The following is a 56,131-nucleotide window of genomic DNA, read 5'->3' as shown; positions in this document are numbered from 1 at the left end:
GGCCGACCAGCAGTTCGCCGGCATCGCAGAGTCCGCCGCCGATCACGAACTTGCCCGGATCCAGCGCGGCCGCGAGGTTGGCCAGGCCAAGTCCGAGCCACTCGCCGACATCCTCGAGCAGCTCCCGGGAAGTCGGGTCCCCGGCCTTGGCCAGCTCGGTGACTATCACTCCGGTGATGCGCTCCACGTTGCCGTCGACCGCTTTGAGCAGTTCCTGGGCCACCGGGGAGTTGGCGGCGGCAAGTTCCCGGGCTTCCCGGCCGAGCGCGTTGCCGGACGCGTACTGCTCCCAGCAGCCCCGGTTGCCGCACTCGCAGCGGTGGCCGCCGGGCATGATGATCTGGTGGCCGAATTCCCCGGCCACACCGAACCGTCCGCGTTCCAGTCGGCCGTCCATCACCATGGCACCGCCGATTCCGGTTCCGAGCGTGATGCAGACCAGGCGGTTCTGGCCCTGCCCTGCGCCGAAGCGCCATTCCGCCCAGCCGGCCGCATCGGCGTCGTTGGTCAGCAGCACGGGCCTGCGCAGGAGGCGCTGCAGGTTGTCCCGGAGGGGTTCGTTGCGCCACGCCAGATGCGGGCTGAACAGCACGGTGCCGCCGTCGAGGTCCATCCAGCCGGCTGCGCCGATCCCGACGGACCAGATCCGGTGGCCCGCGCCGAGCTCCTCGACGAGCTCAACAATGACCTGTTCGACCGCCCGGGGGTCATTGCCCGGAGTGGAGCGCTTGGCCTGGGAGAGGATCCTGCCCTCCGCGTCGACGACGCCGGCCGCCACCTTGGTGCCGCCAATGTCCACCCCGATGGCGAGGCCCTTCCGGCCCAGCCGCAGATGCTCACGGAGCCCGTGCGCGGCCGGCGCGGCCGGCCCGGCGGCTGCTCCGGCGGCAGATCCGGCAAAGGCCCTGCGGCGCCATGCTGCTGTCCTGCGGTACGGGCCGGGCTGCTGTCCGGGTGTAGGTGTGTGCATGGTTCCCCATCCTATTCGCCGGAGTGCCCCGCACGGGCCGCACCACCGGACCGCACCATCGGGCTGTCGGCCGGCGGGCTCCACTGCCCGGCCGCTGCTCGTCAGGCTGCAGCGGGGTCCACAAACGGTAATGTTACTCACCAGTAGGTGTGGTGGAACACACATGCCTTGAACGACATACTAGTGTTAGTCGTACCCCTCGCGGGTCTATGGATATCAAAGGAGCTAACGTGCGAGAAATCAGTGTCCCGCCCCTGGTCAACGTCCCCCCGGAATCGAACGTCACGGACCTGGTCCTGCGCCAGGCCGCCAAGGCCTCCAACCCGGCCCTGTTCTCCCGCCTCGACGCCGCCGGCCAGTGGCAGGACATCCGGGCCACCGATTTCCTGGCCGATGTTTCGCTGCTCGCCAAGGGCCTGATGGCCAGCGGCGTCGCCGCCGGCGACAGGGTGGGCATTATGTCCCGCACACGCTACGAATGGGCGCTCATTGACTTCGCCGTCTGGTTCGCCGGCGCCGTCTCCGTGCCGATCTACGAGACCTCCTCCCCCTCCCAGGTTGCCTGGAACCTGGGCGACTCCGGCGCCGTCGCCGCTTTCGGTGAGTCCGCCCACCACGAGAACATCATCCGCCAGGCCGCCACCTCTGAAGGCCTCACCGACTTAGCGCACGTGTGGCAGCTCGAGGGGGCCGGCCTCGACGAGGTCCGCGCCGCCGGTGCGGCCGTCAGCGACGAGGAACTCGAGGCCCGGCGCAGCCAGGCATCCCTTGCGGACCTCGCCACGATCATCTACACCTCTGGCACCACCGGCCGGCCGAAGGGCTGCGAGCTGACCCACGGCAACTTCGTTGAACTCTCCGAAAACGCCTTGGCCACCTCGCTGAACAAAATCGTGCACGAGCAGGCCAGGACCATCATGTTCCTGCCGCTCGCCCACGTGTTCGCTCGGTTCATCTCGGTGCTCGCCGTGGCCGCCGGCGTGACCGTGGCGCACACGCCCGATATCAAGAACCTCCTGCCGGACCTCCAGAGCTACAAGCCGACCTTCATCCTCGCAGTGCCACGCGTCTTCGAGAAGGTCTACAACTCGGCCCTCACCAAGGCGGAGGACGGTGGCAAGGGCGCCATCTTCCACCGCGCCGCGGACACCGCGATCGAGTTCTCCCGCGCCCGCCAGGCCGGCAAGGTGGGCCTGGGCCTCAAGCTCAAGCACACCCTCTTCGACAAGCTCGTCTACAGCAAGCTCCGCGCCGCCATGGGCGGCGAGGTGGCGCACGCCGTCTCCGGCGGCGGCCCGCTGGGCGAGCGGCTGGGGCACTTCTTCCAGGGCATCGGCATGCAGATCCTGGAGGGCTACGGCCTGACCGAGACCACGGCCCCCGTCACGGTGAACACGCCGGAGCTGATCAAGATCGGCACCGTCGGCGCCCCGATTCCCGGCAACGCCGTGAAAATCGCCGACGACGGCGAGATCCTCGCCAAGGGCGTGTGCGTCATGCGCGGCTATTACAAGCGTGAGGACCTCTCCAGCGAGTCCTTCGAGGACGGCTGGTTCCGCACCGGCGACATCGGACAGCTCGATGAGGCGGGGTTCCTGACCATCACGGGCCGCAAGAAGGAAATCATCGTCACTGCCAGCGGCAAGAACGTGGTGCCGGCCCTGCTGGAAGACCAGATCCGCGCCGACGCGCTGGTGTCCCAGGTGCTCGTGGTGGGTGACAACCGCCCCTTCATCGGCGCGCTGGTCACCCTCGACGAGGAGGCCCTGCCCGGCTGGCTGCACCGCCACGGCCTGCCCGCCTCGACGACCCTTGCCGAAGCCACCGACAACGCGGTGGTCAAGGCCGCTGTGCAGGAACTCATCAACGGCGCCAACCAGTCGGTGTCCCAGGCCGAGGCGATCAAGTCCTTCCGGATCGTGCCCGCCGACTTCACGGAAGCCTCCGGGCACCTGACGCCGTCGATGAAGGTCAAGCGCGCCCAGGTGATGAAGGACTTCGAGAACGTCATCGAGGAAATGTACGGCGCCCCGCGTCCCACCAAGGTCTAACAGCAGTACAGCAACGCGGGGTCACTTGCCGCCGGTCCGGGAGCTTCGGATGGGCGGTATCTGACCCCGCGTTGCTATAAGAAGAAGGGTCCATCCAGCCTCGGCCGGAAGGACCCTTCTTCGTTGTTGTGCTGTGTAGTCCGGTGTTGCGTTGCGTGGCGGCTATTCCACGACGAGCAGCAGGTCCCCGCCCTGGACCTGTTCGATCGCGCCGACGGCGAGGCGTGAGACAGTGCCGGCCACCGGCGTCGTGATGGAGGCTTCCATCTTCATGGCCTCGATCGTGGCGACCGTGTCGCCGGCCTTGACCGCCTCACCGGCCTTGACGGTCAGCGTGACGGCGCCGGCGAACGGTGCCGCGACCTGGCCCGGCTGGGAGGTGTCGGCGCGTTCGGCGGCCTTGACGTTGCTGACCACGGAACGGTCGCGGACCACCACCGGGCGGGACTGCCCGTTGAGCGTGCACATCACGGTGCGCATGCCCTTCTCGTCCGGTTCGGAGACCGCTTCGAGCGAGGCGATCAGGTTGACGCCCTTTTCCAGCTCGATCTCGTGTTCGGCGCCGCGCTGCAGTCCGAAGAGGTAGTCGCGGGTGTCCAGGACCGAGAGGTTGCCGTAGTTCTCCACGCTCTTCTGGTAGTCCTTGGTTGGCCCGGCGAAGAGCAGTCTGTTGAGGGTTTGCTGCACCGTCTTGGAGTCCCCCTTGAGGGCGGCGCTGTCCTCGGCGCTGAGCTCAACGTCGCGGACCTTGACCGTTCGGCCCTGCAGGGCCTTGGTGCGGAACGGTTCCGGCCAGCCCCCGGGCGGATCGCCCAGTTCACCGGACAGGAACCCGATGACGGAATCCGGGATGTCGTATTTCTGCGGATTCTCGTTGAAGTCCGCGGGATCGGCATTGAGTCCCACCAGGTGCAGGGCGAGGTCGCCGACGACCTTGGAGGACGGCGTGACCTTCACGAGCCGGCCGAGGATGCGGTCCGCCGCGGTGTACATGTCCTCGATGGCCTCGAAGCGCTCACCGAGTCCCAGTGCGATTGCCTGCTGGCGCAGGTTGGAGAGCTGGCCTCCGGGGATCTCGTGCTGGTATACGCGCCCGGTGGGGCCCGGGAGGCCGGATTCGAAGGGTGCGTAGACCCGGCGCACCGCTTCCCAGTACGGTTCCAGGGCGCAGACACTGGCCAGGCTGAGGCCCGTGTCGCGGGGCGTGTGAGCCAAGGCCGCGACCAGGGCCGAGGCCGAGACCTGGCTGGTGGTGCCGGCCAGCGACGCCGAGGCCACGTCCACGGCGTCCACGCCGGCGTCGACGGCGGCCATCAGTGTTGCCAGCTGCCCGCCCGCGGTGTCGTGCGTGTGCAGGTGCACCGGAAGGTCAAAGCGTTCACGCAGGGCCGTGACGAGCCGGGCCGCGGCGGCGGGACGCAGCAGGCCGGCCATGTCCTTGATCGCCAGGATGTGCGCGCCGGCGTCGACGATCTTCTGCGCCAGCTCCAGGTAGTAGTCCAGGGTGTAGAGCGTCTCGTCCGGGTCCAGCATGTCGGCGGTGTAGCAGAGGGCCACTTCCGCGACGGCCGTGCCGGTCTCGCGGACGGCGCGGATGGCCGGGGCCATCTGGTTGACGTCGTTGAGCGCGTCGAAGATGCGGAAGATGTCGATGCCCGTGGCGGCGGCCTCATTGACGAAGGCCACCGTGACTTCCTCCGGGTACGGGGTGTAGCCGACCGTGTTGCGGCCGCGGAGGAGCATCTGCAGGCAGACGTTCGGCAGCGCCTTGCGTAGCGCCGCGAGCCGGTCCCAGGGATCCTCGCCGAGGAAGCGCAGGGCGACGTCGTACGTGGCACCGCCCCACGCCTCGACGGAGAGCAGTTCCGGGAGGAGCTTGGTGACCGCTGGGCCGGCCGCCACCAGATCGCGGGTGCGGACCCGGGTGGCGAGCAGCGACTGGTGGGCGTCACGGAATGTGGTGTCGGTGACGGCGACCGCGTCCTGCGCGCGCAGGGCAGCCGCGAAGCCTTCCGGGCCCAGCTCCAGCAGCCGCTGGCGGGAGCCCGGCTGGGCGTCGGCGTCGTTCACGGCGGGCAGCTTGGCGGCGGGATCGATGTGGACCGTGAGCTCGCCGTTGGGCTTGTTCACGGTGACGTCGGCGAGCCAGGTCAGCAGCTTGGTGCCGCGGTCCGCGGACACCCTGGCCTTGAGCAGTTCGGGGCGTTCGTCAATGAACGAGGTGGCCACGTTGCCCGCGATGAAGTCGGCGTCGTCCAGCACGGCCTGCAGGAAGGAGATGTTGGTGGAGACGCCGCGGATGCGGAACTCGGCGAGGGCACGGCGGGCCCGGGCCACGGCGGCCGGGTACTCGCGGCCGCGGCAGGTCAGCTTGACCAGCATGGAGTCGAAGTGCGGGCTGATCTCGGCGCCGGAGTAGACGGTTCCGCCGTCGAGCCGCACGCCGGCGCCGCCGGCCGAACGGTAGCCGGTGATCTTGCCGACGTCGGGCCGGAAGCCGTTGGCCGGGTCCTCCGTGGTGATGCGGCACTGCAGGGCTGCGCCCTTGAGCTGGACCGTCTCCTGGGACAGGCCCAGGTCGGCGAGGGTCTCGCCGGCGGCGATGCGGAGCTGCGCCTGGACGAGGTCGACGTCGGTGACTTCCTCGGTGACGGTGTGCTCGACCTGGATGCGCGGGTTCATTTCGATGAAGACGTGCTGGCCGGCCCGCTCCCCCACGGTGTCGACGAGGAATTCGACGGTGCCGGCGTTGACGTAGTTCAGTGCCTTGGCGAACTTCACAGCGTCGCGGTACAGCGCCTGCCGGATGCCTTCGTCAAGGTTCGGTGCGGGGGCGATCTCGATGACCTTCTGATGGCGGCGCTGGATGGAGCAGTCGCGTTCGAAGAGGTGCATCACGTTGCCCTCCGCGTCGGCCAGGATCTGGACTTCGATGTGGCGGGGGCGAAGGACGGCCTGCTCCAGGAACATGGTGGGGTCGCCGAAGGCTGCGTCGGCTTCGCGCATGGCTGCCTGCAGGGCCTCGGGCAGGGCCTCGCGCGTGTCTACCCGGCGCATGCCGCGCCCGCCGCCGCCGGCGACGGCCTTGGCGAAGATGGGGAAGCCAATCACGTCCGCGGCGGCGATGAGCTCGTCGACGTCCTTCGAAGGCTGGCTCGACTTCAGGACCGGAACGCCGGCCTTGCGGGCAGCTTCGAGTGCTGCGACCTTGTTGCCGGCGAGTTCAAGCACTTCGGCGGGAGGGCCCACAAAGGTGATGCCTGCCGCGGCGGCGGAGCGGGCCAGGCGCGGGTTTTCGGAGAGGAAGCCGTAACCGGGGTAGATGGCGTCGGCCCCGGCCTCCTTCGCGACGCGGACCACCTCGTCGACGTCGAGGTAGGCGCGCACCGGGTGGCCCTCGTCGCCGATCAGATATGCCTCGTCGGCCTTCTGGCGGTGGATGGAGTTGCGGTCCTCATGCGGGAAGACGGCCACGGTCTTGGCGCCAAGTTCGTAGCCGGCGCGGAAGGCACGGATCGCGATTTCGCCGCGATTGGCCACCAATATCTTCGAAAACATACTTCTCCTGCATCATCGCGGGTGTATCGGTAATTGGTCACAGTGTCCAAGACCGTAACGGGCAAACACAAATTATTGTGGCGACCGTCACAGAGACCGGCGTCACGTATGCCGGATTAGGCACGTACATCAGGCAGGCACATCGGGCAGGGGCGGATTCCGGCCCCGATTGAAGCTTATCCATCATCTGCCGCCCCGGCATCGGATGAGGCGGGTTTCGGCAGGGCGGCAACATATGATGAAGAGATGGGTGGCGCATGCACGCCCCGGCTCCGGAGAACGCAGGGGCCGGCAGGACCCCGTCCCGGCAACCGGCGTTAGGTATTGGTTTTTCAAGTGCAAGTAGTCAGCATCAGCAGCCTCAAAGGCGGTGTCGGCAAGACATCGGTGACCACTGGTTTGGCGTCCGCGGCACTGGCCGCCGGCATCCCCACCCTCGTCGTCGATCTTGATCCCCACGCGGATGCGAGTACGGCCCTCGGCGTCCGGCCTGGAGACCAGCTGGACATCGGCCGGATGCTCAAGGCTCCCCGGCGGGCCAAGCTGGCCGACAACGTGGTCCCCAGCGGCTGGGTGGAACGGGCGTCCGCGAACGGCGGAGCCCCCGCCGGCACAGCGGCACCCGTCCTTGACGTCGCCGTCGGCTCCGCGTACACCGGCATCTACGACCGCCCCGACTTGGGCCGCCGCGACCTCCGCCGGCTCTCCGCGGTGCTGGCCGGCGCACAGAACTACGAGCTGGTCCTGGTGGATTGCCCGCCCTCGCTGAACGGACTCACCAGGATGGCCTGGTCAGCCAGTGACAAGGTCACCCTCGTCGCCGAGCCCGGGCTCTTCTCGGTCGCAGGCACGGAACGCACCATGCGCGCCATCCAGCTGTTCCGGCAGGAATTCGCCCCAAATCTCTCCCCTGCGGGCATTGTCGCCAACCGGGTGCGCACCGGTTCAGCGGAACACACGTTCAGGCTTTCGGAGATGGAGGCCATGTTCGGGGGGTTGCTGCTGTCCCCGCACATCCCGGAGCAGGCCAACTGGCAGCAGATCCAGGGTGCCGCCCACTCCATCCACCACTGGCCCGGGGAGTCCGCAAAGAACGCCGCTGCCCTGTTTGATGCGCTGCTGGCGAATCTGCTGGCCTCGGACGGCGGGCAAACCGGCGCTCCGGTCCGGGAGCGCGTGCACCGCTGAGCAGTGTCCGGCTCGGCGCCCGCAGGTACCAAAGCCTGCAGTATGGCATACACGGCGAAGGCCGCCTTCCTAGGGAAGGCGGCCTTCGCCGTTGGTGAATTCCTGGGGCCGCAGCCTAGCCGATCTTGCGGGCGGCGCGGCGCTTGCTGAGTTCGTCGTCGGGAAACGACTGGTCGCTGGCGTGTTCGCTGGGAAGCGCCGCGAGGCTGCCTTCCACTTCCCGCCAGACCCGGCCGACGGCGATCCCGAAGACACCCTGTCCGCCCTGGACGAGGTCGATGACCTCATCCGCGGAGGTGCATTCGTACACGCTGGCGCCGTCGCTCATCAGGGTGATCTGGGCGAGATCCTCGACGCCGCGCTCCCGGAGGTGCTCGACGGCGGTGCGGATCTGCTGCAGCGAAACGCCGGTATCCAGGAGTCGCTTGACGACCTTGAGTACCAGGATGTCGCGGAAACCGTAGAGGCGCTGGGAACCTGAACCGGCGGCGCCGCGGACGGCGGGCTCCACCAGCCCGGTGCGTGCCCAGTAATCCAGCTGGCGGTACGTGATGCCGGCCGCTTTGCAGGCGGTAGGACCGCGGTAGCCCGCGTCCTCATCCAGGACAGGGAGATCCTCGGTGAACAGCAGGCCCTGGGCACCGCTAGCGGGCACAGCTACACCAGCCGTCGCGGGCTGCTTGAGCTCGCCTGCTTCGCCTTTCGGACTCACGTGGATCCTCCTCGTATTGGCTCCCCTGCGGAAAATGCAGCAACAACCGGCTATCCCTGGCTAAACCATTACACGGATGGATAAAATTCATCCGTGTAATTCTGCCGGGGCTCCACCTTCCAGTGTGACCTGAGCGGCTGTCGCGTGCAATGGGAACTTGTACTTCTGACGTTAGGCCCGACGGGGCCCAAGGTCAAAGACGTTCGAGGTATTGCCGGGGCGTGTCGAAACTTTCATCCTCGACTTTAACGTTGGCGGAGGGTCAACCCGCGAAATCCTCAGGCTCGACGTCGTCGAGGAACTCGCGGAAACGGCGCAGTTCCCCCTCTTCGTCGACGGCGGGCCCCAGGTGGGTGTCTTCGCCCTCGTCGTGTTCGGTGATGCGGACGCCGGCCTCTTCCATCACGGCGTCGGCGCACCAGATCCGGCACTTCGCGCGAAGGGCAAGCGCCAGGGCATCGGAGGCGCGGGAACTGACGGTGGTCCCGTTCTCGAACTGGAGCTGCCCGTAGAAGATGTTGTCCTCCACGGCCACAATGTTGACGCTGACAATGCTGTGGCCGAGGGACTCGACGACGTCGACCAGCAGGTCGTGCGTCATGGGGCGCGGCGGAACGACCCCCTGCTGGGCCAAGGCGATGGCGCTGGCCTCCGGCGTGCCGATCCAGATCGGCACGTGCCGCTCCCCATAGATCTCCTTGAGCAGGACCAGCGGCTGATTGGACGGCAGTTCAATCCGCACGCCTACGATCTCCACCTCAATCATCAGATGTCCATCCTCGAGATGCGGTCCTGGACCAGGGCCCGGTGCAGCGTCAGGCACAGCTCGCTGATCTCCCGGGCAGCCTCGGCGGCCCGGGCGTGGGACGCGGCATCCTTGCGGGAAGTCAGGGTGGCCACCGCACGCTCCACCAGTCCGAACTCGCGCTCGGCGGCGGCCTGGAAGGGCCGCAGGTGCCGCGGTTCCAGGCCGTGGTTCTCCAGCTGGACGCAGGCGCGTGCCACCTGCAGGGCGTTCTCATCGAACTTTCCGTTGACATGGCCAATCAGTCCGAAACTCAGGAGCGATTCAACCAGGGGCACGCTCGCGCCGGATTCGGCCCGGAGCTGTTCCTCGCTGAGCCGGCGAACCCGGTTCTGCAGTTCGGACGCCAGTTCCTCGGAGACAATCCGCGGCGAGACCGTGACGCCCGGAGGCAGGTTGTCGGGGCGTTCTCCGCGGTCGATCGCATCAAGGTAATCCTTGATGACCTTTAGCGGCAGGTACTGGTCCCGCTGGAGGGACAGCACAAAGCGCAGCCGCTCGACGTCGTTCTCGGCGTACTGCCGGTAGCCGGCAGGGGTCCGCTGGGGGTTTATCAGCCCCTTTTCCTCAAGGAACCGGATTTTCGACGCGGTCATGCTCGGGAATTCATCGCTCAACTGAGCCAGGACTTCCCCGATGTTCAGGACCTGGGGTCCGCGCCGTTCCGCGTGTGCCATGGCCACAGGCAGCTACCCCGGAATCAGACGTTGCCTGCTGCGCGGGCAGGGCTCAGGTAGAAGGTAAGGCGGAACTTTCCGATCTGCACTTCGTTGCCGGACTTCAGTTCCACACTGTCGACGCGGTCGTGGTTGACGTAGGTGCCGTTCAGGCTGCCGGTGTCCACGACTTCGAAGCTGCGCGCCGTGCGGCGGAACTCGACGTGGCGGCGCGACACCGTGACGTCGTCGAGGAAGATGTCGGCATCCGGGTGCCGGCCCGCCGTCGTGGTGTCGGAGTCCAGCAGGAAACGGGCGCCGGTGTTGGGTCCGCTGTGCGCCACCAACAGGGCAGAGCCGTACGGCAGCGCCTCAACGGCGGTCCGCTCCTCAGCCGAAAGCTTCGGGGTGATGGTGGGTTCATCGCGGACCGGGGTGAGGTTGATCGACGTGGTCTCCGAAGCCTTCACTCCACCCGTGCCAAAACCGTCACCGGTGTTGTTGCGTTCGTGCCCAAACATTGATTCCTCCATTCGCTGCAGGTGTCCCCCCCTGCAAACAACGCATGCCGTCCGGAAAAGCTTGGCAAATCCGGGATTCAACCCCTCGGCGGGGCGTTGCCCGGCGGGTGGTTTCCCAACGCCTGTCCCAACGACCCGGCCCGAAAAGGCCTTTGCTTTAGCCTACCTGCTGTTCGTACTCAGATGCACTGAGGAGCGACTCGACCGCGTCGGCCTCCGCAAGCTTGATTTCCATCAGCCAGCCCTCGCCGTAGGGATCTGAATTGATCAGGGCGGAATCGGTGTCCAGGGCCTCGTTACGGGACACCACCTCGCCGGAAACGGGGGCGTAGATGTCGCTGACGCTCTTGGTGGACTCGACCTCGCCGACGACGTCGTTTGCCTTGATTGTGGTGCCGGCCTCCGGCATCTGGGCGTAGACGACGTCCCCCAGTGCGTCCTGGGCAAAATCGGTGATGCCCACGCGCACGACACCGTCCGCGTTCGGGGCTGAAACCCACTCGTGTTCTGCGGTGTAGGACAGCTCTTCGGGAATGTTGCTCATGACGGGCCTTTCATCGGGTCAATCACCATTGTCTTCGGCAGTCAGGTGAACTGTCCGCCGGTGAAAGTATAGGCATATCCGGCCCTGCCCGGGGAGGATTCTGCCATGATGAAGCGATGACTGAACAAGCCGAAACAGGCCGGCCATGCCCGAACTTCCGGAGGTAGCCGCCCTGACGGACTATCTGGCCGGGCACCTGCTCGGGACGGTAGTCAGCAGGATCCAGATCGTCTCCTTCGCGGTGCTCAAAACAGCCGATCCGCCTTTCTCCGGGCTGGAGGGCAGGACCGTGACCGGGGTGCGACGCTTCGGGAAGTTCGTCAGCCTGGAAGCCGACGGGTTGTATTTTGTTTTCCACCTGGCCCGGGCCGGCTGGGTCCGCTTCACCGACGCGCCCACCGGGACACCGCTAAAAATGGGCAAGGGCTACCTGGCGGCGCGGCTGTCCTTTTCCGGGAGCTCCGGCCCGCTCGGTCTCGACCTGACTGAGGCCGGCACGAAGAAGAGCCTCGCGGTGTACGTGGTCCGGGACCCGTCCGATGTCCCCGGCATCGCCGCACTGGGACCCGACCCGTTCAGTCCCGGGTTCGACGTCGATACCCTGGCCGGGATTCTCGGCGCCAGTTCCCAGCAGGTCAAGGGTGTCCTGCGGAGCCAGAGCGTGATCGCCGGGATCGGAAACGCCTACAGTGACGAGATCCTGCACGCGGCCCGGTTGTCGCCGTTCGCGATCGCCAAATCCCTGGACCGGGATGCGGTGCAGCGGCTCTACGACGCCATCCACGACATCCTGGGGACCGCGGTGGAGGAAGCCAGCGGGAAACCGCCCAGCGAACTGAAGGACACGAAGCGCAGCCACATGCGGGTCCACGGCCGTGCTGGCGAAGCGTGCCCGGTGTGTGGTGACACGGTTCGGGAAGTGTCGTTTGCGGATACGGCCCTGCAATACTGTCCGGGCTGCCAGACCCAGGGGAAGATCCTGGCCGACCGCCGGACGTCGCGGTTCCTGAAATAGGTCCTTTCTGAAATAGGCGCCTCCCGAAAAGGCGCGGGCGTGCAGGGTGCGGAGCCCGCCGTCGTTCCCAGCTCCCTTGCGCTGGCGCCTCCGGGCGGACACGATACAAGGACGCTTGTGTACGCCGCCATAGGGAGTTGCCTCAACGATGCGAATGCTGATTATGGGACCCCCGGGGTGCGGCAAGGGCACCCAGGCCGAGCGACTGTCCCGGCGCCTCGGCATCACCGGGGTGTCCACCGGAGAGGCTTTCCGTGACCACGTGAAGAATCAGACGCCGCTGGGCCGGGAAGTCACGGGGCATCTGGATGCGGGCGACCTGGTACCCGACACCCTGACAAACCGTGTGGTGCGTGAGCGCCTGAACCACAGCGACGTCAAGGGCGGTTTCCTCCTGGACGGGTATCCCCGAAACACGGCACAGCTGGCTGAACTCGACGTCATCCTTGCCGCCAGCGGGCAGGAGCTGGACGTTGCCCTGCAATTGCGGGTTGACGACGCCGAACTCGTCCGGCGGCTGCTCCACCGCGCCACCATGACCGGACGCAGCGACGATACCGAGAACGTCATCCGGCACCGTTTGGAGCTCTACCAGCAGGAGACAGCGCCCGTGGCCTCCGCCTACTTACAGCGCGGGATCCTCCAGAGCGTCGACGGCCTGGGAAGCGAGGATGACATCTTCGGCCGGCTGCTTGCGGCACTACGTGAGTCCTTCCCCGAGGCCATGCCCGAGGCCACCACGGCCGGTTAAACAGCAAAGGCCGCTTCCGGATTTCTCCGGAAACGGCCTCTGACCTGCTGTTTCTATGGTCGGGCTGACAGGATTTGAACCTGCGACCCCTTGACCCCCAGTCAAGTGCGCTACCAAGCTGCGCTACAGCCCGCTGGTTCCGCCGTTCTCCGCTCCCGATGCCGCCCGCTGGTATCCAGTGGATTTCATCTGAGCAGTCCGGCCGAACCACCTTGAAAAGCTTACACGATTCCGGAGGGTGCCCGTGACACTTTCAGCATGTCACGGGCAACTGTGTCGGAATTAACGCTTCTTGCCGCGCTTTTCCCGGACACGCATGTTGACCTCGATCGGTGTGCCCTCGAAACCGAAGGTCTCACGGAGCCGGCGGGTGATGAAGCGGCGGTAGCCCGGGTCCAGGAACCCGGTGGTGAAGAGCACGAACTTCGGCGGGCGGCTGGACGCCTGGGTGCCGAAGAGGATGCGGGGCTGCTTGCCGCCGCGGACGGGGTGCGGGTGCGCGGCGACGAGTTCGCCGAGGAAGGCGTTGAGCCGGCCGGTGGCGATCCGCTTGTCCCAGCTTTCCAGGGCGGTGTCCAGGGCAGGGACCAGCCTGTCCTTGTGCCACCCGGTCAGCGCCGAGATGTTGACGCGCGGCGCCCATGCCACGTGGGCGAGGTCCTGTTCGATTTCGCGTTCCAGGTAGGTGCGGCGTTCGTCGTCGAGCAGGTCCCACTTGTTGAACGCGAGAACCAGGGCCCGGCCGGATTCGATGGCCAACTGCAGGATGCGGACGTCCTGCTCGCTGAGCACCTCGTCCACTGCGAGGAGCACGACGGCGACCTCGGCCTTTTCGAGGGCGCTCTGCGTGCGCAGCGAGGCGTAGAAGTCAGCGCCTTGGGCCATGTGCTGGCGGCGGCGGATGCCGGCGGTGTCCACGAAGCGCCACGTGCGGCCGCCGAGTTCGATGAACTCATCGACCGGGTCACGCGTGGTGCCGGCGGTGTTGTCCACAACTACGCGCTCGGAACCTGCCAGCTTGTTCAGGAGCGAGGACTTGCCGACGTTCGGACGCCCGATCAGCGCGATCCGGCGCGGACCGCCGGAGCGCTCCAGGCCCTCGATCGTGGAGAACTCGGGGAGGGTGTCCATAACGTGGTCCAGGAGGTCGGCAACGCCTCGTCCGTGCAGTGCCGAAACCGGGTACGGCTCGCCGAAGCCGAGGCCCCAGAGCGTTGCCGAGTCCGCTTCCTGTGCGAAGTCGTCCACCTTATTGGCCACAATGATGACCGGCTTCTTGGACTTGCGGAGCATCTTCACGACGGCTTCGTCCGTGGCAGTGGCGCCAACGGCGGAGTCGACGACGAACAGCACGGCGTCGGCGAGTTCCACGGCCATCTCGGCCTGTTCGGCAACGCGGGCGTGGATGCCGCGGGCGTCGTGCTCCCAGCCGCCGGTGTCGACCAGGGTGAAGTTCCGGCCGTTCCAGGTGGCCGAGTACATGACACGGTCACGCGTGACGCCGGGGGTGTCTTCCACCACGGCTTCGCGGCGGCCCAAGATACGGTTCACCAGCGTTGACTTGCCCACGTTGGGCCGGCCGATGATGGCCAGGACCGGGTCAAGCTTGACCGGGCCGTCGAAGTCCTCGTCGTCGTAGTCGCCGCTCAGGAGGGCTGCGTCGTCTTCATCCAGATCGTAATCGTCCAGGCCGGCCCGGAGGGAGGCCGCGCGGAGCTCTGCTTCCTCGTCGTCCAGGGCGGCGAGGTGCTCGGCCACCTGGTCCGTGCCGGTGGGCGTGTATTCGTCTTCGCCGGCGCCGAACGGGCCGGAGGTTTGAGTCGTATCGCTCATTGCACTTTCCTTATGGGGTGATCTGCCGGCGTCCCGGCTACTGCTTCATGACGTTCTTGCGGGGAATCCGCGTCGGGCAAGGGCTGCCCAGTTCTTTGGATCGAGTCCTGGACATGGCGGGCCAGCGCGGCGCGGATCTCAGTTCCGGCCCTGTCCATTGAAACACGCCCGGTCTCGCCGGGCCGGCGGCTGACGTTGAGGGCCCCGCCGAAGCTGACGTGCAGCCGGCGGCGCAGCCGTGGAACGGCGTCGAGGTGTTCGCTGCCGGTCCGGGTGCCGAGGATGGCCACAGGGACCACGGTCGCGCCGGAGTTCAGCGCGAGCCAGGCGACGCCCTTGTTGATGGCGGAGGCTTCGCCGCTCCCCCGCGTCCCTTCGGGAAGGATGCCGACGCACCGTCCGGCGTCGAGCACGTTTTTGGCGGTGAGGAGGGCCGCCCGGTCGCCCGTGCGGTCCACCGCCAGCTGGCCGGAGGCCTGGAGCACACGGCCGAGGAAGCCCTTAAACATTTCCTTCTTGACCAGGATGTGCATGGCACGCGGCGATGCCCCAAACATCACCGGTCCGTCCAGGAAGCTGATGTGGTTGCCGGCGAAGATGACCGGGCCGGCCGCCGGGACGTTGGAGCGTCCGGTGACCGACGTCCGGTAGAGGACGTGGTTCAGGACCCAGCCCACGGGCCTGCTCCAGACGGTGGTCCACAGGGCCGGCACCGTGGCCCGGGCCGGAGACTGCGCCGGAGACTGGTCCTGAGTCTGTGCATCCTGCCGGGCGTCAGTCACGGTTGAGGTCCTGGTGGTTGGCGATGCGGTTCACGATGCTGAGTGCGGCCTCGACGGTTTCGGCGAAGTCGAGCTCCGAGGAGTCCAGCGTCACCACGCCGTCGGCGGCCCGGGTGAAGTTCACCACGGTCGAATCCTTCGCGTCGCGCTGGGTGACCTGCGCTGCGAGCTGTTCGGCGTTCTGGCTGCCGCCGAGCTGGATGCCCCGGCGGCGCAGGCGCGCCTCTTCGCTCGCCGTGAGCAGCATCCGCACTTCCGCGTGGGGCGCGACGACGGTGGTGATGTCCCGGCCTTCAACCACCATGCGGCGGTGGTGCTTTTCGATCAGCACGCGCTGGCGGCGGATCAGTTCGGTGCGGGCGCCCAGGGTGGTGGCGACGGCACTGACGGCAGCCGAAATGGACGGCTCCCGGATCGCGAGCGTGACGTCGGTGCCGCCGACCCGAACGTATTCCTCCGCCGGGCTGGTACTGATCTCCAGCGGCAGGTTTTCCGCGGCGGCCTCGACGGCGGCTGCGTCCTCGAGGTCCGTGCCGCTGTCCAGGCAGTACCAGGTCAGGGCACGGTACATGGCGCCCGTGTCGAGGTACGCCAGCCTGAGCCGACGTGCCACCTCTTTGCTGACGCTGGACTTGCCCGATCCGGACGGCCCGTCGATGGCGACGACGAGGCTTTTCCCGGGGCGGAGAATGTCCACGGTTTCGATAAGTTCCTGGGTCATTACTGGAGTACCTGCCATCCGCGGTCGTTGAGGGCTTCGATGAGCAGTTCGTGCTTGTTGGGCAGGACGGAGATTTCCACCATGCCCACGTTCTGTCCGGAGGAATGGTCCAGCCGGAGGTCCTCGAGGTTGACGCCGATCTCGCCGATCTCCGTGAGGAGCTTTGCGATCTGTCCGGGCGTGTCGTCCACCAGGACGGTCAGCCAGGAGTACGCCTGCGGGGGTCCGCCGTGCTTGCCCGGGATGCGGGACTGCCCGGCGTTGCCTTCGCTGATCAGCTGGGCAAGATCGAGCCGGGCACCGGGCGCCGTTGGGTTCTCAAGCGTCCCAATGAGCCGGTTGAGGTCCTCACGGACGCCGTGCAGGATCTCCACGACCTTTTCTGCGTTGGCGCCAAGGATCTGCACCCACAGGGTCGGGTCGCTGGCCGCGATCCGGGTGACGTCCCGCAGACCGTTGCCGGCCAAGGACAGCGCATGCAGGGGCGTGCCCTGCAGTCGGCTGGCCACGAGGGAGGACACCACCTGGGGCACGTGCGAGACGAGCGCCACCGCCTCGTCATGTTCCTCCGCCCCGAATTCGGAGACGACCGCGCCGAGGTCGCCGGCCAGGGCACGCGCCGCCTGCAGCGCCTGGGGCAGGGTCTCCTCCGAGGGGCACAGGACCCACGGCATGGAGGTGAAGAGTTCGCCACGGGCGGCGACGGGACCAGACTTTTCCCGGCCCGCCATCGGGTGGGTGCCCACGTAGCGGCCGAGGTCGGCGCCGCGTTCGCGCAGCTCGGCCTGGATGCCGGCCTTGACGCTGGCGATGTCCACGACGGTTGCCTCGGGGTAGTCCGTGAGGGCGCGCTGGACAACATCCGCGGTGACATCCGGCGGTGCGGCGACCACCACGAGTTCAGGCTGCTCGCCGTCGAGGCGCGCCAAAGGCAGGCCCGCGCCGATGTCGACGGCGACGGCCTGGTTGGTGGGCGAAGGGTCGGACAGGAAGACTGCCACTCCGCGGCCCCGCAGCCCCAGCCCGATGCTGGTGCCCAGGAGCCCGGTCCCCACGACCACCACCGGACCGTTGAGGTGGCCGCGGCCGTGGGTGCGAAAGGCGGACATGCCTTACAGCCCTACGGATGCCAGCAGGTGGCCGACTTCCTGCTTGCCGAGGTTGCGGATGCTGCCCTGGCGCTGGTCGCCCAGGCCGATGGGGCCGACCTTCACGCGGACCAGGCGAAGCACCGGGAAGCCGACGGCGTCGAAGAGACGGCGGACGATCCGGTTCTTGCCCGAGTGCAGCACGACCTCGATCAGCACGTGGCCCGGGGTGGAGTCCACCAGCCGGAAGGAGTCCACTGAAGCGATGCCGTCTTCGAGTTCGACGCCGGCCTTCAGCTCGGCGCCGATGCCCTGCGGGAACGGCCCGCGGACCTGGACAAGGTAGGTCTTGGGGACTTCGTAGGAGGGGTGCGTCAGGCGGTTGGCGAGTTCGCCGTCGTTCGTCAGCAGCAGCAGTCCCTCGGTGGCGACGTCGAGGCGTCCGACGTGGAACAGGCGTTCGCCGTGGTTGTTGCGGACGAAGTCGCTGACGCAGGGCCGGCCGTCCGGGTCTTCCATTGTGGAGACAACGCCCTTGGGCTTGTTGAACACCATGTAGACCATGTTCTCGTCGAGCTGGATGCGCAGACCGTCAACGTGGACCACGGCGGTCTTCGGGTCGATCCGGACGCCGAGCTCGGTGACGACCTGCCCGTCGACCTCAACACGGCCTTCGGCGATCATTTCTTCGCAGACACGACGCGAGGCGACGCCGGCCGACGCCATGACCTTCTGGAGGCGGATGCCGTCCTGGTCGTGCAGGTCAGACTGGGGTACCTCGGCGCGGGGTCCGCGCTTGCGGGCCGGCTTGCGCACGGGTCCGAGGTTCTGGCCGAAGCGTTCGCTGCCGAAGGCGCGGGAACCGGTGGCCTTGGCCGCTCCGGCGCCGACGCGCGGTTTGGGCTTGAGCGCTCCCGGCGTGCCGGGGGTCTTGCCGAAGCCGGGCTTGCGGGCGGCAGCCTTGCGGGCAGCCTCCTTGCCGGAGGGCGCCTTGGACTTCCAGTCCCCGGAGGCCGGCCGGCTTGAGGGCGCGCCGTCGGGTCCCTGCAGGTCCGGATCGATGAAGGCCTCTTCGCGGGGCTTGGGGTGCTTGAAGGGGCGGTCGCCGCCGCCCTTGTAGCCTGCTCCCCCGCTGCGGCTTCCGCCCTGCGCGCCGCGGCTCGAGCCGCCCTTGTAGTCGGCTCCGCCGCTGCGGGCGGCGCCGCCCTGTGCGCCGCGGCCTGAGCCCTGCGCTGAATTTTGTCCGGCGCTGTTGCGTCCCGAACCGTTACGTGGTGAACCCTGGCGTCCCGCCTGTGTCATGACCCGTCCTTCGTTTGTTGGCCACGGCCGCTGTCTCCCGACAGCACCCGCCGGCTGGGGCAAAAAGCTTCTGCCCCGGTGGATACTCCTGCGCAGGCAGTTGTTCCTGCCTACATTCTTCCTGAGTCGTAGAACTCTTCGATGCCTTCGAGCCCCGGAAGATGGGGTGAAAGTTGCGGCAATTCCGCCACCGAGCCGATTCCCATTCGCTCCAGGAAATACGACGTCGTGCGGTACAGGATGGCCCCGGATTCGGGATCAGTTCCCGAGTCCTCGATCAGCCCCCGCTGCGTCAGCGTCCGCACGACAGAGTCAACGTTGACTCCTCGAATTGCAGACACCCGCGCCCTCGATACGGGCTGGCGGTAAGCGATGACGGCGAGCGTTTCGAGCGCCGCCTGCGTCAGCCTGGCTGTCTGTCCTTCAAGCACGAATCCGCCGACAATGTCAGCGAACTCAGCGCGCGAATAGATCCGCCAGCCTCCGGCAATACTCCGCAATTCAAAACCCCGGGCGGTGGCACTGAAGCCAGCACTATTGCTAGCGAAACTGGCATCGTCCACATCCGGGGCATTAACAGTATAGCCGTTATACTCCCGCTGCAGTTCCGCGAGCAGCCCTTCGACGACGTCGACCGTCAAGTTCAGCCCCGCGGCGAGCTCGACCGCCGTCGCCGGCTGGTCGATGACCATCAGGACGGCTTCGAGGGCCGCATGGGCGCCGCCCGGAAGACTGCTGGTGTCGGGAAGGCTGCTGGTGTCGGGAAGGCTGCTGGCGCCGGGACCGGCGTCGGGTGCTTCGTTCACGGCTGCTCCTCATATTCTTCACTCAGGTTCTCGCTGCTCCAAGCGTCGCCGTCGGCGGTCCAGCGGACCGTCAGGTCCCCCAGCGGGAGCAGCTGTTCGAAGGCCACGGCCTTGTCCCGGAACAGCTCCAACAGCGCCAGGAAGCGAGCCACGACGACTAGCGTGGATTCGGCGTCGGCGATCAGCGCCCGGAACGTAAGCGGGGCGCCAAGCTGCAGCCGTAGGCCCAGCAGTTCGGCCTGCTCCTTCACGCTGACGGGAGTGCCGTGGAGGTGGGCGAGGCCGACCTCGGTGCGCGCGGCCTCCTTGGGCTTGAGCGCGGCCTCGGCCAGGCTTGCGAACTGCTGCGGGGTATGCCGCCAGAGGAGTTCCGGCAACAGCGCCGCGAAGTGGCCCTCCAGCGCGACCTGCCGGGGATACCGCCCGGCTTCGAGCTCGAGGGTGGACCCCATCATGCCCGCCACCTGCTTGAAGGCCTTGTACTGCAGGAGCCGGGCGAAGAGCAGGTCGCGGGCTTCGAGCAGGGCGATGTCTTCCTCGTCCTCAACCTCGCCGGCCGGCAATAACCGGGCAGCCTTGAGGTCCAGCAAGGTGGCGGCGATGACAAGGAATTCGCTGGCCTCATCAAGGGCCCACTCCTCGCCCAGTTTCTGGAGCCCTTTGATGTACTTGATAAATTCATCGGTGACGGTGGACAGCGCCACCTCGGTGATGTCCAGCTGGTGTTTGGAAATCAGGCCCAGCAGCAGATCGAACGGTCCGGTGAAGTTGGACAGCCGGACCTCAAAGCCGGGTTTCTTGCCAGCCTGTACCTCCGGCTGTAGCGCGTCTGCAGCTGTGCTTTCCGCCGCTGTCCCGGCGCCGTCCTCCATGTCCGCCGGCGCGGGCTCCGCCGTCGGGGTCCTTGCCCCTGCCACGACCCTGGCTAGGGCGCGCCGCCGCGCGAAATAAGCTCTTTGGCGAGGTTGCGGTAGGCGTCCGCGCCGATGTGGTTGCCGGCGTAGCTGGTGATGGGCTCGGCCGCGACGGTGGCGTCCGCAAACTTGATGGACCGCTTGATGACGGTCTCGAAGACCTTGTCGCCAAATGCCTCCACGAGGCGGGAGATCACCTCGCGGCTGTGCAGGGTGCGGGCGTCGTACATGGTGGCGAGCACGCCGTCGACCTGCAGCCGGGGATTCAGGCGGTCCTGGACCTTGTCGATGGTCTCCACCAGCAGAGCGACCGCGCGCAGGGCGAAGAACTCGCAGATGAGCGGGATGATCACGCCGTGGGCCGCGGTCAGCGCGTTGACGGTGAGCAGGCCAAGGGAGGGCTGGCAGTCGATCAGGACGACGTCGTAATCGTCCTCGACCTTCTTGAGGGCACGGTCCAGCACCTGCTCGCGGGCCACTTCGTTGACGAGCTGAACTTCCGCAGCGGAGAGGTCGATGTTGGCGGGGAGCAGGTCGACGTTTTCGACCCCGGTCTTGTGGATGGCGTCGCGGATGTCGACCTTGCGGTCCATCAGGACGTTGTAGACCGTGAGATCCAGCTCGTGGGGGTTGATGCCGAGGCCGGCGGAGAGGGCGCCCTGCGGGTCGAAATCGACGAGGAGCACGCGGCGGCCGTATTCGGCAAGCGCGGCGGCAAGGTTGATGGTGGAGGTGGTTTTACCCACCCCGCCCTTCTGGTTGACCATGGCGATAACCCGCGCGGGGCCGTGGGATGACAGCGGCGCGGGCTCCGGAAAGTCGCGTTGAGGGCGCCCGGTGGGGCCCATGACGGCGTCTTCCAGATCGAGTTCGGTGCCTTCCAGAGTTGCTGAACCCTGTTCGCTGCTCACGTATCTATCCACACTTTCGATGACGGTGATTGTCGTGCTTGATATTGCTGCCTGCGTGCTCACTGCGCTCTTGAGATCAAGCCTTGGAGATCAAGCCGAGCTTATTCCTCCCAAGGTTACAGCGCCCGACACGGTATTCCATGGACCTTGACAGCGGGCAATATTTGAGCCTCAACCTTCTGGTAGAAGTCGAAGGTTGCACTTCCGGCACCAAAAACCGCCCGGACGCTTGGCGGCGTCCGGGCGGCTTTCCTGGGTCGTGCAGCGTCAGCTTAGATTCGCTGCCGCCTCAATGCCGCTGCGGATCAGGCATTCGCCAGAACCGGGCGGGCGGGCTCAGCGGCAGCTTCCGGGGCAGCATCATGCGTACCGTGGCCGGCGATCATGGTCTGCTCGTCGAAGGGTTCGTTGCCGGCGAGGACCTGCTCGACCCGTCCGCCGTCGATCTCCTTGACCCAGGTGCCGATCAGCACGGTGGCAACAGCGTTGCCGGTGAAGTTGGTCAGCGCGCGGGCCTCGGACATAAAGCGGTCGATGCCGACGATCATGCCGACGCCGCCGAGCAGTTCCGGCTTGTGGGCCTGGAGTCCGGCAGCCAGGGTGGCCAGGCCGGCGCCGGTGACACCGGCAGCGCCCTTGGAGGCGATGATCATGAAGATCAGCAGGGACACCTGGGCACCGAGGTCCAGCGGCGTGCCCATGGCGTTGGCGACAAACAAGGAGGCCATGGTCAGGTAGATGGCGGTGCCATCGAGGTTGAAGGAGTAACCGGTGGGGACCGTGACGCCGACGACCGGCTTGGACACACCTAGGTGTTCCATCTTCGCAATCAGGCGCGGCAGGGCGGCTTCGGAGGACGAGGTGGAGAAGATCAGCAGGTATTCGCGGCCGAGGTACTTCATCAGGCGGAAGATGTTGACGCCGGCGACGATCTTGAGCAGGCCGCCCAGGATTACCACGATGAACAAAGCGCAGGTGACGTAGAACGCGCCCATCAGGGTCGCCATGCTGAGGATGGCCTGCATGCCGGTGGCACCGACGACGGCGGCGATCGCGCCGAAGGCACCGACCGGGGCCAGCCACATGATCATGACCAGGATGCGGAAGACGAGGGCCTGGCCGTAGCCGACGGCCTTGAGGATCGGGGCGCCCTGCTTGCCCATCTGCTGGAGGGCGAAGCCAACCAGCAGCGCGGCGAGCAGGGTGGGCAGAACCGGAATGTCGCCCGGAATGATGCCCAGCAGGAAGTCGACCGTGCTGTCCGTGGCCGCCTTCTTGTTCGGATCGTACGGTGCCAGCTTGAGGCCCTCGCCCGGGTGGATGAGGTTGCCGACCACGAGTCCGATGGCCAGCGCGAAGGTGGACATCACCATGAAGTAGCCCAGCGCCAGTCCGCCGACCTTGCCGACCGTGGCCGCCTTCGCGATCGAGCCGATGCCCAGGACGATGGTGCAGAAGATGACCGGGCCGATCATCATCTTGATGAGTTTGATGAACCCGTCACCGAGGGGCTTCAAGGACTTGGCGAACTCAGGGAAAAGCAACCCGACCAGGGCGCCCAGGATAACGGCGGCGATGACCGCGATGTAAAGATAGTGGGACTTGTCGAGCCCCTTGCGCTTCTTGACCGGCGTCGCGGCCGTGGCCGTTGACTCTCCTCGTTGAGAGGCCATGGTGTTCTCCTTGGATAGGCTGGGGACGTCGGTGCGGCACAGGCTGTGGGCCCATCACGTCCGTTCTGCGTGTTCCACCATCATTGGGGATGGAGTGACGCGCATCACCGTTGCGTTCATATTGGTCATGGAAGGTGTTGATGATCCACCGCTGGAGCATCGCCCGACGGCTGTTTGTGGCCCACCTGCTGTTCATGCTGGCCCTGACCGCCGTCGTCGGCACGGCCACGTTCGTTGATGCCCGCGACCACGCCTACGACGAGGCAGGCCGGCGGATGGCCGCCGTCGCGACCACCATGGCGGACAACCCCCTCGTGCTGGACGCGGCGAGCGCCGCGGATCCCACGGCCCTGCTGCAGCCGTACGCCCTCAAGGTCATGCAAGACGCGGGCGCGGATTTCATCACGATCATGGCGCCGGACCGCACGCGGTGGACCCATCCCCGGGACGAGGAACTCGGCAAACCCTATATCGGTTCCATCGATGCTGCCCTGAACGGCCAGGTCTTCACCGAGATCACGTCCGGCACGCTCGGACCCTCCGTCCGCACCATCGCCCCGGTCAAGGATGCGGACGGCACGGTGCGGGCTCTCGTCGCGGCGGGGGTAACCGTCAGCACCGTCGATATCGCCGTCTCCGGCAGGCTGCCGGCACTGGTAGCCATCGGCCTGGCCCTGCTCGCGGGCGGATCGGCGGCGTCTTGGCTCCTGGGGCGTTATCTGCGGCAGGTCACCCGCGGCTGGGGCCCGGAACAGCTCGCCCAGCTCTTCGCCTACTACGAATCGGTCCTCCACTCCGTCCGCGAAGGCGTCATCCTGATCGATCCCAAGGGCAAGGTGGTCATGTACAACGACCAGGCCGCTGAACTGCTGGGCCTCACCCCCCGCACGTCCGACGGCGACGGTGCAGCTGCCGACGGCGGGCGGCAGGAGGCGCCGTCGCTCGCTGACCTCCCGCTGGCTCCCAGCCTTCGGGAGCTGTTCGAATCGGGCCGGACCGCGCTGGATGAGATCCATCTGACCGGCCCGCGGATCCTCGTGGTCAACCAGGGGCCCGCCGTAGGGCCCGGCTCCGCCGGCGGACGCCCGGGGACACAGGTTTACGGGACCGTGGCCACGATCCGGGACCGCACCGAGATCGAGTCGCTCGGCAGCGAGCTGGAGACCATGCGCACGCTCTCCGATGCCCTCCGCGCCCAGACCCACGAACACGCCAACAGGCTGCACACCATCGTGTCCCTGATGGAGTTGGGACGCGGCACGGAGGCCCTGGACTTCGCCACCCAGGACCTTGAGCTCAGCCAGCGGCTGACCGATGACCTTGTGAGCTCCATCGAGGAGCCCGTGCTCGGCGCCCTCATCATGGGCAAAGCCGCCGAGGCCCACGAACGGGGAGTTGAGCTGACCCTCAACACCGGAGGGAACGGGCACGGGCCCGCTCCTGTGACCGGGCTGGCGGTGCAGGACCTCGTGGCGATCTTGGGCAACCTCCTGGACAACGCCATCGACGCCGCCGCGGAGGCGCCGGCGCCCCGGCTCGTGGAGCTCACAGTGGAGGCGTCCGGCGATGCACTGGAGATCACGGTGGAGGACAGCGGGCCCGGGATCGATCCGCAGGCCGTGGACGACATCTTCCGGCACGGCTTCAGCACCAAGTCCCCGGGCCCGTTCGGGCGGGGCCTCGGCCTGGCCCTGGTCCGCCAGGCGGTTCAGCGGCTCGGCGGTACCATGACCATCACGAGCCCGGCCGGGGCGCTGTTCCGCGTCACACTGCCCGCTGCCTCGCCGACAGAGCCGCCGGCGTCACCGGCGGGCTCACTGACCACCGAGGGACAGCAATGAGCGACATCCGTGTACTCGTCGTCGAAGACGAACCCATCGCCGCGGCAGCACACGCCGCCTATATCGGCAGGCTGGAGGGATTCACGCTGGCCGGTTCTGCCCCGGACGGGCAGTCCGCACTCCGGCTGATGACGGACTTCGCGGCGGCGGGCACCCCGGTGGAGCTGGTGCTGCTGGACATGAACCTGCCGGACTTGCACGGCCTCGACATCGCGCGGCGGATGCGTGCCGCCGGGCTGTTCGCGGACATCATCGCCATCACGGCCGTCCGGGAGTTGAACATCGTGCGGAGCGCGGTGGCCACCGGGGTGGTCCAGTACCTGATCAAGCCGTTCACGTTCGCCACGTTCGCGGACAAACTCACCAGCTACCGGCTGTTCCGGGAGCAACTGGCCTCCCCCGCAGCCGGCCAGGCCGGTCCCGGGGCTTCGCAGAGCGACGTGGACCAGGCCTTCGCGAGCCTGCGGGCCCCCTCCGAGCTGCCGCTGCCCAAGGGCCTGGCCGCGTCCACGCTGGACTCGGTGCAGGACTTTATGAAGCTGCAGGCCGGGGCCGTGTCCGCCAGCGAGGTCATGGATGCCCTGGGCATGTCCCGGGTGACCGCGCGGCGCTACCTGGAATACCTCGCCGACGCCGGCACGGTCACCCGGACGGCCCGCTACGGCGCGCCTGGCCGGCCGGAGAACGAATACCGCTGGAGGCAAAACTAGGCGGACGCCCGTTCTTCAGCGATACCGCCACATTAGCTGCCTGTTTTTTCAGTACTCCCCTGCGCAGCGTCCCGCGTGATTCCAAGGTTGTGCAGGCCAGTATTGAGCGATGAGTTTTCAGTAATTCCTGCGCGCTTCGCACCCCTCGCTCAGCACTCCTATGCACCCGATTCTCAGGGGCGTCTTGCTTCGGCCGCCCTACGTTTTCCGCGTTCAATTGCCCGGTACACAGTGGAGCGACCGACGCTAAACAGCTCGGCCAGCTCGGCCTTGCTATATTCCCCCGCGGCGTTTAGTTCGAGGAGGTGGTTTTCCTGTTTGACGGTGAGTTTCGGCTGTTTCCCTCGTAGCCGCCCCTTGGCCTTGGCAACCTTCATTCCTTCACGGGTGCGCATGCGGATGAGGTCGGCTTCGAACTCGGAGATCATCGCCAACACGTTGAACAGCAGTTTGCCCATCGGGTCAACGGGGTCATGGACGGAGCCACCAATGCTGAGTTTGATTCCGCGGTTGGCGAGGTTATCTGCAATTTCGTGGGCATCCCGGACGGAAGGGGCAAGACGGTCAAGTTTCGTGACGACGAAGGTATCCCCCGCCCGGCACGCGGCCAGGGCTTCGCGGAGTCCGGCTCGGTTTTTGTTTGTGCCAGTAAAGCCGTGGTCAACATAGATTCGTTCAGACTCAACGCCGAGGGCAGCCAGGGCATCACGCTGCGCAGTGAGGTCTTGCGCCTCGGTGGACACGCGCGCGTAGCCGACCAGTATTACTGACATGGAAAATAGTGTGTCACATAGCACCCCCTTACCGATTAGTTCACCGGACGGGTCTTACGGGACGCTGATGGACCCCAGTTCGCAATGGTGCAGTTCAGCAGCGTGTGCGACCGGTGGAGAACCGGCATATGGGACGGCTTGAATGTCAATCCGGACAGACCCCTAACGGGACCATGCCACTAATTCGGTGGCCAAAAGGAGTTGCTCTACCTGATTCCCCAATCGGGCCACGCTTCAAACCGCACTCCCTCTGCGCATCCTATTTGGGCGGCCATCGAGCCTGCCAGCTCCCACTCAAGGCGGGTACGGTGAATTCATGTCACCTGCGGCCGTACCCGAGTCCCGTCCCGTCTGGCACAGAACCGTGGGTGCGGCATTCGTGGCCGGTGCATCCCTGTGGCTCACTTGGACCGCCCAACAATTGCCGACAATTTGCCCGGCAATCTACCCTGCGCCGGCAAGCTGCGCTCCGGATGCCCGCGTCGGTCCCGCAATTTGGGGAACCGTTGTCATTGTTGGGCTATTCGCTGCATTGCTAGCAGCGAGTGCCACGATTCGTCCTGAGCGGAAAATAGTCGTCCTTCGATGCCTCATGGCCTTGCTCGGTATCGCCGCAGCTATTGTTCCCCTCTGGACTCTTGTTTCATCCGGCTTCAGCTTGTGACTACATAGGCGTCCTCGTAGAGCGTTCGGCTCGCGGACGTTCCCCAGCCTCCGTCTGTTCACATGCGACGGTCCTTGGGACTCAGCAGCAATGCCATGGACTGCAGATCTGCCCTATTCTGGTGGTCGACAAGGTGTTACGGAGCTATGCGGGAATGGGGCCTGCCCCGGATTGGAAAACATGTCTCGGCGAATTCTTCCGACTGGGACCATTTTGGTTTCCTTGATCTTTGTCTTAGTGGCTGCCCGCACTGTCGTGGGCCTAAATATCGAACTGATGGAAGCAACCGGTAGCGGCTCTCGATTCAGCTTCGACGAGTGGTCCCTGATCGTCCTCGCACCCATTCTGATCATCGCCGTCTGCGCACAAAGCTACTTGCTGGTCCGACGGACCTAGGAGCAGCCCGACGGGGGTACCTGGCCTTCGATTGCCGGCATTCCCTCTGGAAGACTTCTGGTCCTGGCGTCCGAAGACGAATTCTCCGCCCGGTCAGGGTTGCAATCCTTCGGACCGCCCATTCTTGGCCACAGTAGAGACAGGTGCTGAAGGGGCAAGTTTTCGGCCCGGTCAGGGTTCCCGCCCGGACATCACAATCACCCTCGCTACCGCCGTTGCTGGAAGCGGGATTGGCGGCCGTAGATCGACCGGCTTGCGGGACGATTTGAGTGCTCTATAAGAAATTCTCCTATTCCCATGGAACCGAAACGAAGTTGCCGGACACTTATGGGTATGGGGAACCAAGGGAAGGCACATAGAGACAGCGAACTGTGGCTGCGGGTCCTGGAAGGTGACGGTTCCGCGTTCGCTTCACTCTTCGTTCTCCACCGGGACAGGGTATTCGGTCACAGCCTGCGCCTGGTCAGAACGCCCCATGAGGCTGAAGATGTCACTGCAATGGTGTTCCTCGAGGCTTGGCGCCGCAGATCGAAGGTCCGGCTCGTCAACGATTCGCTCATCGGCTGGCTGCTGGTGACCACCACCAACGTTGCCAGAAACCGCCTAAGGTCCACTCTCCGATATGAGAAACTCATCCGGAAACTGCCGCAGCCAGAGACGTCACCGGATCACGGCGACTCGGTAGCCGACGCCGTTGACCAGGACCGCCGGTCTCAACTCCTGCACCAGGCCTACCGCTCACTGGGTCGAAGAGACCAGGAGATTATCGCCCTCTGTGTTCTGGAGGAGATGAGTACTGCCGACGTCAGCCAGTTGCTCAATATCCCACCGGGCACAGTAAAGTCCCGGCTCTCGCGCGCCAAACACAAACTGTCACAGCTGCTCAATCCACAAGCCGGCCTGCTGCCGGCAACTCCACTGACCCCTGAAGAGGGCACACCATGAATGACACCACCCGTCCACAGCATTTCAACGAGGAACGCAGCAAAGCCATCGAACAACTCCTCGCCAACGTTGCCCAGGACGGAACCCCGGAAAACCGTCGCTTCCAAGACACCAAGGGTAAAAAGATCGTGCTGTCGGGCGTCGCGGTCGCCTTGGCCGTATCCGGAGCTGCCGTCGTGCTGCAAATGCCAGTCACGGATAAGAGTTCAATCGCTTGCTTCGCACGTGCCGAGCTCAACGGCAACCAATTCCCCGGCACAACAGCTACCCTGGGGGAAGGCACCAGAGTCGGTGAACCATCAACGCAACGCAACCCGATTCCTATCGAGGACGCGTTGGCTCTCTGTCGAGACCTGTGGGCTCAGCACGCGTTCGACCCGAAGAGCCCGAACGGCATGGCGCATCCCAACCTCTATGACCGGAACTTCTCTTACCCGGTTCCGAACCCACTGACGGTATGTGTTCTGAGTGACGGCCGCGCCGCGGTAATCCCCGGTGATGAAGACGTCTGCGCCTCGCTTGGCCTTGCCTGGAAAGCCGACGAGGCACCCTGACGCTAACCGGCAACGGCTTTCTTCGGAACGACCATCACATGGGGAATCTTTCCGCCCGGTAAAGGATGGGCCTACGGGACTTGTCGCTCGGCCAACAAAGCGCTGCGGAAACGAGGCCACCACCGCTGCAACTCACAGGGAGTGGGTGCGCGGTGCCCAGCCCGTTCGGGTGTCTTAGAAGCTTTAAGTTTCTGGGGCGCCCCTAGGCCGTTTAGTCGAGTCTGATTTGATCCATACCAGGGTGGCGGAGAGTCTGGTGGCGGCGCGGCGTAGCTGCCGGGGAGCTTGCCGGAGCGCATCGCGATTCCGTGCCACACCTAGGTCATTCGTCCCCGCCCCAGCGTGCTAGCGCGACGATCGCCTCGCGCAAGGCGAGCCCGCGATCGGTCAGCGCGTAGGCCCGGGTGTTGTGCCGGAGGGGCAGGCGGGACAGTATGCCGGCGGCCTCGAGCTCGCGCAGGCGGGTCGCAAGAATGTTGGTCGGCACTCCGAGGTCGCGTTGCAGATCGCCGTAGCGCTGTGGCCCGTCGAGCAGCCGCTCCACGACGAGCAGGGCCCACCGCGCTCCGACGATGTCGAGGGCCGCGGCGAGCTTGCTCACGCGGTCGGATCGGCGTCCGGCTTCATCCAAAACGGCGAGTAGTGGTAGCCGTCGGGGTCGTCGAATTGGCGCTGGTACATGAAGGGGTAGTCGTCGGTGTCACCGATCCGGCCGCCGGCGGCGCCGGCGCGTTCGGTGAGCTCGTCGACCGCCTCGCGGCTGTCGAGGTCGAATGAGACCGTGACCTTCGAAGGGGTGTCGGGGCCGCCGACCAGCTCCTCGGCGCCGCCGACGCTCGCGTACATCTCACGGCTGCCGAGCATGACGTACTGCTCGGGCGCGATCGCAAAGCACGACACGTTGTGATCGGACATCTTGGCGTTGAGGGTCCAGCCGAGGGCGGTATAGAAGGCGGTCGCGCGCTCAACGCTCTCAACCGGGCAGGTGATGAAAAGGCTCATGCGGCTATACTTGCAAAATGCAAGTACGACGTCAAGCCTCGGCCGCGCTACACGACTTGTGGGCTTGTAGGAGCCCATTCAGAGGTAGCCGAGTAATAGGGACCAGACCGTGCGTTCGGCATTGGTGCAGACAGGGATCTCCTCCCGGACTGCACCACGCGCCAAATAACGCTGTGAAAACGCCGCCATTTACCGCCGAAAGTCGTACCGTGAGGGCGGACTGCGGCAACCTCACAATGGCGTTGCGACGAACATCGCCGGGCGGAGGGAGTGCGGGTCCGGTGAAAGAAGCCCGTCGGTAGGATCGACCTATGACCCGTAAGCCCTGGATGACTCTTGGTCCGCCTGCCCATATAGTTGAGCGTTTCTTCGCAAAGCACGGACGTGCAGGCCCCGTGCTACCTGACGGTTGGTACGGGAGGCCTTTCGATTCCCTCTTCGCCCTCACCTCCGCCGCGGATCTTCCGGATGGGCTCAAAATCGAGATTGAAGGTGGAAGGGAACTGATTCTTGAAGGCAACGTGACCATCGTCAAGACGGAGTTCGAGAAATCTCCGGCTTTGAGGATTGAGGGATTCAGATCGGCTTCATGGAACCCCCACGATGGCGTAGTAGATCGGCAGACCTATGGCGAGTCAGGTGCGGTCGTCTTAGTTCCCTAGTTGGGGCAGTCACCTCTGGCGCTTGGCGTTCGACGGCCCACCGTCTTCCGTGACGGTCTGAACGGGCGGGCGGGGTGTGAGACATGATTGGCTGCGCTTTGTGGGGTGGTGGGTGCCCGGAGAGATACCTTCGATGGTTCGGGTCGCTTCTTGGTCCCCGTTCAGCCCATTTGTGTTGGAGCAAGACAGCGAGAGTTGCCTGCAAGAATGGGGCATGCCTCCGCATAACTATCCGATCAGACGTGTGGGCGAAGACCCGGCCCATCTCCTCGACCGCGGTCGGTGGCCGGCTGTCTTGGCGCCTGTCGCCCAGGTTCTAGATCACGGGCTCGATCTGACCCCGGCGACTATCTTCGTCGGGGAAAATGGGTCGGGAAAATCCACTCTCGTGGAAGCCATCGCGCTTGCCTATGGCTTGTCTGCTGAAGGCGGATCTACAGGAGCCCGCCACAGCACTAGATCCACGGAGTCCATACTTGCCGATCACCTGCAGCTTGTCCGCAACGCCGGTGGCTCAAGACGCGGCTACTTCCTGCGCGCCGAAACCATGCACGGCTTCTTCACCTACCTCGAGAAGAACCCGAGCACCTCGGGTCCGGACATTTCATTCCACGACATGTCACACGGCGAATCGTTCTTGGAACTGGCGGTGGATCGCTTCCGGGGACGCGGATTATGGGTCCTCGATGAGCCGGAATCGGCGTTGTCCTTCGCGGGATGCCTCAGCCTCCTCGCGGTCTTGAAAGATCTCCTCGCCGAAGGCTCCTCGCAAGTCATCATGTCCACGCACTCCCCGGTTCTTGCAGCGCTTCCGGGCGCGCAGATTCTCGAAGTCGGCCCGTGGGGACTTCGGCAGCAAAGGTGGTCCGACCTCGATCTGGTTTCCAACTGGCGATCATTCCTGGAATCACCTGAAAGATACCTGCGGCACCTTTGAGGCAAGACCGGTCAGGGTCCTCAAGGAGAGCCGCTCCAGCGATGGCCAATGAAACTTTCCATCGGCTGAAGCAGCGTCACCGGCTGCTGTGACGAGCGTCCGCCCGGAGCCAGCGTTCAAGCCGGACAAGCCGGACAGCCCAGAACACGAACAGGAATGCCCCAGCCGCCAGGAGCAGAACGTCAGGCCAGCTGAAGCCCCGCTCCGAGAGGCGGAAAAATGCCGGGCCAGCAATCGTCGTCGAAACGAAGATTCCCAGCCACCCGGCAAGCCGCGTGCCATAGCGTTCTGTCGGTGTCTTCTCCATGAGTCCCCCTGCAGCGTTGAAGTACGGTCCCGCCCCTCGACCCTAGAACATTACCGGCGAACCGTAGATCACTCGGCAGCCCCGCCCGGTTAGGGATCCGTCACAGTTCACTGGTGAAGCCGGACTTTGCTGGCAGCTTAGCGCTGGACGAGCACACCGAAACGCACTAAAACAGCTTCCGTCGAGTCCGAAACAGTCAAGGTGGATCACGCATCACGGCACGAAACGCTGGCCATGCCAGAATTCCTCGTGGCCTGCACGCCAGTCGGAGACTGCCTGGTAACCCTCGCTGAAGATCCTAGACCGTCCCGCTTGCTTGAGCATGATGGTCCAGTTTTGGAATGGGTACTTTTCAGCGTGCTGTCGGACATAGGCGAATCAGCGGTGGAGACTGGAGCCGGTCGGGATCGACGCTAGCCAACGAGCTACTGGAGCGCGCCGGGAATGAACATCAATGTATTGATCAACGCGAACGTGGCGATGCCGTAACCGATGGCAAGGGCAGCAACGGCAAAACCGCGGCCGCGTTCTCCCTTCAACCCAATCTGGCTGAGGGCCATGTGTCCGGACCCCACCGCAAAGACAGCGACAACTGCGGTGCCAAAGATCCAGACGCCGGAGGCGGCGATTAAGGCGAAGATGATGGCCGCGATGGACAGCCGGTTCAGTCGATTTTTCGACGTCGTAGCCGGCACTATTGGCGTACTCATATCGGTTCCCCAAACCTCGTTGTTCTAGCGAGTCTAGTTGGCCCTTCCAGAACCTCAAGCGGATCCGAAAAGTCCGGGTGTCCCCGGTAAGGGTTCCCATAACGGAACCTGTTGGTTACAACGAAGGGGGCGATCCCCGCGGAGTCAACTAGCCAAGCCTGGGCGTCCTGTCGCCCCCAATTCCTGTGCCGCCGGGGTTCATCTCTCCTAGATCCCATACCTTGCTGCACTGGTTAGTGGGGTCGTTGAGGAAACCGCACACCCGCTGATGGCTGCGGCTGCTTGCCATCCTCATCCGGGCCGACGATGCGGCCGTCTGCGGAGCGCCCGATCAGGGTTCCCCACCGGGCCGGCAGTAAATGCCGTTTCTAGGCGCCCCTCGCTAGCGGGACGCCTGGTGGCGGCACAACAATAATCATCGAGAATCGCCAGGACGCTCTACGCTTAGGCACCAAGCAGCGTCAGGGAAGTATGAATTGTGGCAATGTGACAGACGGCAGAGGCAACAGCTTTTGGCGGACCTTCGGCTGGATCATAGGACGGGTGGTTGTGGGGTTCATCCTGGCGGGGTTGTGGGCCATGACAACGGTTATGCCCGCAAAATCGTGACCGGAGCGGAATCGGAACACGGGAGCCGATGCAGCTGCGGATCGCTTCGATAGCTGCCCGTGTGGGTCCTCCGCGGGTTGGATCTTGGGATCCGGGGACCAAGAAATCGATCATTCAGGAGCGACGCTGATGTGTGAAGCATCTAGCTGGGCGTTGATGGTGACGGAGTCTTCGCCGCACGTGAGCCGGAGGCTGCCGTCCAAGGCGACAAGGTGGCAGTCCCGGTCCTTGACTCGCGGGAAACCAGCCAACTCGTCGGCGCTCCGGTGCATGACGTAGTGAAACTCGTCGTACCTGGTGTAGACCGTTACGACATCGCCATCGAACCCATCCTGGGTCACGAGTACGGACTGGCCAGTAGGAGCCGTCAGTTCGACATCGTCGCCGATACCGGCAGCGCCTAGATAGGCGACAAGAACGACCACTGCCAGATAGGGCGCCGCCAGGATGGAGGCGGCGCAGGCTGACCACCCCAGGCTTCGCCGCAGCCACCGCTGGCGGATTCGGCCTATCAGCGAGGAGGCAAGCAGAAACGAGCCCACAGCGCCTCCAAGCAGACTTACCAGCTGAATCCATCCAGTAATCTCGGAGCCGGAAACACCTCGATAAAAGAAAACGACTTGCCGGCCAGCGGCGTCCGAGGCGGACGCGGCCCAAATAACCGTTGCCCACCAGAAGGTGAAACCGGCCGCACCAACAAGCGCCGCGCCCCAGCCTTCACGCCGCGTCATTCATCGTCCGCCGGGGACGGAATCCGCCTAAAAATCAGTTTCATATCTCCCCCAAGACCGTAGATTTTACTATGCCGATCTTAGACAACCGGACGCTCTGCAGTTCATATGTCCCGTCGTGGGATCGTTATTGGGATTCCCGCGACACCACTTATACAGAGAAGAGCACCTCATCATGACCACCGTCCTCGTCGCCGGAGCCACCGGTGACCTCGGCCACCGGATCGTCCGCGAGCTGCTCGCCGCCGACCCCGAAGCCGTCGTTCGTGTTCTGACCCGCCCGGGCGGCGCAACCGCCCAAGCGATGTACGGGGAGCGTGACCGGGTGGAGATTCGCGAGGCCGCCTATACGGACCACGGCGGCCTCGTCGACGCCCTCTCCGGCGCTGAAATCGTCGTGTCCGCAGTCAGCGGCGCGCGCTCCGTGATCCTCGACGCCCAGCGGGCTCTGTTAGCTGCGGCCGTTGGAGCCGGTGTGAAACGCTTCATCCCGTCCGACTACTCGGCTGATTATCGCCGTGTCACCCCGGGCAGCAACCGCAACTTCGAACTGCGCAGGGAGTTCGCTGCCGACCTCGATGCCACGCCGCTCCACGCCACGTCCGTGCTCAACGGCGCCTTCGCGGACATGCTGACCGGACAGGCTCCGATGATCCTTTTCAGGCGGCACAAGATCCTCTACTGGTCCTCGCCGGACCAGCTGCTGGACTTCACCACGAAGGACGACGTCGCCCGCACCGTCGCGCTTGTGGCACTGGACGACGCCGCACCCCGCGTCGTCGAGGTGGCCGGGGACCGCGTAACAGCCCGAGGCATCGCGCGGATCATGACCGAGCTCACCGGCGCTGCGTTCACCACCCAGTGGGCCGGCACCACGGGAATGCTGTCCGGCATGGCCCGGATTGGGCGTCGCGTATCAAAGGACGAGGAGGCGACCTTCCCTGCCTGGCAGGGTATGCAGTACTTCGTCAGTATGTTCAGTGGCGAGGCTCAGCTGCATCACGTGAACAACGACCGCTACGGGCCGCAAGTTTGGACAAGCGTCCGTGACGTCCTTGAGGCGCACGTGAAGGAGGGCGCGACCAAGGGCTGACGATTGAGACAGCTACTCAGCTCGGCCCGCGGCCACACCCAACTCCCACCCCGCGTCCGCCACCCGTTGTTCGTTTGCTTCCATGCCCGAGGCGGTGCAGCGAGTACACCCGGGCGGCCCTGATGGTTAATAGATCCCTTGGCGGGCACATTTGCGCCGATGCGGGCCTAACCTCTTGATCATCTCGTGCACGAGATGACGTTAAATTCTCTATGGCGCGGGACACATTCATGGAATTGCCGGCTTCGCAGAGACTCCGGCAGCTGAGCCGCCCGCGGTGCGCGCTCGTCGCTACTGAGCGCGGTGAACGTAGAGGTCGCGGAGCAGCGCGATCTCGGCTCCGTGGTGCAGGATCTCCTGGTTCTCCCACCACACGATCGGCGGAAACGTCTCCTCTGGATCGCTGCCGTACGGGTAGCTGCTTAGCCCGGTCCGGTCATAGTCGGACTCATCGACACTGAGTAGTACCCGGCGCCAGTCGGCTGCGGCCTGACGGAACCTCTCGATAGCGCCGGCTGCATCTGGTCGTGACTCGTACGTCGCTCGATCGAACGTTCGGTCGCCCCCGAGGTGGTTGGATCGGCCCAGCAGCGTCTCGGAGATGTGGTCAAGCCGCCAGGCGATCGTTGTGAAGGGCGGAGGCCACGGACTTTCGGGGGCGCCGTCTCGCCCCCACTCACCCGCGCCGATGAGCTTGATGGCGCCGGGCCCGGGCCCATCGGCGCGCCTCCGTACCGACCAGCACCGGTCGACCGGTTCCCAGAGGTACTCGGCGTCCGTCAGTACCGGTACGTCGACGTCGCTGTCATCACCCGAGTTGCTGGTGGGCCCGGCGAGGCGAGTGATAAGTCGTTCCGTCGCCCAGTCGTACTGCTCGAGCAGTGGCTTGAGGCGCTGGTTGGTCATCATGGCATGCAGCTTATATCCCCGGAGATGCCGTTCGGCGCCTACGCACGGTTGATGTCCCGGCAGCGGAATCATGCCGTCGGAGCCGGCGGGGCATCCAAAAGCCTGCTCAGCGTGACAGGTAACACCGCTACTCCGCAGCTACTCCCCCGTGGCGGCAGGCCGCAGGGTCCCGATCAGCTGGTCAATCACGCCGGCGTCCTCGATCGTCGAGGGCACCACGTAATCCTCGCCGTCGGCGATCTGGCGCATGGTCTTGCGCAGGATCTTGCCGGACCGGGTCTTCGGCAGGGCCTCGACCACGGTGACGTGCTTGAAGTCCGCGACGGCGCCGATGTCGCGGCGGACCAGGGCGACCAGGTCCTTCACCAGGATCTCCTCGGGCACATCCACCCCTGACTTCAGCACCACGTAGCCGCTGGGGCGCTGGCCCTTCAACGGATCCGCGAGGCCGATCACGGCGCATTCGGCGACGGCCGGGTGCTGGCCGATCACCTGCTCCATGGCGCCGGTGGACAGCCGGTGGCCTGCAACGTTGATGATGTCGTCGGTGCGGCCCATCACAAAGAGGTAGCCGTCCTCGTCCCGGTAGCCGGAATCGCCGGTGGCGTAGTAGCCGTCGAAGGCCTGCAGGTAGGAGGAGATGTAGCGCTCATCGTTGCCCCAGAGCGTCGTCAGCGTGCCGGGCGGCAGCGGGAGCGCCAGCACGATGTTGCCCTCGGTCCCGGCCTCGACGTCCGTGCCCGCCCCGTCGACGATGTTCAGCTTGAACCCGGGCATCGGCACGCTGGGCGAGCCTGCCTTGATCGGCAGCCCGTCGAGGCCGCGCGGGTTGGCGCAGATGGCCCAGCCTGTCTCGGTCTGCCACCAGTGGTCCACCACCGGGACGCCCAGGATCCGCGACGCCCAGTGGAAGGTGTCGGTGTCCAGGCGTTCGCCCGCGGCAAACAGGGTACGCAGGCTGGAGACGTCGTACTTTTCGAGCAGCTTCGCCTCAGGGTCGGTCTTCCGGATGGCGCGAAGGGCGGTGGGCGCGGTGAACAGCACGTTGACCTCGTGGTCCTGGATGACCCGCCAGAATGCCCCGGCGTCGGGCGTGCCCACGGGCTTGCCTTCGTAGAGGACGGTCGTGGCGCCCGCCAGCAAAGGCCCATAGACAATGTAGGAGTGCCCCACGACCCAGCCGACGTCGGACGCGGTCCACATGACGTCACCGGGTCCGATGTCGTAGATGTTCTCCAGAGTCCAGCTCAGCGCGACAGCGTGGCCGCCGTTGTCCCGCACGACGCCCTTGGGCGCGCCGGTGGTTCCCGAGGTGTAGAGAATGTAGAGCGGGTCCGTGGCCTTGACATCCACCGGGGCGGCCGGCGCGGCGGCGGCCATCTCTGCGTCCCAGTCCAGCCAGCCTGCGTGGCCGGCCACCGAGGAGGCGAAACCTTCCCTGGCCTTGACCAGGACCGGAACGTCCGGCGTTCCGGCCAGACCGAGAGCCTCCTCGACGGCGGGGAGGTATTCGATCCGGCGCGAGGGTTCAATGCCGCCGGAGGCCGTGACGACGGCGGCGGGGGCCGCGTCCCGGATGCGGGCGGCAAGTTCCTTGGGCGCGAAGCCGCCGAAAACGACCGAGTGGACAGCGCCGAGCCGGGCCGTGGCGAGCATGGCGATCGCCGCTTCCGGGATCATCGGCATGTAGATCACGACACGGTCGCCCTTGCCGACGCCCTGGCTGCGCAGGACCCCGGCGAACCGGGCGACGAGGTCCGTCAGCTCCGCATAGCTGTACCGCCGCTGCGTGCCGAGCATCGCGGAGTCGTAGATCAGGGCGTCCTGTCCGCCCCGTCCTTCCGCGACGTGACGGTCCAGCGCGTTATAGGAGGTATTCAGGATCCCGTCGGGGAACCAGTCGTACAGCGGCGCCCTGCCGGGATCGAGGGCACGCTGCGGCGGGGCGGACCACGAGATCTTTTCTGCCGCCTCCAGCCAGAATGCTTCGGGCGTCTCCAGGCTGCGCGAGTAGCTGTCCCGGTAGTTCTTCGTAACCATAAAAATGAGTCCCGTCCACGACGTTGTGATGGAGCTCATGGTAGCCCCGCCCGGGCACGCTACACAAGACTTATGTATACACAAGGGTCGCCCTTGGACCGCTGAATGGCGGAATGCTGGGCAAATTGAACTTCCGTGTATACACTGGATCCGTCAGTCAACGAAGGAGTCGGGATGCGTGCGAGCGACAAGGCCTATGCGGACCTGCGTGAGGACATCATTGAATGGCGCCTCCTGCCCGGGACGGTCCTCGCCGAAGTGGAGCAATCCGAGCGGCTTGGCATCTCCCGCACACCCCTGCGGGAGGCCCTCAGCCGGCTCAGCGCGGAAGGCCTGACGACGACGGCGGGCGGCCGCGGCGTCGTCGTCACCGGCATTTCGCTGGAGGACATCGACGAACTGTTCGAACTGCGCGAAACTCTCGAGGGCAAGGCCGCGGCGCTGGCCGCCGAACGCGGTGACGCCGCCACCTTTGAACAGCTCCGCGACGAACTCCGCGACGCCCCGGCGCTGATCAACGGCGAGGACCCGGCCCGGCACGCCTACTACGGGCTGGTCGGCCGGCTGGACACGGCCATCGACGCCGCGATTCAGAACTCCTACCTTGCCCAGGCAATGCGCAGCCTGCGCGTCCACCTGGTCCGGGTCCGCCGACTGGCGGCCGACGACGCCGAACGGCTCACCGCCGCCGCCGCCGAGCACGCCGCCATCGCCGAGGCGATCGCCGCCGGCAATCCCCGCCTGGCCGAGGCCGCCACCACGCTTCACCTGCACCGCAGTCTTTCCCACGTCAAAGCCACCCACGTACCTCACTAACTAAGGAGCATCATGGTCAAGGAACACCACGTCCGCGTTTACAAGAGCGAGGAAAACCTGCCCCGCGAGGACCAGCTCGCGTTCAAGATCGCGACCGTCGCCGCAGATCCCGTCGCCGTCTCCGACGAGGTCACCGACATGGTGATCAACCGCGTCATCGACAACGCCTCGGTGGCCATCGCCTCCCTGAACCGCGCGCCGATCGTCGCGGCCCGCGCCCAGGCGCTCACCCACGGCCCCACCACCGGCGGCAAGGGCTCCAAGGTCTTCGGCATCGAAGAACGCGTCTCCCCCGAATGGGCGGCGTGGGCCAACGGCGTCGCCGTCCGTGAACTCGATTACCATGACACCTTCCTCGCTGCGGACTACTCCCACCCGGGTGACAACATCCCGCCGATCCTCGCGGTCGCCCAGCACATCGGTTCCAGCGGCCAGGACCTGATCCGCGGCATCGCCACCGGCTACGAGATCCAGGTCAACCTGGTCAAGGCCATCTGCCTGCACAAGCACAAGATCGACCACGTCGCGCACCTCGGCCCCGCCGCCGCCGCCGGCATCGGCACCCTGCTGGGGCTCGACGTCGAGACGATCTTCCAGTCCGTCGGCCAGGCCCTGCACACCACCACCGCCACGCGGCAGTCCCGCAAGGGCGAGATCTCCACCTGGAAGGCGCACGCCCCCGCGTTCGCCGGCAAGATGGCCGTCGAGTCCGCGGATCGGGCCATGCGCGGCCAGACCTCCCCCGTGCCGATCTACGAGGGCGAGGACGGCGTCATCGCCTGGATGCTGGACGGCCCGGACGCCTCCTACATGGTGCCGCTGCCGACGCCGGGCGAGGCAAAGCGCGCCATCATGGACACGTACACCAAGGAGCACTCGGCCGAATACCAGGCGCAGGCGTGGATCGACCTGGCCCGCAAGCTCCACGGCGAGCACCCCGAGGTCACCGACCCGGCCAACGTGGCGTCCGTGCTGATCAAGACCAGCCACCACACGCACTACGTGATCGGCTCCGGCGCCAACGACCCGCAGAAGTACAGCCCCACGGCCAGCCGAGAAACGCTGGACCACTCCATCCCGTACATCTTCACGGTCGCCCTGCAGGACGGCGCCTGGCACCACGTGGATTCCTACGCCCCGGAGCGCGCCGCGCGCCCGGACACCGTGGACCTCTGGCACAAGGTCACCACCGTCGAGGACCCGGAATGGACCCGCCGCTACCACTCGCTGGACATCGCGGAGAAGGCCTTCGGCGGCACGGTTGTCATCACGCTCACGGACGGCACGGTCATCACCGACGAGATCGCCGTCGCCGACGCCCACCCGCTGGGCGCCCGGCCCTTCGCACGGGAACAGTACGTGAACAAGTTCCGCACCCTCGCCGCAGGACTGGTCGCCGAAGAGGAAATCGAACGCTTCCTGGCCGCCGCCGCCCGCCTGCCCGAACTGGCCGCCGGCGAGCTGGACCAGCTCAACATCAAGGCCGCCGACGGCGTGATCGACCTGGCCGCAGCCCCGAAGGGACTCTTCTAAATGCTGTACTCGAAGGTCACGCCGGAGCAGAAGCGGATCCGTTTCCGCGAGCTCCTGGCGTCCGGGACGATCCAGCAGTTCCCGGGCGCGTTCAACCCGCTCTCGGCCCGGCTGATCGAGGAGAAGGGCTTCGCCGGGGTCTACATTTCCGGCGCCGTCCTGGCCAACGACCTGGGCCTGCCGGACATCGGGCTGACCACGCTCACCGAGGTGGCCACCCGCGCCGGGCAGATCGCGCGGATGACGGACCTGCCGGCAATCGTCGACGCCGACACCGGATTCGGCGAGCCGATGAACGTGGCCCGGTCGGTCCAGGAACTCGAGAACGCCGGCCTGGCCGGCCTGCACATCGAGGACCAGTTCAACCCGAAGCGCTGCGGCCACCTCGACGGCAAGAACGTCGTGGACCTGGACACCGCCACCAAGCGCATCCGGGCGGCGGCCGATGCCCGGCGCGACCCGAACTTCCTGATCATGGCGCGGACCGACATCCGTGCCACGGACGGGCTGACGGCCACGCAGGACCGCGCCAAAGCGCTCGTGGAGGCCGGTGCCGACGCCATCTTCCCGGAGGCCATGAAGGACCTCAGCGAGTTCCAGGCCATCCGGGACGCCGTCGACGTGCCGATCCTGGCCAACATGACCGAGTTCGGCCAGAGCGCGCTGTTCACGGTGGAGCAGCTCGCCGGCGTCGGCGTCAACATGATCATCTACCCGGTGACGCTGCTCCGTAGTGCCATGGGCGCTGCGGAGCGTACGCTGGAATCGATTAGGGCTGACGGTACCCAGGAAGCCCAGGTCGGGAACATGCTGACCCGGGCGCGTTTGTATGACCTCGTGGACTACGAGGCCTACAACAGCTTCGATACCGGGGTTTTCAATTTCCAGATCCCGGGACAGTAAACCCCGCATCGGGCTTCCGGCTCCGGCCGGTCCAACACAGGCGACAGGAACAAAGGAGTTTCAGCATGGCTGAACAAGAGATCAAAAAGGGCCTCGCCGGCGTCGTGGTGGATTACACCGCGGTCTCCAAGGTGAACCCGGACACCAATTCGCTGCTATACCGCGGATACCCCGTGCAGGAACTGGCCGCCAACTGCAGCTTCGAGGAAGTCGCCTACCTGCTCTGGAACGGCGAACTGCCCACCCCGGAGCAGCTGGCGGAGTTCACGGCGCGGGAACGCGCAGGGCGTGCGATCGATCCGGTGGTGAAGCAGGTGGTGGACGCATTGCCCACCACCTCGCACCCGATGGACGTTTGCCGCACGGCGGCCTCCGTCATGGGCGCCCGGCACCCGCTCGCGGAGGATTCCTCGCGGGAGGCCAACATGGCCAAAGCGGTGGACCTCTTCGCGGCCATGCCGGCGATCGTGGCCTACGACCAGCGCCGCAGGCACGGCCAGGATGTCGTGGCTCCCCGCGACGACCTGGGCTACTCCGCGAACTTCCTTTGGATGGCCTTCGGCGAGGAACCCGTTCAGGAAGTCGTTGAGGCCTTCAACGTCTCGATGATTCTGTATGCCGAGCACTCCTTCAACGCCTCCACCTTCACGGCCCGCGTGATCACCTCGACCCTGTCGGACCTGCATTCGGCCGTGACCGGGGCGATCGGGGCGCTCAAGGGCCCGCTGCACGGCGGCGCGAACGAGGCCGTCATGCACACCTTCGACGAGATCGGCATCCGGCCGGAGGAGTCGCTGGAGGAGGCCCACACCCGCGCGAAGGCGTGGATGGAGGACGCCCTGGCGCACAAGAAGAAGGTCATGGGCTTCGGGCACCGCGTCTACAAGCACGGCGACTCCCGCGTGCCCACGATGAAGGCCGCCCTGGACAAAATGATCGCGCACTACGGCCGGCCGGAACTGCTGGGGCTGTACAACGGCCTGGAAACGGCGATGGACGAGGCGAAGGCCATCAAGCCGAACCTCGACTACCCGGCCGGACCCACGTACCACCTGATGGGCTTCGACACCCCGACGTTTACTCCCCTGTTCGTCGCCAGCCGCATCACCGGCTGGACCGCGCACATCATGGAGCAGTTGGACTCGAACTCCCTGATCCGCCCGCTGAGCGAGTACAACGGCGTCGAGGAACGGCACCTGCCGTAGCCTCGGTTCCTGCAGCACAAACGACGGTGGGCCGGTCACCTGGAAAGGTGGCCGGCCCGCCGTCGTTTTGTGTGTTGTGTTGTTTCGTGTACCGTCAGCCGGCGCTGAGCTTGAGTGAAGTAATCATGCGCTTGGCGTTCAGATACTCGGAGGTCTCCATGTAGGCCCGGGCGGCGTCCATGGAGGGAAACGCCTTGGCGCCCTTGCGGCCCGGGATTTCCTCCGGGTCCCCGGCGCGGACCTGGAAGGCGTCGGCGAAGGTGTAGGTCGGGGTCTCGGCAGGTCCATTGACCATGTTGTAGAACATGCATGTCGTGCCGCCCTGCCCTGCCGGCGTGCTGGTCAGTCCGTAGGACGCTGTGACCCGGTCCGATTCCTGGAGAGCCCGGAAGGCGAACCTCGGCGTGACGGATCCCTTAGACGGCTGGTACGGAAGGGCGACTTCGACCGAATCCAGCACCGAGTAGGGAACCGCGCCCTGGCAGGCGCCGCCGAATCCACCAGCCGGCCCCAGATGCAGTGAGGCCACCACCAGGCCGGCTTCGTCGGAAACGTCCACGTCCACCTCCCCGGAACCGGCAGCCCCGGCCGGAGTGGAAACACTCCATGCACCCGGGTAGTCGAAGCTGACCTTTCCATCATCGCTGCTGAAAGTCCGCCAGACGCCGGGGGCGGGCGGCGGTGTGGCGGCGTCGGACGTGGCGGGCGCCGAAGTTGCCGATGGTTGCACGGCAACAGACGTCGCAACGGCGGCCGACGGCGTCGACGTCATCGCCCCCGTCGCTGTCGGTGCCACGACTCCCGTCGTCGAGCGGGCCGGGTCCGCGGACACCATGTTGCCGGCCACGGCAACGCCACCGGCGACAGCCGCCACGGCGAGGGCAACGACAGCAGCCGCCCAGGGCCAGCGCCGGCGGGGTGCCGCGTCGTTCGACGGCCCTTCGTCGTAAGGGTCCCCGTCCGGAATGCCGTGATTGCTTGAGCCCATACCCTGTCCCCATCTCGTCCGTGTGCCGTGTTCAGCTAAGCCACAAGAAGTGCGTGGACCGCTGCGGCGCGAAGTTCGAACCTCAGGCTACTGCCCGTGCTGTCGCATTCACCGCAACACGATTTCGAGTCGCGGAATGTTTCGCCTTGTACGTCTGGCTCACCGTGGTGCGGAGGGGTACCTGACCGAAGCCACCGTTTCGTTGTCCTCGTTGAGGACCACGACGACGTCGATCCGTTCACCTGCCAGGGCGGGAGGCAGCCAGTGCTCGGCGTCCTGCCACATGCGGTGCAGCGGCAGTTCGTCGACGGCGAACCATTCGGGCGTGATCTCCGCGCTTTCCGCGGGTTCGCCTTCCCAGGATCTGGCGGTGAACAGCCTGCACGACATGTTCCACTCCGTCCTGGAGGGAAAGATGAACTCGACGACGCCGGCATGGGCCAGGTCCTCCTGCCGGACAACGACGCCGGCTTCCTCCCAGACCTCCCGGACGATGGCCTCGGCGTCGCTCTCCCCCGCTTCCACGTGGCCGCCAATGCCCACGATCTTGCCCGTGCCGAAGCCGGTCCGTTTGAGGCCCAGCAGCACGACTGTACCGCGCTCCGACTCACCGAGCAGGAAGCAGAGGGTGACCGGCGTGGACGTCATGTGCTCAACCCTATATCCGGCGCGGGGTGCCGCGGCTATCCGGCTGCCGGCCCGTCGCCCACGAGCTGGGGACGCAGTTCGACCGGTATCCCGTTCTGCGCGAATTGCTTGTCCATGGCCTGCTGCGGCGTGAGGCCTTCATTGTTCGTGGCCTGGAACTCCCAGTTAAAGACGCTGGACCAGGGTTGCCGGACATCGCAGAGGAAACGGCCATTCTGCAGTTTGGCGATCTTGAACCAGGCGTTGCCGCCGTCGAGCTTTAGTGCCCTGACCCCGTCGTCCGAGATGGAGTAGGCGAGCCATCCGCCGGCGCAACCCAGCACCGTGTAGTAGCCCTGTTCCGCGGGTGCAATCGGGATGATCGCCCGCACCTGGTCACTGCGCTGCTGGTCGACGTTGTCCAGAGTGCATGCGACACCGCCGGTACTCAAAGCGGCAGGACTCGCTTTCGTGGGAGACGCCGTGGGGGCGGCGCGGGACGGGCTTGGGGACGGGGTGGAGCTGGCGGAGACAGTAGGCGTCGGGCTGCCCGTCTGGGCCGGTCCCGGGGCCGGCTGCGGCATCAGGTTGCCGCCAACGACGACGGCGGCCACGACAGCCGCAGCGGCAAGGACGGTCGCCGCCGCAGTCCGCATGCGCCTGCGCCGCGCCGGGGTGCGCCCTTCAAGGCTGACAACATTCGGATCGGTGGAGTAGACAATCGAGCGGGCAGGTTGGCTTCCCGGTACCGCGCCGGGTGCTCCCACCCGCGGCTTGGCATCCTTCATGAGCTGTTCGATGCGGTCCATGGCTAGTCCTTCCGTTCGGTCATGAGGTGAGAGGGTGCGGCCTTCGCGAAAGCGCGGCGGGCACGGTGGAGGCGGACCGCGGCAGCCGAAGGAGAACATCCCAGCGTCTGGGCCAGTTCAGCGGTGGTCAGATCGTCCCAGTAGCTGAGCATTAGAACCTCGCGGTCCCGCTCCCTTAGCTGCACCAGCACTGCTGCCACAGCCGCCTGTTCTTCAGTGTCTGCTCCGGGGATCTGGCTGCGGGCCTCTTCCTTCAGCCGGTCGGTGAGTTCCTGGCGGCGGCGTCGTCCCTTGTATTCATTGCCGATCACATTCCGGGCGGTGGCCAGCAGCCAGCCAATGCCGGGCGGCTCCGACAGTTGCTTCTGCCAGGCAATTCTGAAGACGTCCGCCGCCAGTTCCTCGGCGCGGTGGCGGTCATTGATGCGGCGGGCAATGTAGCCGTAGACCCGCGCGGAATGCTGAGTGTGCAGGTCAATGAACGCTTGCTCTTTGGCGGCCAGCATGGTGTTTCCCCCGGACATCGGATGACTTCTTCCTAATGGCTAAGTGTCCCGTGAAGAGTACTTTCTTACACGCGGACAAGAAAAACTTAGCGGGCCGAGGAGTCTGGCAGGATGTGGTGATGCCATTCACGCTGCGCGAGGCCGCGCTTTCCGACGCACCGCAGATCGCTGAACTTCATGTGGCCACCTGGCGGGAGGCCTACTCCCATTTGCTCCCGGAGGACTTCTTCACCGACGAGCACGTCCAGGGCCGCCACCAGATGTGGACTCACATGCTCCGGAATCCACGCGAGGAAAGGACTATCAGAATCGCGGAGAGCAGCGGGCAGATCATCGGCTTCGCGTTCACCGGCCCCAGCTTCAGCGCTGAGGGCCAGCACGTCCCGCGCGATCGTCAGGTGTTCAGCATTTACGTAGCGGCAGCCCACCATGGCACCGGGGTGGGACAGGCGTTGCTTGACGCCACGGCGGGTGATGCTCCCGCGATGCTGTGGGTTGCGAAGGATAATCCTCGGGCAGTGGCGTTCTATCGTCGCAACGGATTTGAATTCGATGGGGCGGAGCAGACCGACCCGGGTGCTCCAGACATCGTCGCCGCCCGGATGGTGAGATGATCCGGCAACCGTCGACAGTGGAAATCGAAGAACCTGCCAAATACATCCGGTACCAGGCAACACACCCAAACGGCCGGGGTACCTATCCGGGCATCTTCGCTCTCGCTAACGGTCTTGCCAGCAGCGGCGGCTCAGCGCCGAAGACCGGGCCGGCTGGCGACGCGCGAACGATCGGGCCGATGCCGCCTACCTGGACCCGGCGACCGTTGATCCAACCGCGAGATCAACCCGACAGCTCAGGCTTGGTTCAAGAGCACAGCGAATCACCTTCTCGAGGATCTGGACTTCTATACGGACCTCTTGCGGCGCCACGACGTCGAATACCAGAAGCTGCACTCCGACGATCCAGGAACCGTTCTCTACGAAGACGAGGTCCAGATAGTTGTCGCACCCCGCCAGCCCTGACCCGTAGCGGCCGGTGACCCGGCAGAACAGGTTAGCGTGCGCTCCGACAGGCCAAGTGGCGGGACGGTGCCTTTAGCCCAGCGCCCTCGGATGCGCGGCGGCGTAGATCTCCCGCAGGGTGTCCGCGGTGACCAGGGTGTAGACCTGCGTGGTGGTCACGGAGGCATGGCCCAGCAGTTCCTGCACCACCCGGACGTCCGCCCCGCCCTCGAGCAGGTGCGTGGCGAAGGAGTGCCTCAGGGTGTGCGGCGAGACGTCCTTGGTGATGTTGGCTTTCTCGGCGGCCGTCTTCAGGATCGTCCAGGCGCTCTGCCGGCTGATCCGTCCGCCGCGCGCGTTAAGGAACAGCGCCGGGGTCCCCTTGCCCTTTGCCGCCAGCAGCGGCCGGCCGCGGACGAGGTAGGCGTCGAGCGCACGGGCGCCGAACGAACCGAGCGGCACCAGCCGTTCCTTGGAACCCTTGCCGAAAAGCCGGACGATTGCCGGGCCGGGCTCCTCCGCCGCTCCGGGCGTCTGCAGGGAGATGTCGTCGACGTCGAGGCCCACTGCCTCGCTGATGCGGGCGCCCGTGGAATACAGGAACTCCAGCAGTGCCCGGTCGCGCAGCCCCGTGGCCGTATCCGTTCCTGCCGCCTCCAGGATCCTCGTCACCTCGTCGACGCTGATGGCCTTGGGCAGGCGTTTGCCGGGCATGGGCGGGTGGACGTCGCTGGCGGGGTCGGTGGGAGTGACACCTTCGAGGGCCCAGAACTTGTGGAGTCCGCGGACAGCCACCACCGTCCGGGCCGCCGACCGGATGCCCAGTGCCGATCCGCCGTCGGACCCGTCAGAGAGCGCCTGGACGAAACCGGTGACGTCATGCCGGCTGATCTCGGCCGGGCGCTGGCGGCCGGTCCGGGCCAAGTGCCGGGCGTAGCGGGCCAGGTCCCGCCGGTACGCGGAGAGGGTATTTGCCGCGAGTCCGCGTTCCACCCCCATGTGCTGCAGGTAGTCCGTGATGGCGCAGTCAATTGCTGTCAGCGGCCGCGCCGGAGGCTGCGTGCGGGTGGTGGCGTGCGCCGCCTTGGCGGCCGCAGAAGACGCTTTGACCTGCAGGGGCGCAGCAGCCGGCGGCGCCACAGTCAGCGGTTCCGCCATCAGCGCTGGCTGGGGTGCGCGGGCCACGGCGCGTAGCCCGGACGGAGGCCCCGGAAGTTGCCGTCCCGGGCGGCCGCGGCGGCGAGGATCCCGACGACGGCGGACGGGTTGTGCAGGCGCCCCTCCAGCACGGCTGCTACGGCATCATCGAGCGGAATCCAGTGCAACTCGATTTCGGCTTCCTCGTCGGTGCGGACGTGGAGTTCGTGGCCGGGCACGTCGCTCAGGCCCCGGGCGAGGTAGATGCGGATGGCTTCGCTGGAGGACCCCGGGGAATTGAAGAAATCGGCCAGCACGTTCCACTGCCCGGCGACGAGGTCGGCTTCCTCGGCCAGCTCGCGTGCCGCGCCAACGACGAAATCCTCGCCTTCAACATCGAGGAGCCCGGCCGGAATCTCCCACAGGTCCATGCCGACAGGGTGCCGGTACTGCTTGATCAGCAGCACCTCGCCGTCGTCGTTCATCGGCAGGACTGCCACCGCGCCGGGGTGGTCGATGTAGTCGCGGACGAGCGGATCGCCGTCGTCGTTGAGCTGGAAACTGTCACTGACCACATCCCAGATCCGGCCTTCATAGACCGTCCGCGAAGACAAAAGACGGCGCGGGCTCGGTTCGTCCGAAACCTGCCGTGCAGCATTGGGGGTCTCAGGGTTACCGGGCATCGCGCCGTCCTTTGATTCAGTTGGGTGTTACTTCGACACTGCCGGGGAAGGCTTGGCGGCCGCCGGCTTGGCAGCGGCGGCAGCGGGCTCGCCCGCGCCGTGCTGGTGCTCCAGTGCGGCCTTGACCAGTCCCGAGAACAGCGCGTGCGGCCGGGTCGGGCGTGAGCTGAGTTCCGGGTGTGCCTGCGTGGCCACGTAGTACGGGTGGACTTCGCGGGGAAGTTCGACGTACTCGACGAGCTTGCCGTCGGGCGACGTTCCGGAGAACACCAGTCCCTGGGCTGCAATCTGGTCGCGGTACTTGTTGTTGACCTCGTAGCGGTGGCGGTGCCGTTCGCTGACCTTCGTGGTGCCGTAGGTCTCTGCGACCACGGACCCTTCGTCCAGCTTGGCCTCGTAGAGTCCCAGGCGCATGGTGCCGCCCAGGTCGCCCTTGCCGTCCACGAAGTCCAGCTGCTCTTCCATGGTGGCGATGACCGGGTACTTGGAGTCCGGCTCGAATTCGGAGGAGGAGGCGCCTTCGAGGCCGACCACGTTGCGGGCGTACTCGATCACCATGCACTGCAGGCCAAGGCAGAGACCCAGGACCGGAAGCCTGCTTTCGCGGGCGTACTTCAGCGCGCCGAGCTTTCCTTCGAGTCCGCGGATGCCGAAGCCGCCGGGAACACAGATCGCGTCGACCCCGTCCAGGGACTTGACGGCGCCTTCGTGGGTGTCGCATTCGTCCGAGGGGACCCAGCGGATCTTGACCTTGGTGTCATTGGCGAAGCCGCCGGCGCGCAGGGCCTCGGTCACGGACAGGTAGGCGTCCGGCAGGTCGATGTACTTGCCGACCAGGGCGATCTCAACCTCGTGCTTGGGGTTGTGGACCGCATCCAGGAGCCTGTCCCAGCTGGTCCAGTCAACGTCCTTGAACGGCAGGTCCAGGGCACGGACGATGTAGGAATCCAGTCCCTGGGAATGCAGGGTCTTCGGGATGTCGTAGATGCTCGGGGCATCCGGGCAGCCGATGACCGCGTCGATGTCGACGTCGCACATGCGGCCAATCTTGTCGCGCATGGCCTGCGGCACTTCGCGGTCCGAACGGATCACGATCGCCTCGGGCTGGATGCCGATGGAACGCAGCGCGGCAACGGAGTGCTGCGTCGGCTTGGTCTTCAGTTCCTGTGACGGGCCGATATACGGCACGAGGGAGACGTGGAGGAAGAACACGTTGCCGCGGCCGACGTCCTGGCGGACCTGGCGGGCGGATTCGAGGAACGGCTGCGACTCGATGTCGCCGACGGTGCCGCCGATCTCGGTGATGATGACGTCGGGGGCGTGCTTGCCCTCGGCGGGAAGCCGCATGCGCCGCTTGATCTCATCGGTGATGTGCGGGATGACCTGGACGGTGTCGCCGAGGTATTCGCCGCGGCGTTCCTTGGCGATCACGGTGGAGTAGACCTGGCCGGTCGTGACGTTGGCCGAGCCTTCGAGGTTCTCATCGAGGAAGCGCTCGTAGTGGCCGATGTCGAGGTCCGTTTCGGCGCCGTCGTCAGTGACGAAGACTTCGCCGTGCTGGAAGGGGTTCATCGTGCCCGGATCCACATTCAGATAGGGATCGAGCTTTTGCATTGTTACAGACAAGCCGCGTGCCCGCAGGAGGTGACCGAGGCTCGAAGCCGTCAGTCCCTTACCGAGCGAGGACGCCACACCACCGGTGACGAAGATGTGTTTGGTCGTCTTGGACGAGTCCGGAAACCGGGAATTTACACGGGAATTTGATCGCTGCACCACGGAGTTCGAGCCTATCATCAATTCGTCCTTCAAGGGGTCTGTTCGCGGCAAGCCGCTGTGATTGTCATCCCGGCAGCGTCCGGCCGCCGGTGGTGTGTTCAGTCCGGGGCGGTCATGCCTGCGGCAGGAGCCGGGCGTCGTCCAGCAGTTCCTGGGCGTGGGCCTGGGCGGATTCGGAGTCTTCCTGGCCGGCCAGCATGCGGGCCAGCTCCCGGACACGCTCTGCGGCGTCGAGAAGCTGGACGTCACTGGAGGTGAAGCCGGTGGCCGTGGCCCCGTCGGCGCCGCGCACGGACGTCTTGGTGACCCGGATGTGCTGGTCGGCGAATGCCGCCACCTGCGGCAGGTGCGTCACCACGAGCACCTGGACGTGCCGGGCGAGCATTGCCAGCCGGCGGCCGATTTCGACGGCGGCGCGGCCGCCCACGCCGGCGTCGACCTCGTCGAACACGAAGGTGGGGACCGGGTCGACGGCGGCGAGCACCACCTCGATGGCGAGCATCACGCGGGACAGTTCACCGCCGGAGGCGCCCTTGCCCAGCGGGCGGGCGGGGGCGCCGGAGTGCGGCTGGAGCAGGAAGGAAATCTCGTCCGCGCCGAACGGGCCGGGCGGGCCGCCGGACTCGACATTGATCACCAGGGTGGCGTCCGCCATCGCCAGGGCCTTGAGCTCGGCGCTGACGCGGGCGGAGAGGTCCTTGGCCGCCTTCTTCCGCAGCTTGCTGACGGCGGCGGCCTGTTTGACCAGCTCCGCCCCGGTGCGGGTGACGTCGGCGTCCAGCGCCTCGATCCGGGTGGAGTCGTCCTGCAGCTCCAGGAACCTCCTCCGGGCCTCCTCAGCCCACACCAGCACTTCGTCGATGCTCGGAGCGTACTTGCGCACCAGCTTCGCCAGGGCGGCGCGGCGGTCCTCGATCTCGGCGAGCCGTTCCGGGCCCTCAGTGTCCAGGGCGGCCTGGTAGCTGGCGAGCTCGGTGGCGATGTCGTTGAGCAGGAAGCCCACCTCGGCCAGCCGGGCGGCCGCGGAGCCGAGCTCCTCGTCGTGTTCGGCGACGTGCTCAAGGGTGCGTTTGGCGGCGTCGACCAGGGCCGTGGCGTCGCTGCCTTCGCCGAAGTCCTCCGCGATGAGGGCCTGGTGCGCGGTGCTGGCCGCGATCCGGAGTTCCTCGACGTTGGCGAGCTTGACCGCCTCGGCCTTGAGCGACTCGTCCTCCCCCGGCTGCGGGTCGACGGCGTCGATTTCTGCCAGGGCAACCTCGAGGGATTCGGCCTCGCGGAGGCGCTCCCGGGCGGCGCTGCGAAGCTCATCGAGCTCGGCCTGGCTGGACTTCCAGCGGGCGTGGAGCTCCTGGTAGCTGCCAAGGGTTGCGGCGAGGGTCTCCCCCGCGAATTTGTCGAGGGCACCGCGCTGCGCCACAGGGCTCTTGAGCCGGATCTGTTCGGACTGGCCGTGGACCACCACGAGGGTTTCGCCGATCTCGCCGAGCACTCCCACCGGCGCGGCGCGTCCGCCCAGGTAGGCGCGGCTGCGCCCGTCCGCGCCGACGCTGCGGGCGAGCAGCAGTTCGGCGCCGCCGTCGAACTCCTCGACGTCTGCTCCGGCCTCACGGGCGCGCGCCACGGCGGGGTGGCCGGCGTCGAGTTTCACGGTGGCCTCGGCGGAGGCGCTTTTAGCGCCGCTGCGGACGGCGCCGGCGTCGGACCGTGCCCCGAGCAGCAGCCCGACGGCGGTCACCACCATAGTCTTGCCGGCACCTGTCTCACCGGTCACGACGCTCAGGCCGGGGCCGAGGGGCAGCGTGGCGTCGGTAATGACGCCCAGGTCGCGGATTCTCAGTTCTTCAAGCATGGGTCACTTCGCAGTCGATGGATCGGTGGTCTCGCCTGGCCCTGCGGGCGGCGGCCCGGCCTGCGGCGGCGTGGGAAGCGGGGGCATCGGCCTTGGTGTGCGGATGACGGGCACCGGCCCCGTGTGGATGGTGGCGGCCTGCGGCATGGGTCCGCGCCAGCCCTGGATGGGCAGCTCGAATTTGCGGACCAGGCGGCCGGAGAAGGGCGTCTGGTGTGTGCGGGCGAGCCGCACGGGCGTGGCGGAGCGGGTTACTTCCACACGCGCTCCGGGCGGGAGGTCCACCGAGCGGCGGCCGTCGCACCACAGCACGCCCTGGGCATTCGTGCGGTTCAGGATTTCCACCGCGAGCCGGGACCGGGGCGAGACCACCAGCGGCTTGGCGAAGAGCGCGTGGGCGCTGATCGGCACGATCAGCAGCGCCTCGACCTCGGGCCACACCACCGGACCGCCGGCCGAAAAGGCGTAGGCGGTGGAGCCGGTGGGCGTGGCGAGGACAACGCCGTCGCAGCCGAAGGAGGTGAGGGGGCGTTCGTCGACTTCGGTGACCACCTCGAGCATCCGTTCCCGGTTGCCCTTTTCGATCGCGGCCTCGTTGAGGGCCCAGGTGTGCCAGATCTTTTGCCCGCGGACCCAGACCTGGACGTCGATGGTCATCCGCTCTTCCACCGTGTATTCGCGGCTCGCGATCCATTCGACGGTCTGGGCGAGGTCCGCCCGCTCGCTCTCGGCCAGGAAGCCGACATGGCCGAGGTTGACGCCGAGCAGCGGCACGTCGACCTCGCGCACCAGCTCTGCCGCGCGGAGGATGGTGCCGTCGCCGCCGAGCACCATGACGAGTTCGACGTCGGGCAGCATCACGTGGTCATGGAGAATCTCGACGGGCTGGTCGAGGTGTCCGAAGAAGCGGACCATGTCGCCGAGCTCTGTTTTCAGCATCACGGGAACGATGCCGGCGTCGTGGAGCCGGGCGCACGCTTCCCAGGCAGCTTTGAGGGACTCCTCGCGGCCTGTGTGGGCAAGGATGAGGACGCGCCTGCTCATCGGGTTCCGCCTTCTGGTGCTTCTAGTTCTTGGGCCAGATTGATCCGAGTAACGCAGCAACGGCTGCGTCCCGCTCTTCGATCTTAGGCAGGTCTGTTCCAATCCCGCGTCTTATCCACAGGAAGTACTCGACGTTTCCGTCCTGGCCGGGCAGCGGGCTGCTGGCCAGTCCTTTCAGTTCCAGCCCGGCATCCATGGCCGCCGCGGCCACTTTGGTCACGGCGAGGCGGCGCTCCCGGTCGGATGTGACGACGCCGGTGCGGCCCAGCCGGTCCTTGCCGATCTCGAACTGCGGCTTGACCATCAGGACCAGGTCCCCGCCCGGTTCTGTGCTGGCCGCGAGGGGTGCCAGCACGAGGGTGAGGGAGATGAAGGACAGGTCCGCCACCGTCAACGCCACGGGACCGCCGATCTCTGCCGGGGCCATGTAGCGGACGTTGAGGCCTTCGTGGACGGAAACCCGGGGGTCGTTGCGGATCGCGGGGACCAACTGGTCATGCCCGACGTCGACGGCGACGACATGGTCCGCGCCGCGGCGCAGCAGCACGTCGGTGAAACCGCCGGTGGAGGCGCCGGCGTCGAGGCACCGCTTGCCGGCGACCTTGACGGCGGGAAAGGCGTCCAGCGCACCGGCCAGCTTGTGCCCGGCGCGGCTGACGTAGTTGTCCTCGTTGGAGGCGGCAACGTCGAGGCTCGTGTCGTCGCCGACCTGGAAGGATGCCTTGGCCAGCACTTCCCCGTTGGTAGTGACTTTGCCTTCGGCGATGAGGCGGGCGGCGTGCGTGCGCGACCTCGCCAGCCCGCGGCTCACGAGGGCCTGGTCAAGCCTGCTCATTCGCGGAGTCTCCCGGTGAAGTGGTGGTGACGGATTCGTTCAGGGCGGCCAGTAGGTCATCATGCAGTCCGGCATAGACCTCCCCGTGCTGGGCCACCGGCAGGTCCTGCAGTTCGGTGAGGCGGTCCAGCAGGGCGTCGACGGCGGGATCCTGGGAGCCGGCGTCTGCTGCGGCTTCGGCGGGCTCCGCCGGGGCCGGCGCGGCCGGCCGGGCCGGAGTCGCCGGCCGGGCCGGAGTCGCCGGCCGGGTGACCTGGGCTTCTCCCCTTTTGGGATCCGGTTCGGTGACGTGGTTCGGCTCGGTCATGGTCCCCAGTCTAGTAATCAAACCCGTCTAGTGATCCAGCCATTCGAGGACCGGCGCCAGGGCGGCGGCGGTCTCCCGGTTGGCCGTCCACCAGGCTGAACACGCGGCCCGCCAGGCATCGAGGTCGCCCGGATCGCCGGTGACCCTTACCGTCTGCCCGTCGACGACGGCGGAGGCCGCGCCGCACCGGTGCTGCCCGCCGTCGGACTCCAAGACCGGGTACGGGCGGTAGAGGTCCGTGAGGTCGTTGATGAGATAGTCGGGCCGTTCCAGGGTGCGGGCGGCCAGGATCGACTCCCTTGTGTCGACGCCGGTCAGCACGGCGACCGTGGCGAAGCCGGCGTTGTTGCCGCCGAGGATGTCGGTGTCCAGACGGTCGCCGACGACGAGCGGCCGATCGGCAGCAAGGCGTTTTGCGGCAGCGTGGAACAACGGCGCTTCCGGCTTCCCGGCGACCAGTGGACGTTGCCCGGTGGCAGCCGTCACGGCAGCAACCAGGGTCCCGTTGCCGGGGGCAATCCCCCGGGCCTGGGGAATGGACATGTCCGTGTTGGTGGCCACCCACAGGGCGCCGCCGGCGACGACATAGGCAGCTTCCGCCAGGTCTTTCCACCCGATGTCCGGATGGAAGCCCTGCACGACGGCGACGGGCCGCTCCGACTCGCTGCGGACCGGAACCAGCCCGGCGAGTTCGATCTCCTGCGCCAGGGAGGCCCCGCCGGTGATCAGCACGCGGGCACCGGCCGGCAGCAGGGACGCCAGCAGCTCGCCCGCGGCCTGCGACGAGCTGACCACCTGGTGGTCCTCCGCCGGGGCGCCCAGCTCGCGCAGGTGCTGTGCCACCTGCGCGGGTGTCCGGGAGGCGTTGTTCGTGACGTAGCCGAGGCCGACGCCGATCCCGGCGAGCCGGCTCAGGGATTCCACGGCGCCGGGTATGGCGTGCGGGCCCGCATAGACGACGCCGTCGAGATCAGCGAGGAGTGCGTCGAAGGCAGAGATCAGCTCCGGTGCGGCCATGTCCGGTCAGCCCTCGGAGCGTTGCTGGTCGCGGGAGTCGGCGTCCTGGAACTCGTCGTGGCTGGTCTCACCGGACTCGTCGCCGGCGAGGACCTCGGAGCGGTCCAGGGCGTCAGGTTCGACGGAGTCCTCATCGGACTCGGCGTCGTCGGACTCCCAGAAGTCGGATTCGGCGTCGTCGGATCCTGCGTCCTGGGCGTTCGCGGCAGAGTCATTCGTTTCCGGGAGCCCGGCAACAGCCTCGGCGCTGGCAGCACGGGGCGTCTGCTCCTGGTCCGCCGCAGCGGACCGCTGGGCAGTCTGCTGGGCGACGAGCCTGCGCTGCTGTGCTTCCTCGCGGGCTTCCTCTTCCTCGTCCCAGCCGAGGTCGATGATGTCGGGGTCCTCGGAGAGGTCGAGGCCGAGGGCGTTCTCGGCAACGACGGCCTGGCGCTGCCATTTCTCGGCTTCCGTGTCGCGGCCTACCGCGGCAAGGGCATCGGCGTAGGCGCGGAAGAGGCGCGGGCTGTAGGAGAACGCCCGGTTGATGTCCAGCTGGACGATTTCCAGTTCGGAGACAGCAGCATCCAGCTGGCCCAAATCGGTGCGGGCGCCGGCGGCCACGATTGCAAGTTCCGCCTTGCCGGGGGCGTCGAGGTCCTTGGCTTCCTCGGAACGTGCCATCTCCAGGGCGCGGTCGGGCCGGCCGAGTCCGCGTTCGCAGTCTGCCATGACGGGCAGGTGCATGTTGGAGCCGCTGATCCGCCGGTAGGTGCGGAACTCGCGGAGGGCTTCACCGTAGTGGCCGGCAGCGTAGGCGGTGAGGCCCACGGCTTCGCGGACGGCGGCGAGGCGGCCACCGCGGCGGCTGGCCGCGAGGGCGTGCTGGAAGGCGAGCTCGGGTTCGTCGTCGATCAAGCGCCCGGCCATCACGAGGTGGCGGGCCACCCATTCGGCGCTGTTGTCCTCGAGCGTCTTGATCTGGTGCTGCGTGGCGCGGTCCAGTTCCTTGCCCGTGACGTCGTCGTCGATCTGCGGTGAACGCTCGCGGTCGGGACGGTTGGCGCTGCGCAGGTCCCTGGCGTTGGGTACGCGGACCGGGCGGTCTTCCGCCCTGTCGCGGCCGAACTGGCGGGGGCCGGAGTCGCCGCGGTCAAAGCCGCGAGCCGGACGGTCATCACGGTCAAAGCTGCGCGCCGGACGGTCATCACGGCTGCCGAAAGGCTTACGGTTGTCGCCACCACTGTAGGGCTTGCGGTCACGGTCGCCGCCACCGCTGTACGGCTTACGGTCGCCCTCACGCGGAGCGCCGTCACCATAAGGCTTACGATCCCGATCGCCGCCACCGCTGTACGGCTTACGATCGCTCGTGCCACCGGCACCAAAGCTGCGACGCTCCCCGCCACCCTCACGCGGAGCGCGGTCACCATAAGGC

Annotated in this window: 52 protein-coding genes, 1 tRNA gene and 1 pseudogene (1 of these 54 cut by a window edge); 16 read left to right on the top strand and 38 right to left on the bottom strand. The window is 66.4% G+C overall.

Features of this window, described 5'->3' with window-relative positions; genetic code table 11:
• Positions 1-970 carry the 5' portion of an ROK family glucokinase gene (locus AB4Y67_RS08455; RefSeq protein ID WP_441405335.1) on the bottom strand. Its footprint begins 143 nt before the window's first position, so only the first 970 of its 1,113 coding nucleotides appear in the window; the start codon lies at positions 968-970; its stop codon lies beyond the left edge, outside the window.
• Between the two features lie 230 nt (positions 971-1,200).
• Here AB4Y67_RS08455 and AB4Y67_RS08450 point away from each other — a divergent pair, with 230 nt between their 5' ends.
• Positions 1,201-3,021, top strand: coding sequence for an AMP-dependent synthetase/ligase (locus AB4Y67_RS08450; RefSeq protein ID WP_441405334.1), 1,821 nt, complete (start codon positions 1,201-1,203; stop codon positions 3,019-3,021).
• 162 nt (positions 3,022-3,183) lie between these two features.
• On the opposite strand, the gene AB4Y67_RS08445 is transcribed toward AB4Y67_RS08450, so the two are convergent.
• Positions 3,184-6,579: a pyruvate carboxylase gene (locus tag AB4Y67_RS08445; RefSeq protein ID WP_441405333.1), complete on the bottom strand. Its 3,396-nt coding sequence runs from the start codon at positions 6,577-6,579 to the stop codon at positions 3,184-3,186.
• Between the two features lie 336 nt (positions 6,580-6,915).
• Here AB4Y67_RS08445 and AB4Y67_RS08440 point away from each other — a divergent pair, with 336 nt between their 5' ends.
• On the top strand, positions 6,916-7,767 hold the full coding sequence (locus AB4Y67_RS08440; protein WP_441405332.1) for a ParA family protein: 852 nt from the start codon (positions 6,916-6,918) through the stop codon (positions 7,765-7,767).
• Positions 7,768-7,882: 115 nt separating this feature from the next.
• Here AB4Y67_RS08440 and AB4Y67_RS08435 read toward each other — a convergent pair whose 3' ends face one another.
• The 5 genes from AB4Y67_RS08435 to gcvH form a co-directional block, all read right to left on the bottom strand.
• Positions 7,883-8,479: a MerR family transcriptional regulator gene (locus AB4Y67_RS08435; RefSeq protein WP_346924652.1), complete on the bottom strand. Its 597-nt coding sequence runs from the start codon at positions 8,477-8,479 to the stop codon at positions 7,883-7,885.
• A gap of 262 nt (positions 8,480-8,741) precedes the next feature.
• Entirely contained in the window at positions 8,742-9,245 is a 504-nt protein-coding gene (locus AB4Y67_RS08430) for a bifunctional nuclease family protein (protein ID WP_441405331.1), read from the bottom strand.
• On the bottom strand, positions 9,245-9,961 hold the full coding sequence (gene ftsR, locus AB4Y67_RS08425) for a transcriptional regulator FtsR (protein ID WP_441405330.1): 717 nt from the start codon (positions 9,959-9,961) through the stop codon (positions 9,245-9,247). Before ftsR ends, AB4Y67_RS08430 begins: the two co-directional genes overlap by 1 nt.
• Positions 9,962-9,984: 23 nt before the next feature.
• Positions 9,985-10,461 (bottom strand): FHA domain-containing protein, encoded by a 477-nt coding sequence (locus AB4Y67_RS08420; RefSeq protein ID WP_441405329.1) that lies wholly within the window; start codon positions 10,459-10,461, stop codon positions 9,985-9,987.
• Between the two features lie 157 nt (positions 10,462-10,618).
• The gene (gcvH, locus tag AB4Y67_RS08415; RefSeq protein ID WP_441405328.1) at positions 10,619-11,005 is read right to left on the bottom strand and encodes a glycine cleavage system protein GcvH; all 387 of its coding nucleotides are present in this window, start codon (positions 11,003-11,005) and stop codon (positions 10,619-10,621) included.
• Positions 11,006-11,150: 145 nt separating this feature from the next.
• Here gcvH and AB4Y67_RS08410 point away from each other — a divergent pair, with 145 nt between their 5' ends.
• Together AB4Y67_RS08410 and AB4Y67_RS08405 are read left to right on the top strand one after the other, a co-directional pair.
• The gene (locus AB4Y67_RS08410) at positions 11,151-12,020 is read left to right on the top strand and encodes an Fpg/Nei family DNA glycosylase (protein ID WP_441405327.1); all 870 of its coding nucleotides are present in this window, start codon (positions 11,151-11,153) and stop codon (positions 12,018-12,020) included.
• A gap of 154 nt (positions 12,021-12,174) precedes the next feature.
• Positions 12,175-12,771, top strand: coding sequence for an adenylate kinase (locus AB4Y67_RS08405; RefSeq protein WP_441405390.1), 597 nt, complete (start codon positions 12,175-12,177; stop codon positions 12,769-12,771).
• 56 nt (positions 12,772-12,827) lie between these two features.
• On the opposite strand, the gene AB4Y67_RS08400 is transcribed toward AB4Y67_RS08405, so the two are convergent.
• The 10 genes from AB4Y67_RS08400 to AB4Y67_RS08355 form a co-directional block, all read right to left on the bottom strand.
• Positions 12,828-12,904 (bottom strand) — tRNA-Pro (locus tag AB4Y67_RS08400).
• Between the two features lie 149 nt (positions 12,905-13,053).
• The gene (gene der / locus AB4Y67_RS08395; protein WP_441405326.1) at positions 13,054-14,604 is read right to left on the bottom strand and encodes a ribosome biogenesis GTPase Der; all 1,551 of its coding nucleotides are present in this window, start codon (positions 14,602-14,604) and stop codon (positions 13,054-13,056) included.
• Positions 14,601-15,281, bottom strand: a complete 681-nt coding sequence (locus AB4Y67_RS08390) for a lysophospholipid acyltransferase family protein (protein ID WP_441405389.1) — start codon at positions 15,279-15,281, stop codon at positions 14,601-14,603. The genes der and AB4Y67_RS08390 overlap by 4 nt, the downstream gene beginning before the upstream one ends.
• Positions 15,282-15,378: 97 nt before the next feature.
• Positions 15,379-16,107, bottom strand: a complete 729-nt coding sequence (gene cmk / locus AB4Y67_RS08385) for a (d)CMP kinase (protein WP_441405325.1) — start codon at positions 16,105-16,107, stop codon at positions 15,379-15,381.
• On the bottom strand, positions 16,107-17,216 hold the full coding sequence (locus AB4Y67_RS08380; protein WP_441405324.1) for a prephenate dehydrogenase: 1,110 nt from the start codon (positions 17,214-17,216) through the stop codon (positions 16,107-16,109). Before AB4Y67_RS08380 ends, cmk begins: the two co-directional genes overlap by 1 nt.
• Before the next feature lie 3 nt (positions 17,217-17,219).
• Entirely contained in the window at positions 17,220-18,497 is a 1,278-nt protein-coding gene (locus tag AB4Y67_RS08375; RefSeq protein ID WP_441405323.1) for a pseudouridine synthase, read from the bottom strand.
• A gap of 110 nt (positions 18,498-18,607) precedes the next feature.
• The gene (gene scpB, locus AB4Y67_RS08370; RefSeq protein ID WP_441405388.1) at positions 18,608-19,189 is read right to left on the bottom strand and encodes an SMC-Scp complex subunit ScpB; all 582 of its coding nucleotides are present in this window, start codon (positions 19,187-19,189) and stop codon (positions 18,608-18,610) included.
• 110 nt (positions 19,190-19,299) lie between these two features.
• Entirely contained in the window at positions 19,300-20,220 is a 921-nt protein-coding gene (locus AB4Y67_RS08365) for a segregation and condensation protein A (protein WP_441405322.1), read from the bottom strand.
• An 8-nt stretch (positions 20,221-20,228) separates the two neighbouring features.
• On the bottom strand, positions 20,229-21,128 hold the full coding sequence (locus AB4Y67_RS08360; protein WP_056431118.1) for a ParA family protein: 900 nt from the start codon (positions 21,126-21,128) through the stop codon (positions 20,229-20,231).
• A gap of 305 nt (positions 21,129-21,433) precedes the next feature.
• Positions 21,434-22,801, bottom strand: coding sequence for a cation:dicarboxylate symporter family transporter (locus AB4Y67_RS08355; protein WP_441405321.1), 1,368 nt, complete (start codon positions 22,799-22,801; stop codon positions 21,434-21,436).
• 140 nt (positions 22,802-22,941) lie between these two features.
• Between AB4Y67_RS08355 and AB4Y67_RS08350 the strand changes: the two genes are divergently transcribed.
• Together AB4Y67_RS08350 and AB4Y67_RS08345 are read left to right on the top strand one after the other, a co-directional pair.
• Positions 22,942-24,642: a sensor histidine kinase gene (locus AB4Y67_RS08350; protein ID WP_441405320.1), complete on the top strand. Its 1,701-nt coding sequence runs from the start codon at positions 22,942-22,944 to the stop codon at positions 24,640-24,642.
• The gene (locus tag AB4Y67_RS08345; RefSeq protein WP_441405319.1) at positions 24,639-25,352 is read left to right on the top strand and encodes a response regulator; all 714 of its coding nucleotides are present in this window, start codon (positions 24,639-24,641) and stop codon (positions 25,350-25,352) included. The genes AB4Y67_RS08350 and AB4Y67_RS08345 overlap by 4 nt, the downstream gene beginning before the upstream one ends.
• 173 nt (positions 25,353-25,525) lie before the next feature.
• Here AB4Y67_RS08345 and AB4Y67_RS08340 read toward each other — a convergent pair whose 3' ends face one another.
• On the bottom strand, positions 25,526-26,125 hold the full coding sequence (locus AB4Y67_RS08340; protein ID WP_441405318.1) for a recombinase family protein: 600 nt from the start codon (positions 26,123-26,125) through the stop codon (positions 25,526-25,528).
• Positions 26,126-27,518: 1,393 nt separating this feature from the next.
• On the opposite strand from AB4Y67_RS08340, the gene AB4Y67_RS08335 reads away from it, so the two are divergent.
• Complete coding sequence (locus tag AB4Y67_RS08335; protein WP_441405317.1) at positions 27,519-28,130, top strand: RNA polymerase sigma factor; 612 nt, start codon at positions 27,519-27,521, stop codon at positions 28,128-28,130.
• Positions 28,127-28,684 (top strand): hypothetical protein, encoded by a 558-nt coding sequence (locus AB4Y67_RS08330; protein WP_441405316.1) that lies wholly within the window; start codon positions 28,127-28,129, stop codon positions 28,682-28,684. Before AB4Y67_RS08335 ends, AB4Y67_RS08330 begins: the two co-directional genes overlap by 4 nt.
• Before the next feature lie 322 nt (positions 28,685-29,006).
• Here the strand turns inward: AB4Y67_RS08330 and AB4Y67_RS08325 are convergent, their stop codons facing one another.
• On the bottom strand, positions 29,007-29,285 hold the full coding sequence (locus AB4Y67_RS08325) for a winged helix-turn-helix transcriptional regulator (RefSeq protein WP_441405315.1): 279 nt from the start codon (positions 29,283-29,285) through the stop codon (positions 29,007-29,009).
• Complete coding sequence (locus AB4Y67_RS08320) at positions 29,282-29,686, bottom strand: VOC family protein (RefSeq protein WP_441405314.1); 405 nt, start codon at positions 29,684-29,686, stop codon at positions 29,282-29,284. The genes AB4Y67_RS08325 and AB4Y67_RS08320 overlap by 4 nt, the downstream gene beginning before the upstream one ends.
• 311 nt (positions 29,687-29,997) lie before the next feature.
• Here AB4Y67_RS08320 and AB4Y67_RS08315 point away from each other — a divergent pair, with 311 nt between their 5' ends.
• Positions 29,998-30,348, top strand: coding sequence for a hypothetical protein (locus tag AB4Y67_RS08315; protein WP_441405313.1), 351 nt, complete (start codon positions 29,998-30,000; stop codon positions 30,346-30,348).
• Between the two features lie 214 nt (positions 30,349-30,562).
• Positions 30,563-31,285 carry an AAA family ATPase gene (locus AB4Y67_RS08310; RefSeq protein ID WP_441405312.1) on the top strand — a complete coding sequence of 241 codons (723 nt, stop codon included), beginning with the start codon at positions 30,563-30,565 and terminating at the stop codon, positions 31,283-31,285.
• A 76-nt stretch (positions 31,286-31,361) separates the two neighbouring features.
• On the opposite strand, the gene AB4Y67_RS08305 is transcribed toward AB4Y67_RS08310, so the two are convergent.
• From AB4Y67_RS08305 to AB4Y67_RS08295, 3 genes are all read right to left on the bottom strand, one after another.
• Complete coding sequence (locus AB4Y67_RS08305) at positions 31,362-31,592, bottom strand: hypothetical protein (protein WP_441405311.1); 231 nt, start codon at positions 31,590-31,592, stop codon at positions 31,362-31,364.
• A gap of 425 nt (positions 31,593-32,017) precedes the next feature.
• Entirely contained in the window at positions 32,018-32,302 is a 285-nt protein-coding gene (locus AB4Y67_RS08300) for a DUF4190 domain-containing protein (protein WP_441405310.1), read from the bottom strand.
• Between the two features lie 719 nt (positions 32,303-33,021).
• Positions 33,022-33,642 carry a hypothetical protein gene (locus AB4Y67_RS08295; protein WP_441405309.1) on the bottom strand — a complete coding sequence of 207 codons (621 nt, stop codon included), beginning with the start codon at positions 33,640-33,642 and terminating at the stop codon, positions 33,022-33,024.
• Between the two features lie 175 nt (positions 33,643-33,817).
• Between AB4Y67_RS08295 and AB4Y67_RS08290 the strand changes: the two genes are divergently transcribed.
• On the top strand, positions 33,818-34,735 hold the full coding sequence (locus tag AB4Y67_RS08290) for an NmrA family NAD(P)-binding protein (protein WP_441405308.1): 918 nt from the start codon (positions 33,818-33,820) through the stop codon (positions 34,733-34,735).
• Between the two features lie 291 nt (positions 34,736-35,026).
• Here the strand turns inward: AB4Y67_RS08290 and AB4Y67_RS08285 are convergent, their stop codons facing one another.
• Both AB4Y67_RS08285 and AB4Y67_RS08280 read right to left on the bottom strand, forming a co-directional pair.
• Positions 35,027-35,644 carry a DinB family protein gene (locus AB4Y67_RS08285; RefSeq protein ID WP_441405307.1) on the bottom strand — a complete coding sequence of 206 codons (618 nt, stop codon included), beginning with the start codon at positions 35,642-35,644 and terminating at the stop codon, positions 35,027-35,029.
• A 138-nt stretch (positions 35,645-35,782) separates the two neighbouring features.
• Positions 35,783-37,684, bottom strand: coding sequence for an AMP-binding protein (locus tag AB4Y67_RS08280; RefSeq protein ID WP_441405387.1), 1,902 nt, complete (start codon positions 37,682-37,684; stop codon positions 35,783-35,785).
• 174 nt (positions 37,685-37,858) lie between these two features.
• Between AB4Y67_RS08280 and AB4Y67_RS08275 the strand changes: the two are divergent.
• From AB4Y67_RS08275 to AB4Y67_RS08260, 4 genes and pseudogenes are all read left to right on the top strand, one after another.
• Positions 37,859-38,517: pseudogene (locus AB4Y67_RS08275) on the top strand (GntR family transcriptional regulator); the annotation flags it as partial.
• Positions 38,513-40,033, top strand: a complete 1,521-nt coding sequence (locus tag AB4Y67_RS08270; RefSeq protein ID WP_441405306.1) for an MmgE/PrpD family protein — start codon at positions 38,513-38,515, stop codon at positions 40,031-40,033. The pseudogene AB4Y67_RS08275 and the gene AB4Y67_RS08270, both read left to right, overlap by 5 nt.
• Positions 40,034-40,936, top strand: coding sequence for a methylisocitrate lyase (prpB, locus tag AB4Y67_RS08265; RefSeq protein WP_441405305.1), 903 nt, complete (start codon positions 40,034-40,036; stop codon positions 40,934-40,936).
• Positions 40,937-41,001: 65 nt separating this feature from the next.
• The gene (locus tag AB4Y67_RS08260; RefSeq protein WP_441405304.1) at positions 41,002-42,141 is read left to right on the top strand and encodes a bifunctional 2-methylcitrate synthase/citrate synthase; all 1,140 of its coding nucleotides are present in this window, start codon (positions 41,002-41,004) and stop codon (positions 42,139-42,141) included.
• A 94-nt stretch (positions 42,142-42,235) separates the two neighbouring features.
• Here the strand turns inward: AB4Y67_RS08260 and AB4Y67_RS08255 are convergent, their stop codons facing one another.
• The 4 genes from AB4Y67_RS08255 to AB4Y67_RS08240 all read right to left on the bottom strand — a co-directional run bounded on the left by AB4Y67_RS08255 (position 42,236) and on the right by AB4Y67_RS08240 (position 45,089).
• A complete protein-coding gene (locus tag AB4Y67_RS08255; protein WP_441405303.1) occupies positions 42,236-43,129 on the bottom strand; it encodes a hypothetical protein in 894 nt (297 codons plus the stop codon).
• A 159-nt stretch (positions 43,130-43,288) separates the two neighbouring features.
• Complete coding sequence (locus AB4Y67_RS08250) at positions 43,289-43,777, bottom strand: 8-oxo-dGTP diphosphatase (RefSeq protein ID WP_441405302.1); 489 nt, start codon at positions 43,775-43,777, stop codon at positions 43,289-43,291.
• A 35-nt stretch (positions 43,778-43,812) separates the two neighbouring features.
• Entirely contained in the window at positions 43,813-44,565 is a 753-nt protein-coding gene (locus AB4Y67_RS08245; protein WP_441405301.1) for a hypothetical protein, read from the bottom strand.
• 2 nt (positions 44,566-44,567) lie between these two features.
• Positions 44,568-45,089 (bottom strand): RNA polymerase sigma factor, encoded by a 522-nt coding sequence (locus AB4Y67_RS08240; protein WP_441405300.1) that lies wholly within the window; start codon positions 45,087-45,089, stop codon positions 44,568-44,570.
• Positions 45,090-45,190: 101 nt separating this feature from the next.
• On the opposite strand from AB4Y67_RS08240, the gene AB4Y67_RS08235 reads away from it, so the two are divergent.
• Complete coding sequence (locus tag AB4Y67_RS08235; protein WP_441405299.1) at positions 45,191-45,685, top strand: GNAT family N-acetyltransferase; 495 nt, start codon at positions 45,191-45,193, stop codon at positions 45,683-45,685.
• A gap of 477 nt (positions 45,686-46,162) precedes the next feature.
• Here AB4Y67_RS08235 and xerD read toward each other — a convergent pair whose 3' ends face one another.
• From xerD to AB4Y67_RS08190, 9 genes are all read right to left on the bottom strand, one after another.
• Positions 46,163-47,227 carry a site-specific tyrosine recombinase XerD gene (gene xerD, locus AB4Y67_RS08230; protein ID WP_441405298.1) on the bottom strand — a complete coding sequence of 355 codons (1,065 nt, stop codon included), beginning with the start codon at positions 47,225-47,227 and terminating at the stop codon, positions 46,163-46,165.
• Positions 47,227-47,889, bottom strand: a complete 663-nt coding sequence (locus AB4Y67_RS08225; protein WP_441405297.1) for an NUDIX domain-containing protein — start codon at positions 47,887-47,889, stop codon at positions 47,227-47,229. The genes xerD and AB4Y67_RS08225 overlap by 1 nt, the downstream gene beginning before the upstream one ends.
• A gap of 27 nt (positions 47,890-47,916) precedes the next feature.
• Positions 47,917-49,683 (bottom strand): CTP synthase, encoded by a 1,767-nt coding sequence (locus AB4Y67_RS08220; protein ID WP_441405296.1) that lies wholly within the window; start codon positions 49,681-49,683, stop codon positions 47,917-47,919.
• Positions 49,684-49,777: 94 nt separating this feature from the next.
• Positions 49,778-51,514, bottom strand: coding sequence for a DNA repair protein RecN (gene recN, locus AB4Y67_RS08215; RefSeq protein WP_441405295.1), 1,737 nt, complete (start codon positions 51,512-51,514; stop codon positions 49,778-49,780).
• 3 nt (positions 51,515-51,517) lie between these two features.
• Positions 51,518-52,558 carry an NAD kinase gene (locus AB4Y67_RS08210; RefSeq protein WP_441405294.1) on the bottom strand — a complete coding sequence of 347 codons (1,041 nt, stop codon included), beginning with the start codon at positions 52,556-52,558 and terminating at the stop codon, positions 51,518-51,520.
• A gap of 22 nt (positions 52,559-52,580) precedes the next feature.
• Entirely contained in the window at positions 52,581-53,393 is an 813-nt protein-coding gene (locus tag AB4Y67_RS08205) for a TlyA family RNA methyltransferase (RefSeq protein ID WP_441405293.1), read from the bottom strand.
• Complete coding sequence (locus AB4Y67_RS08200) at positions 53,380-53,700, bottom strand: hypothetical protein (protein ID WP_441405292.1); 321 nt, start codon at positions 53,698-53,700, stop codon at positions 53,380-53,382. The genes AB4Y67_RS08205 and AB4Y67_RS08200 overlap by 14 nt, the downstream gene beginning before the upstream one ends.
• A 27-nt stretch (positions 53,701-53,727) precedes the next feature.
• Positions 53,728-54,717, bottom strand: coding sequence for an HAD-IIA family hydrolase (locus AB4Y67_RS08195; protein WP_441405291.1), 990 nt, complete (start codon positions 54,715-54,717; stop codon positions 53,728-53,730).
• Positions 54,718-54,723: 6 nt separating this feature from the next.
• Positions 54,724-56,131, bottom strand: a 1,408-nt coding sequence (locus tag AB4Y67_RS08190) for a hypothetical protein (RefSeq protein WP_441405290.1), incomplete at its 5' end; no start/stop codon positions are given.

Source organism: Arthrobacter sp. YAF17, from assembly GCF_052113365.1.
Lineage (GTDB): Bacteria > Actinomycetota > Actinomycetes > Actinomycetales > Micrococcaceae > Arthrobacter.
Note: the sequence above shows the minus strand (reverse complement) of the source record. Positions and strands in the feature narration are given on the sequence as shown.

Coding starts and splice junctions, on each gene's coding strand:
- AB4Y67_RS08445 (WP_441405333.1), bottom strand. CDS start 6,579: ATGTTTTCGAAGATATTGGTGGCCAATCGCGGCGAAATCGCGATCCGT.
- AB4Y67_RS08430 (WP_441405331.1), bottom strand. CDS start 9,245: ATGATTGAGGTGGAGATCGTAGGCGTGCGGATTGAACTGCCGTCCAAT.
- ftsR (WP_441405330.1), bottom strand. CDS start 9,961: ATGGCACACGCGGAACGGCGCGGACCCCAGGTCCTGAACATCGGGGAA.
- AB4Y67_RS08420 (WP_441405329.1), bottom strand. CDS start 10,461: ATGTTTGGGCACGAACGCAACAACACCGGTGACGGTTTTGGCACGGGT.
- gcvH (WP_441405328.1), bottom strand. CDS start 11,005: ATGAGCAACATTCCCGAAGAGCTGTCCTACACCGCAGAACACGAGTGG.
- AB4Y67_RS08410 (WP_441405327.1), top strand. CDS start 11,151: ATGCCCGAACTTCCGGAGGTAGCCGCCCTGACGGACTATCTGGCCGGG.
- AB4Y67_RS08405 (WP_441405390.1), top strand. CDS start 12,175: ATGCTGATTATGGGACCCCCGGGGTGCGGCAAGGGCACCCAGGCCGAG.
- der (WP_441405326.1), bottom strand. CDS start 14,604: ATGAGCGATACGACTCAAACCTCCGGCCCGTTCGGCGCCGGCGAAGAC.
- cmk (WP_441405325.1), bottom strand. CDS start 16,107: ATGACCCAGGAACTTATCGAAACCGTGGACATTCTCCGCCCCGGGAAA.
- AB4Y67_RS08380 (WP_441405324.1), bottom strand. CDS start 17,216: ATGTCCGCCTTTCGCACCCACGGCCGCGGCCACCTCAACGGTCCGGTG.
- AB4Y67_RS08375 (WP_441405323.1), bottom strand. CDS start 18,497: ATGACACAGGCGGGACGCCAGGGTTCACCACGTAACGGTTCGGGACGC.
- scpB (WP_441405388.1), bottom strand. CDS start 19,189: ATGGTCATCGACCAGCCGGCGACGGCGGTCGAGCTCGCCGCGGGGCTG.
- AB4Y67_RS08355 (WP_441405321.1), bottom strand. CDS start 22,801: ATGGCCTCTCAACGAGGAGAGTCAACGGCCACGGCCGCGACGCCGGTC.
- AB4Y67_RS08350 (WP_441405320.1), top strand. CDS start 22,942: ATGATCCACCGCTGGAGCATCGCCCGACGGCTGTTTGTGGCCCACCTG.
- AB4Y67_RS08345 (WP_441405319.1), top strand. CDS start 24,639: ATGAGCGACATCCGTGTACTCGTCGTCGAAGACGAACCCATCGCCGCG.
- AB4Y67_RS08340 (WP_441405318.1), bottom strand. CDS start 26,125: ATGTCAGTAATACTGGTCGGCTACGCGCGCGTGTCCACCGAGGCGCAA.
- AB4Y67_RS08335 (WP_441405317.1), top strand. CDS start 27,519: ATGGGGAACCAAGGGAAGGCACATAGAGACAGCGAACTGTGGCTGCGG.
- AB4Y67_RS08330 (WP_441405316.1), top strand. CDS start 28,127: ATGAATGACACCACCCGTCCACAGCATTTCAACGAGGAACGCAGCAAA.
- AB4Y67_RS08320 (WP_441405314.1), bottom strand. CDS start 29,686: ATGAGCCTTTTCATCACCTGCCCGGTTGAGAGCGTTGAGCGCGCGACC.
- AB4Y67_RS08315 (WP_441405313.1), top strand. CDS start 29,998: ATGACCCGTAAGCCCTGGATGACTCTTGGTCCGCCTGCCCATATAGTT.
- AB4Y67_RS08310 (WP_441405312.1), top strand. CDS start 30,563: ATGCCTCCGCATAACTATCCGATCAGACGTGTGGGCGAAGACCCGGCC.
- AB4Y67_RS08305 (WP_441405311.1), bottom strand. CDS start 31,592: ATGGAGAAGACACCGACAGAACGCTATGGCACGCGGCTTGCCGGGTGG.
- AB4Y67_RS08300 (WP_441405310.1), bottom strand. CDS start 32,302: ATGAGTACGCCAATAGTGCCGGCTACGACGTCGAAAAATCGACTGAAC.
- AB4Y67_RS08295 (WP_441405309.1), bottom strand. CDS start 33,642: ATGACGCGGCGTGAAGGCTGGGGCGCGGCGCTTGTTGGTGCGGCCGGT.
- AB4Y67_RS08290 (WP_441405308.1), top strand. CDS start 33,818: ATGACCACCGTCCTCGTCGCCGGAGCCACCGGTGACCTCGGCCACCGG.
- AB4Y67_RS08285 (WP_441405307.1), bottom strand. CDS start 35,644: ATGATGACCAACCAGCGCCTCAAGCCACTGCTCGAGCAGTACGACTGG.
- AB4Y67_RS08280 (WP_441405387.1), bottom strand. CDS start 37,684: ATGGTTACGAAGAACTACCGGGACAGCTACTCGCGCAGCCTGGAGACG.
- AB4Y67_RS08270 (WP_441405306.1), top strand. CDS start 38,513: ATGGTCAAGGAACACCACGTCCGCGTTTACAAGAGCGAGGAAAACCTG.
- prpB (WP_441405305.1), top strand. CDS start 40,034: ATGCTGTACTCGAAGGTCACGCCGGAGCAGAAGCGGATCCGTTTCCGC.
- AB4Y67_RS08260 (WP_441405304.1), top strand. CDS start 41,002: ATGGCTGAACAAGAGATCAAAAAGGGCCTCGCCGGCGTCGTGGTGGAT.
- AB4Y67_RS08255 (WP_441405303.1), bottom strand. CDS start 43,129: ATGGGCTCAAGCAATCACGGCATTCCGGACGGGGACCCTTACGACGAA.
- AB4Y67_RS08250 (WP_441405302.1), bottom strand. CDS start 43,777: ATGACGTCCACGCCGGTCACCCTCTGCTTCCTGCTCGGTGAGTCGGAG.
- AB4Y67_RS08245 (WP_441405301.1), bottom strand. CDS start 44,565: ATGGACCGCATCGAACAGCTCATGAAGGATGCCAAGCCGCGGGTGGGA.
- AB4Y67_RS08240 (WP_441405300.1), bottom strand. CDS start 45,089: ATGTCCGGGGGAAACACCATGCTGGCCGCCAAAGAGCAAGCGTTCATT.
- AB4Y67_RS08235 (WP_441405299.1), top strand. CDS start 45,191: ATGCCATTCACGCTGCGCGAGGCCGCGCTTTCCGACGCACCGCAGATC.
- xerD (WP_441405298.1), bottom strand. CDS start 47,227: ATGGCGGAACCGCTGACTGTGGCGCCGCCGGCTGCTGCGCCCCTGCAG.
- AB4Y67_RS08225 (WP_441405297.1), bottom strand. CDS start 47,889: ATGCCCGGTAACCCTGAGACCCCCAATGCTGCACGGCAGGTTTCGGAC.
- AB4Y67_RS08220 (WP_441405296.1), bottom strand. CDS start 49,683: ATGATAGGCTCGAACTCCGTGGTGCAGCGATCAAATTCCCGTGTAAAT.
- recN (WP_441405295.1), bottom strand. CDS start 51,514: ATGCTTGAAGAACTGAGAATCCGCGACCTGGGCGTCATTACCGACGCC.
- AB4Y67_RS08210 (WP_441405294.1), bottom strand. CDS start 52,558: ATGAGCAGGCGCGTCCTCATCCTTGCCCACACAGGCCGCGAGGAGTCC.
- AB4Y67_RS08205 (WP_441405293.1), bottom strand. CDS start 53,393: ATGAGCAGGCTTGACCAGGCCCTCGTGAGCCGCGGGCTGGCGAGGTCG.
- AB4Y67_RS08200 (WP_441405292.1), bottom strand. CDS start 53,700: ATGACCGAGCCGAACCACGTCACCGAACCGGATCCCAAAAGGGGAGAA.
- AB4Y67_RS08195 (WP_441405291.1), bottom strand. CDS start 54,717: ATGGCCGCACCGGAGCTGATCTCTGCCTTCGACGCACTCCTCGCTGAT.